The sequence below is a fragment of the Agromyces excoecariae genome (assembly GCF_051715505.1).
In the GTDB taxonomy this organism is placed as follows: Bacteria; Actinomycetota; Actinomycetes; order Actinomycetales; family Microbacteriaceae; genus Agromyces.
In genome coordinates this window covers 57,287-101,038 of the sequence record NZ_JBPSLA010000019.1, presented here as the reverse complement: position 1 = coordinate 101,038, position 43,752 = coordinate 57,287, and the positions used below count along the sequence as shown (strand labels likewise).

The 43,752-nt window shown below is 71.7% G+C and carries 34 protein-coding genes (1 of these 34 running past the window's edge); 24 read left to right on the top strand and 10 right to left on the bottom strand.

What is annotated here, in order from left to right; translation table 11 throughout:
• Positions 1 to 61 precede the first annotated feature (61 nt).
• The 3 genes from ACSJD1_RS17865 to ACSJD1_RS17855 all read left to right on the top strand — a co-directional run bounded on the left by ACSJD1_RS17865 (position 62) and on the right by ACSJD1_RS17855 (position 2,913).
• Positions 62 to 1,006: an L-lactate dehydrogenase gene (locus ACSJD1_RS17865; protein WP_438854152.1), complete on the top strand. Its 945-nt coding sequence runs from the start codon at positions 62 to 64 to the stop codon at positions 1,004 to 1,006.
• A 103-nt stretch (positions 1,007 to 1,109) separates the two neighbouring features.
• Positions 1,110 to 1,565, top strand: coding sequence for a YciI family protein (locus ACSJD1_RS17860; RefSeq protein ID WP_438854153.1), 456 nt, complete (start codon positions 1,110 to 1,112; stop codon positions 1,563 to 1,565).
• Positions 1,566 to 1,581: 16 nt separating this feature from the next.
• The gene (locus ACSJD1_RS17855) at positions 1,582 to 2,913 is read left to right on the top strand and encodes an RNA polymerase sigma factor (protein ID WP_438854154.1); all 1,332 of its coding nucleotides are present in this window, start codon (positions 1,582 to 1,584) and stop codon (positions 2,911 to 2,913) included.
• Positions 2,914 to 2,955: 42 nt separating this feature from the next.
• Here ACSJD1_RS17855 and ACSJD1_RS17850 read toward each other — a convergent pair whose 3' ends face one another.
• The gene (locus ACSJD1_RS17850; RefSeq protein ID WP_438854155.1) at positions 2,956 to 3,843 is read right to left on the bottom strand and encodes a MopE-related protein; all 888 of its coding nucleotides are present in this window, start codon (positions 3,841 to 3,843) and stop codon (positions 2,956 to 2,958) included.
• A 174-nt stretch (positions 3,844 to 4,017) separates the two neighbouring features.
• On the bottom strand, positions 4,018 to 4,827 hold the full coding sequence (locus tag ACSJD1_RS17845; RefSeq protein WP_438854156.1) for a Bax inhibitor-1/YccA family protein: 810 nt from the start codon (positions 4,825 to 4,827) through the stop codon (positions 4,018 to 4,020).
• 160 nt (positions 4,828 to 4,987) lie between these two features.
• On the opposite strand from ACSJD1_RS17845, the gene ACSJD1_RS17840 reads away from it, so the two are divergent.
• From ACSJD1_RS17840 to ACSJD1_RS17815, 6 genes are all read left to right on the top strand, one after another.
• Positions 4,988 to 6,067: a glycerophosphodiester phosphodiesterase family protein gene (locus ACSJD1_RS17840; RefSeq protein ID WP_438854157.1), complete on the top strand. Its 1,080-nt coding sequence runs from the start codon at positions 4,988 to 4,990 to the stop codon at positions 6,065 to 6,067.
• Between the two features lie 282 nt (positions 6,068 to 6,349).
• Positions 6,350 to 8,860, top strand: a complete 2,511-nt coding sequence (locus tag ACSJD1_RS17835; RefSeq protein WP_438854158.1) for an ATP-dependent helicase — start codon at positions 6,350 to 6,352, stop codon at positions 8,858 to 8,860.
• Positions 8,857 to 9,411, top strand: a complete 555-nt coding sequence (locus ACSJD1_RS17830) for an NUDIX domain-containing protein (protein WP_438854159.1) — start codon at positions 8,857 to 8,859, stop codon at positions 9,409 to 9,411. The genes ACSJD1_RS17835 and ACSJD1_RS17830 overlap by 4 nt, the downstream gene beginning before the upstream one ends.
• Before the next feature lie 66 nt (positions 9,412 to 9,477).
• Positions 9,478 to 10,896 carry a ferredoxin reductase family protein gene (locus ACSJD1_RS17825; RefSeq protein WP_438854160.1) on the top strand — a complete coding sequence of 473 codons (1,419 nt, stop codon included), beginning with the start codon at positions 9,478 to 9,480 and terminating at the stop codon, positions 10,894 to 10,896.
• Complete coding sequence (locus tag ACSJD1_RS17820) at positions 10,893 to 11,444, top strand: FMN-binding protein (protein WP_438854161.1); 552 nt, start codon at positions 10,893 to 10,895, stop codon at positions 11,442 to 11,444. Before ACSJD1_RS17825 ends, ACSJD1_RS17820 begins: the two co-directional genes overlap by 4 nt.
• Positions 11,444 to 12,310: an FAD:protein FMN transferase gene (locus ACSJD1_RS17815; RefSeq protein WP_438854162.1), complete on the top strand. Its 867-nt coding sequence runs from the start codon at positions 11,444 to 11,446 to the stop codon at positions 12,308 to 12,310. Before ACSJD1_RS17820 ends, ACSJD1_RS17815 begins: the two co-directional genes overlap by 1 nt.
• A gap of 37 nt (positions 12,311 to 12,347) precedes the next feature.
• On the opposite strand, the gene ACSJD1_RS17810 is transcribed toward ACSJD1_RS17815, so the two are convergent.
• The gene (locus ACSJD1_RS17810; RefSeq protein WP_438854163.1) at positions 12,348 to 13,073 is read right to left on the bottom strand and encodes a VIT1/CCC1 transporter family protein; all 726 of its coding nucleotides are present in this window, start codon (positions 13,071 to 13,073) and stop codon (positions 12,348 to 12,350) included.
• A 236-nt stretch (positions 13,074 to 13,309) separates the two neighbouring features.
• Here ACSJD1_RS17810 and sucC point away from each other — a divergent pair, with 236 nt between their 5' ends.
• Positions 13,310 to 14,476, top strand: a complete 1,167-nt coding sequence (sucC, locus tag ACSJD1_RS17805; protein WP_353816020.1) for an ADP-forming succinate--CoA ligase subunit beta — start codon at positions 13,310 to 13,312, stop codon at positions 14,474 to 14,476.
• Between the two features lie 24 nt (positions 14,477 to 14,500).
• On the top strand, positions 14,501 to 15,409 hold the full coding sequence (sucD, locus tag ACSJD1_RS17800; RefSeq protein ID WP_438854164.1) for a succinate--CoA ligase subunit alpha: 909 nt from the start codon (positions 14,501 to 14,503) through the stop codon (positions 15,407 to 15,409).
• Positions 15,410 to 15,520: 111 nt separating this feature from the next.
• On the opposite strand, the gene ACSJD1_RS17795 is transcribed toward sucD, so the two are convergent.
• Complete coding sequence (locus ACSJD1_RS17795) at positions 15,521 to 16,903, bottom strand: MSCRAMM family protein (RefSeq protein WP_438854165.1); 1,383 nt, start codon at positions 16,901 to 16,903, stop codon at positions 15,521 to 15,523.
• Positions 16,904 to 17,198: 295 nt separating this feature from the next.
• Positions 17,199 to 19,217 (bottom strand): MSCRAMM family protein, encoded by a 2,019-nt coding sequence (locus tag ACSJD1_RS17790; protein ID WP_438856408.1) that lies wholly within the window; start codon positions 19,215 to 19,217, stop codon positions 17,199 to 17,201.
• Positions 19,218 to 19,445: 228 nt separating this feature from the next.
• Here ACSJD1_RS17790 and ACSJD1_RS17785 point away from each other — a divergent pair, with 228 nt between their 5' ends.
• The 10 genes from ACSJD1_RS17785 (at position 19,446) to ACSJD1_RS17740 (ending at position 33,876) form a co-directional block, all read left to right on the top strand.
• Positions 19,446 to 20,006: a hypothetical protein gene (locus tag ACSJD1_RS17785; RefSeq protein ID WP_438856409.1), complete on the top strand. Its 561-nt coding sequence runs from the start codon at positions 19,446 to 19,448 to the stop codon at positions 20,004 to 20,006.
• Between the two features lie 103 nt (positions 20,007 to 20,109).
• Positions 20,110 to 21,561 (top strand): hypothetical protein, encoded by a 1,452-nt coding sequence (locus ACSJD1_RS17780; RefSeq protein ID WP_438856410.1) that lies wholly within the window; start codon positions 20,110 to 20,112, stop codon positions 21,559 to 21,561.
• A 103-nt stretch (positions 21,562 to 21,664) separates the two neighbouring features.
• Positions 21,665 to 23,056, top strand: a complete 1,392-nt coding sequence (locus tag ACSJD1_RS17775; protein WP_438856411.1) for a cell division protein PerM — start codon at positions 21,665 to 21,667, stop codon at positions 23,054 to 23,056.
• Between the two features lie 128 nt (positions 23,057 to 23,184).
• Positions 23,185 to 24,786 carry an APC family permease gene (locus ACSJD1_RS17770; RefSeq protein WP_438856412.1) on the top strand — a complete coding sequence of 534 codons (1,602 nt, stop codon included), beginning with the start codon at positions 23,185 to 23,187 and terminating at the stop codon, positions 24,784 to 24,786.
• Positions 24,787 to 24,933: 147 nt separating this feature from the next.
• Positions 24,934 to 25,527: a phosphoribosylglycinamide formyltransferase gene (gene purN / locus ACSJD1_RS17765; RefSeq protein ID WP_438856413.1), complete on the top strand. Its 594-nt coding sequence runs from the start codon at positions 24,934 to 24,936 to the stop codon at positions 25,525 to 25,527.
• A complete protein-coding gene (gene purH / locus ACSJD1_RS17760; protein WP_438856414.1) occupies positions 25,524 to 27,134 on the top strand; it encodes a bifunctional phosphoribosylaminoimidazolecarboxamide formyltransferase/IMP cyclohydrolase in 1,611 nt (536 codons plus the stop codon). Before purN ends, purH begins: the two co-directional genes overlap by 4 nt.
• 111 nt (positions 27,135 to 27,245) lie before the next feature.
• Positions 27,246 to 28,343, top strand: coding sequence for a Glu/Leu/Phe/Val dehydrogenase dimerization domain-containing protein (locus tag ACSJD1_RS17755; RefSeq protein WP_438856415.1), 1,098 nt, complete (start codon positions 27,246 to 27,248; stop codon positions 28,341 to 28,343).
• Positions 28,344 to 28,473: 130 nt separating this feature from the next.
• Positions 28,474 to 29,730, top strand: coding sequence for a dimethylargininase (ddaH, locus tag ACSJD1_RS17750; RefSeq protein ID WP_438856416.1), 1,257 nt, complete (start codon positions 28,474 to 28,476; stop codon positions 29,728 to 29,730).
• Positions 29,731 to 30,127: 397 nt separating this feature from the next.
• On the top strand, positions 30,128 to 32,071 hold the full coding sequence (locus ACSJD1_RS17745) for an ABC transporter ATP-binding protein (RefSeq protein ID WP_438856417.1): 1,944 nt from the start codon (positions 30,128 to 30,130) through the stop codon (positions 32,069 to 32,071).
• Positions 32,068 to 33,876 carry an ABC transporter ATP-binding protein gene (locus ACSJD1_RS17740; RefSeq protein ID WP_438856418.1) on the top strand — a complete coding sequence of 603 codons (1,809 nt, stop codon included), beginning with the start codon at positions 32,068 to 32,070 and terminating at the stop codon, positions 33,874 to 33,876. Before ACSJD1_RS17745 ends, ACSJD1_RS17740 begins: the two co-directional genes overlap by 4 nt.
• A 52-nt stretch (positions 33,877 to 33,928) precedes the next feature.
• Here the strand turns inward: ACSJD1_RS17740 and ACSJD1_RS17735 are convergent, their stop codons facing one another.
• From ACSJD1_RS17735 to ACSJD1_RS17725, 3 genes are all read right to left on the bottom strand, one after another.
• Positions 33,929 to 35,290 (bottom strand): type III PLP-dependent enzyme, encoded by a 1,362-nt coding sequence (locus tag ACSJD1_RS17735; RefSeq protein WP_438856419.1) that lies wholly within the window; start codon positions 35,288 to 35,290, stop codon positions 33,929 to 33,931.
• Positions 35,287 to 35,877 (bottom strand): hypothetical protein, encoded by a 591-nt coding sequence (locus ACSJD1_RS17730; RefSeq protein WP_438856420.1) that lies wholly within the window; start codon positions 35,875 to 35,877, stop codon positions 35,287 to 35,289. The genes ACSJD1_RS17735 and ACSJD1_RS17730 overlap by 4 nt, the downstream gene beginning before the upstream one ends.
• Positions 35,878 to 35,971: 94 nt before the next feature.
• Positions 35,972 to 39,679, bottom strand: a complete 3,708-nt coding sequence (locus ACSJD1_RS17725; RefSeq protein WP_438856421.1) for a DUF3376 domain-containing protein — start codon at positions 39,677 to 39,679, stop codon at positions 35,972 to 35,974.
• A gap of 218 nt (positions 39,680 to 39,897) precedes the next feature.
• Between ACSJD1_RS17725 and ACSJD1_RS17720 the strand changes: the two genes are divergently transcribed.
• Both ACSJD1_RS17720 and ACSJD1_RS17715 read left to right on the top strand, forming a co-directional pair.
• A complete protein-coding gene (locus tag ACSJD1_RS17720) occupies positions 39,898 to 40,569 on the top strand; it encodes a LuxR C-terminal-related transcriptional regulator (RefSeq protein WP_438856422.1) in 672 nt (223 codons plus the stop codon).
• A gap of 52 nt (positions 40,570 to 40,621) precedes the next feature.
• On the top strand, positions 40,622 to 42,493 hold the full coding sequence (locus ACSJD1_RS17715) for a sensor histidine kinase (protein WP_438856423.1): 1,872 nt from the start codon (positions 40,622 to 40,624) through the stop codon (positions 42,491 to 42,493).
• A gap of 6 nt (positions 42,494 to 42,499) precedes the next feature.
• On the opposite strand, the gene ACSJD1_RS17710 is transcribed toward ACSJD1_RS17715, so the two are convergent.
• Positions 42,500 to 42,814 carry an MGMT family protein gene (locus tag ACSJD1_RS17710; RefSeq protein WP_438856424.1) on the bottom strand — a complete coding sequence of 105 codons (315 nt, stop codon included), beginning with the start codon at positions 42,812 to 42,814 and terminating at the stop codon, positions 42,500 to 42,502.
• A 33-nt stretch (positions 42,815 to 42,847) separates the two neighbouring features.
• A complete protein-coding gene (locus tag ACSJD1_RS17705) occupies positions 42,848 to 43,306 on the bottom strand; it encodes a GNAT family N-acetyltransferase (protein WP_438856425.1) in 459 nt (152 codons plus the stop codon).
• Positions 43,307 to 43,511: 205 nt separating this feature from the next.
• Between ACSJD1_RS17705 and ACSJD1_RS17700 the strand changes: the two genes are divergently transcribed.
• Positions 43,512 to 43,752 carry the 5' portion of an NADP-dependent isocitrate dehydrogenase gene (locus ACSJD1_RS17700; RefSeq protein WP_438856426.1) on the top strand. 977 nt of this gene lie beyond the right edge of the window, so only the first 241 of its 1,218 coding nucleotides appear in the window; it begins with the start codon at positions 43,512 to 43,514; its stop codon lies off the right edge, out of view.

Here is a 43,752-nt window from a genome sequence, read left to right as displayed (position 1 = left end):
GGGGCCCCCCCCCCTCCGCCGTCCCGTGGCATCCGTCGGTCGCATCTGCGAGCATGGCGGCATGGCGGTCATCGAGAACTCCAAGCTCAGCGTCATCGGGGCCGGAAGCGTCGGCGCGAGCCTCGTGTACGCGTCGCTCATCCGGGAGTCGGCGAACCAGGTGGCGCTGTACGACATCGCCGCCGAGAAGGTCGAGGCCGAGGTGCTCGACCTCGCGCACGGAACGCAGTTCACGCGGTCGAACGTGATCGGCGGCGCCGATCTCGACGTCGTGACCGACTCGCACGTCGTGGTGATCACGGCCGGTGCGAAGCAGCAGCCCGGGCAGAGTCGCATGGAGCTCGCGGGCACCAACGTCGGGATCCTCGAGCGGCTCCTGCCGCAACTGCTGGAGCGCGCGCCCGATGCCATCTACGTGCTCGTCACGAATCCCGTCGACGTGCTCACCGTCGCGGCGCAGCGCATCAGCGGCCTGCCGCCCGAGCGGGTCATCGGGTCGGGCACGGTGCTCGACACCTCGCGCCTGCGCTGGCTGCTCGCGAAGCGCGCCGGCGTCATGACCTCGAGCGTGCACGCCGACATCGTGGGCGAGCACGGCGACACCGAGTTCCCGCTCTGGTCGAACGCGCGGATCGGACCGGTCCCGATCCTCGACTGGACCGGCGGCGAACGCTTCTCGATCGACGAGCTCGACGGCATCGCGTCGGAGGTGCGCAACGCGGCCTACACCGTCATCCGCGGAAAGGGCGCGACGAACTACGCGATCGGGCTCTCCGGCGCGCGCATCGTCGAGGCGCTGCTCGACGACGAGCATGCGGTGCTTCCGGTCTCGACGGTGCACTCCGGGGCGTTCGGGCTCGACGGCGTCGCGCTGTCGATGCCGTCGATCGTCGGCGGCACCGGTGCGTTCCCCATCGCCGAGACGCCGATGTCGGAGACCGAGTCGGGGTTGCTCGCGGCATCCGGCGACGCGATCCGCGCGACCATGCAGACGCTCGGGCTCTGACGTCGGAGATTCCCCCAGCGCGGTGTCGATCGGGCGTCTTCCCGTTCGACGTCATCAGTGAGAGGGTCGAACAGCGACCCCGACACGCGAGGAGCGAACCACCATGACGAAGTACATGATGATCATGCGCGGCAGCGACGAGGCCCTCGAGGCCTTCCAGGACATGCCGTTCGACGAGGTCATCGCGGCGATGGGCCGCTACAACGAGGAGATGATGAAGGCCGGCATCATGCTCGCCGGCGAAGGCCTCTCCGACGCGAGCGAGGGATTCGTCGTCGACTTCTCGGCCGAGACGCCGCTCGTCACCGACGGTCCCTACGGTGAGACGAAGGAACTCTTCAACGGGTTCTGGATCATCGACGTCGCCTCCAAGGAGGAGGCCGTGGAGTGGGCTCGTCGTTGCCCGCTCGGCCCGGGGACGAAGCTCGAGGTGCGCCGCGTGAACGACATCGAGGACTTCCCGCAGGACAACGAGTGGATCCGGAAGGAGGCGGGCTGGCGGGCCGAGCAGGCCGAGCGCCTCGCCGAGGACGCCCGACGCGGCGCCGCGCGGGCCTGACCGGGCACGGTTGCGCGTGACCGACGAGACGGATGCCGCGACGGCGCGCCCGACGGACCCCGAGTCCGCCCGGCGCGCCGTCGCCGCCGTGTGGCGCATCGAATCCGCGCGCATCGTCGCGACGCTCACGCGCATGGTCGGCGACTTCGCGCTCGCCGAGGACCTGGCCCAGGACGCGCTCGCCGAGGCGCTCGCGCAGTGGCCGGCCTCGGGGATCCCCTCGAACCCGGGCGCGTGGCTCACCGCGGTCGCCAAGCGCCGGGCGATCGACGGCTGGCGCCGCCGCGAACGCTACGACGAGCGGCTCGCCGCGATCGCGCACGACCTCGAGCGCGAGCAGGCCGAGGCGACGGATGCCGCGGGCGGACTGCCCTACGATCCGGACGCGATCGACGACGACGTGCTCCGGCTCGTGTTCGTGTCGTGCCATCCGTTGCTCTCGCGCGAAGCGCGCGTCGCGCTCACGCTGCGCGTGGTGGGCGGTCTCACGACCGAGGAGATCGCGCGTGCGTTCCTCACGCCCGTGTCGACCGTGCAGCAGCGCATCGTGCGGGCCAAGAAGACGCTCGGCGCGGCCGGGGTGCCGTTCGAGGTGCCGCCCCGGTCGGAGTTCCCGGAGCGCCTCGGCACCGTGCTCGGGGTGCTGTACCTGATCTTCAACGAGGGCCACTCCGCCTCGGCGGGGGAGGACCTGATGCGGCCCGAGCTCAGTCGCGAGGCGTTGCGGCTCGGCCGTGTGCTCGCCGCCCTCGTTCCCCGGGAGCCCGAGGTGCACGGGCTCGTCGCGCTCATGGAGTTCACGGCGGCGCGGTTCCCCGCGCGGCTCGACGCCGCCGGGGATCCGGTGCTGCTCGGCGACCAGGATCGACGACGGTGGGACCGCTCGGCGATCACCCGGGGGCGCGCGGCGCTCGCGCGCGCCGATGCGATCGGCCGGGGCCGAGGACCCTATGCGCTGCAGGCCGCGATCGCGGAGCAGCACGACGTCGCGGCATCCGTCGACGACACCGACTGGCCGGCCATCGTCGACCTCTACGGCGCCCTCGCGCAGGTCGCCCCCTCGCCGGTCGTCGAGCTGAACCGCGCGGTCGCGGTGGCGATGGCCGACGGCCCCGGGGCCGGACTCGCGCTCGTCGACGTACTCGCCGCCGACGGCCGGCTGGCGAAGTACCACCCGCTGCACGCCGTGCGCGGCGAACTGCTGGAGCGGGTCGGGCGGGCGGATGACGCTCGCGAGGCGTTCGCGGAATCCGCGCGTCTGACCGCGAACGAGCGCGAGCGCGCGGTGCTGCTCGCGCGGGCGTCGCGGCCGAGTTCCCGATCGGCGACCGTCTCCCGACGAACGTGACGGCGAAGGCGGGAGCCCGAGAGCTCCCGCCTCCGCACGCGGTCAGTTCGTGAACGTGGTCTCGTAGACCTCCCACGCCCCGGAGAACGCCGGTCCGATGTTGTCCAGGTCAGTGCCGGACTGGTCCACCACGAGGGCTCCGCCGACGAACACCTGGAGGTTCCAGGTTCCGGTCGTCGGGCAGTCGAAGTAGTTGTCGATCTCCACCGTGTACATGCCGCTGGGCGCAGACCCGACCGGCCAATACACGTTCTCGACGCCTCCCGGCTCCGGGTCGATGCCGCAGACCCCGACGTTGTCGTCGCGATCGAGTTCGCCGCCGCTCGGCACCGTCTTGTTCCCGTACCACAGTCGATCGCCGTTGGGGTCGACCACATGGAGGTCGAGGTCGTCATCCGTCGTCCAGGTCAGGGTGACGCGGATCTCACCGTCGCCGACGACCAGGTCGCTCCCGTCGCAGTTCTGGTCGATTCCGTCGTTCGGAATGTCCACGGCTCCGGGGTTGATCGTGGGATCGGTGTCGTCGCAGTCCTCGCCGGCCGGGTACCCGTCACCGTCCTCGTCCAGCGGCCCGCAGTCCGGCGGGGCCAGGTCGAAACGCTCACCGTAGCCGGGTCCGTCGCCGGAGTGGTTGTTTCCGGACTTCACCCAGATGGTGGTGAGCCCCGCGGTCGTGATCACCGTGGTGTACACCTTCGGATCGCTCCCGAAGAGCGTCCGCTCGGTCGTCTGACCGTCGGTGACGACGATGTTCGAGAGCGCCTTGGACGACGTCACGACCCAGCCGTCCTGGTCGCAGTCGTACTCGACGGTCACCGTCGCCGGCGCCGCGTTGGCCGTGGTCACCGGTCCGAGGATGCTGAGCGCGAAGGCCGCGATCGCCAGTACGGCGAGCGCGAGAAGTCGGCGCAGCTCCAATCTCTGTTCCATGAGGCAGCCCCCCTGCTGTCCTGTTGGTGCGGCCTCCCCCGGCCGCTGCGGTCACCGTTGCACAGCGCCCGCGTCGCCACCACCGGTGGTCGGCCCCCAGAACAGGGTGTTTTCGTGCACGCGAACGGGCCGCCCCCGAGGGGACGGCCCGTTCGCGAATGCGGTGCGCTGGAGCTAGTCTCGCGCGATCGCGAGGATGCGCAGGATCTCCAGGTACAGCCAGATGACGGTGACCATGATGCCGAAGGCGCCGGTCCAGCCGTACTTCTTCGGGGCGCGGTTGCGCACGCCCTGCTGGATGAAGTCGAAGTCGAGCACGAGCGAGTACGCAGCCATGATCACGACGAGCACGCCGATGATGAGGCCGAGCGGGATGCCGGCGATCTCGGCGCCGCGGAGGCCCCACGGGTCGTCGGTCACGTTGAAGAGCATGAGGCCCATGTTCACGAGCGAGAACACCAGGTAGCCGACCATCGCGACGAGGAAGATCTTCGTCGCGCGCTTCGACGCGCGGATCTTGCCCGAGGCGAAGAGCGCGAGCGTCACGCCGACGACCACGAGCGTCGCGATGACGGCTTGTGCGACGATGCCGCCGCCGTAGGCCATCTCGTACCACGCCGAGATGCCGCCGACGAAGATGCCCTGCACGCCCGCGTACGCGAGGATCAGCGCGGGCGACGGCTCCTTCTTGAAGATGTTGACGAGCGCGAGGACGAAGCCGACGAGGCCGGCGCCGATCCAGAGGAACGGCACCGACTGGACCGTGAGCCAGCCGATCGCCGCGCCGACGAGCAGCACGCCGAAGGCGGCGGCCGACTTCGCGATCGAGTCCTCGATCGTCATGACGTCGCGGTCGGGGAGCGTCGCGGGCTGGTTGTACATGTCCTGCAGCTGCTGGGCGGACATGTCCTGTGCGACAGCCACCGCCCCCTGGCCGGAGGTGAACGCCTCGTTGCGTGAGAAGGCGGGGTTGTTGAGAGCCATTGCTGTGGTTCCTCTGCTTTCGGCTTTCCGTCGTGTGGAGGGGAATCGCGCGACCCGGCGGTCGCGTCCGTCAAATCTACCTGTTCCGGCGGTGACAACGCCGTGAAATCCCCCGGCATTCCGGGGCGGTTGCCGCCTCGGCGCTCGATACGCTGGCCCCATGCTGCGCGATCTCGCCGAGCGTCCGTTCGTCATCGGGCACCGCGGCGCGTCCGGGTATCGGCCGGAGCACACCGAGGCCGCGTACCGGATGGCGTTCGCGTTCGGCGCCGACGCGATCGAGCCCGATCTCGTCGCGACGCGCGACGGCGTGCTCGTGCTGCGGCATGAGAACGAGATCTCGGGCACGACGGATGTCGCCTCCCGCACCGAATTCGCGTCGCGCCGCACCACGCGCGAGGTCGACGGCCGTCAGCTGACGGGCTGGTTCACGGAGGACTTCACCTGGGCCGAGCTGGCGACGCTCCGCGCGACCGAGCGGCTCGGAGGCATCCGCCCGCACAGTGCGAGCTTCGACGGCCGGTACCCCGTCCTGCGATTCCGCGACCTGCTGGGGCTCCTGGACGCCGCGACGGACGAGTCGCGCCGGATCATCCGCCTCGTCGCCGAGTTCAAGCACGCGACGCACTTCGCCGCGTTGGGCCTGCCGCTCGAGGAGCTGTTCGCCGCCGAGCTGTCGGCTGCCGGATGGGGACGCGGCGACGACCGGATCATCTCGGAGTCGTTCGAACCCGGCCTGCTCGATCGGCTGGTCTCGGAAGGGGTGCGCGGCACGCGCGTGCTGCTGGTCGAGGACCGCGGTGCGCCGTTCGACCTGGTCGCCGCCGAGGGGTCCGCGGCGAGGACGTACGACTCCTTCGTCAGCGAACGGGGGCTGCTCGCGCTCGGCGGCCTCGTGCATGGCGTCAGTGTCGGCAAGGGCCGTTTGGTCGGCGGCAGGCCGGAGCCCGTGGAGGGGGCGCCGCCGCGGCGGCGGGGCCCGGACGCCCCGCTGCGCGGGTCCGATCTCGTCGATGCCGCGCATGCCGCCGGGCTCGCGGTGTACACCTGGACCCTGCGACCCGAGAACCGGTTCCTCGCGCCCGAGTTCCGGCGCGGCTCCTCGCGTGGCGGGTGGGGCGACTGGCTCGGCGAGTTCACCCGGATCATGGACACGGGCGTGGACGGCGTGTTCGTCGACCACCCCGACCTCGGCTTCGAGGCGCGTCGCGCGTACTTCGACTCCGAGGTCCTTTCCTGACGCCCGCCCCGGCGCCGAGCCGCGTCGCTCACCTCGTCGCGCTCGGGCCGACTCCCGTGAATCGGCGCCATGTGTCGCCATTTCACTGGGGAGCGGTTCGGGCGGTTCTCCACAGTCCTCGCGTTCGTGGCGGATTCCCTGCGCCGACTCCCGCGAAATGGCGGCGGGCGCCGCGCATTCACGGGAGTCGTGGATGAGGTCGAGCGACCAGCAGCGCGCGAGGCGCTCGCGTTCCGACGACCGCGCCGGGCTGTCGGATGCCGCGCCTAGACTTGTCGGGACATGACGCTGATCCTCGACCCCGACGACCCCACCGGCTGGCGCGAGGCGCGCGGCGCGGCCGACCGCGAGCACGCCGACGAGGCCCGCGGCGCCGGCCACGCGGCATCCGATCGACTGACCGCCGGGCTCAACCCGCAGCAGCGCGAGGCGGTCGAGTACCGCGGTCAGGCGCTGCTCATCGTCGCGGGCGCAGGGTCGGGCAAGACGCGCGTGCTCACGCACCGCATCGCGAGCCTGATCGACGGGCGCGAGGCGTGGCCGAGCCAGATCCTCGCGATCACGTTCACGAACAAGGCGGCGGCCGAGATGCGCGAGCGCGTCGAGGCGCTGCTCGGCGAGGCTGCGGGCGGCATGTGGATCTCGACGTTCCACTCGGCCTGCGTGCGCATCCTCCGTCGGGAGGCCGAGGCCATCGGGCTGTCGAGCACCTTCACGATCTACGACTCGGCCGACCAGCGCACCATCCTCAAGCGCATCATCAAGGAGCTCGACGCCGACACGCTCGGGTTCACGCCCGCGAGCGCGCAGGCGAAGATCTCGAAGCTCAAGAACGAGCTGAGCGACGTCGAGACGTACGCGCGGAACGTCAACACGAACGATCCGAACGACGTCATGTTCCTCGAGATCTTCCGCCAGTACACGCGCCGCCTGCGCGACGCGAGCGCGCTCGACTTCGACGACCTGATCAGCGAGACGGTCTACCTGTTCCGCGCATTCCCGAAGGTCGCCGCGCTCTACCAGCGGCGGTTCCGGCACATCCTCGTCGACGAGTACCAGGACACGAACCACGCGCAGTACGCGCTGATCCGCGAGCTCACCCGGCCGGTCGAGCCCGACGTCGTCGCCGAGCTCGACCAGCACGGCGTGCTCGTGCGGGGCATGACGGATGCCACGGGCGCGATCCCCGGCGCGAGCCTCACGGTCGTCGGCGACTCCGACCAGTCGATCTACGCGTTCCGCGGCGCCGACATCCGCAACATCGTCGAGTTCGAGCGCGACTTCCCGGGCGCGAAGGTCGTGCTGCTCGAGCAGAACTACCGGTCGACGCAGAACATCCTGAGCGCTGCGAACGCGGTCATCTCGAACAACTTCGACCGGAAGGACAAGAAGCTCTGGACGGCCGACGGCGACGGCGACAAGATCACCGGGTACACCGGGTACTCGGCGCACGACGAGGCCCAGTTCGTCGCCGACGAGATCGAGTCCCTGCACCGCGCCGGCGTCGCGTACCGCGACATCGCCGTGTTCTACCGCACCAACGCGCAGACGCGTGCGCTGGAAGAGATCTTCGTCCGCTCGGCGCTGCCCTACCGCGTGGTCGGCGGCACCAAGTTCTACGAACGTGCAGAGATCAAGGACGCGATGGCGTACCTCATCGCCGTCGCGAACCCGCTCGACGAACTCGCCATCCGGCGCATCCTGAACACCCCCAAGCGCGGCATCGGGCCGGCGACCGAAACCGCCATCGCGAGCTTCGCCGAGCAGAACGACCTGTCGTTCCGTCAGGCGATGCGCGCGGCCGACGGCCTGGCGCTGGGGCCGAAGGTCACGAAGGCGATCCTCGACCTCGCCAAGCTGCTCGACGCCGCCGCCGCGATGCTCGTGCCGTCGCAGAAGGGCATCGACGAGGGCACCAACGAGGGGGCCTCGAAGGTCTCGGAGGTGCTCGCGTTCCTCATCGAGGGCTCGAAGCTCGTCGAGACGCTCCGCACGAGCCGCGATCCGCAGGACGAGACGCGCGCAGAGAACGTCGAGGAGCTCCTCGCGCAGACGAAGGACTTCGACCGCGAGAATCCGGGCGCGGGGCTCGTCGACTTCCTCACGCAGGTCTCCCTCGTCGCCGCTGCAGACGAACTCGACGACGCATCCGGCACGGTCTCGCTCATGACGCTGCACACGGCGAAGGGCCTCGAGTACCACGCGGTGTTCCTCACCGGACTCGAGGAGGGCCTGCTGCCGCACCAGATGTCGGCCTCCGAACCGGGCGGCCCGGCCGAGGAGCGGCGGCTCTTCTACGTCGGCATCACGCGGGCGCGCAAGCGCCTCTACCTCTCGCTCGCGATGAGCCGTGCCCAGTTCGGCGAGGTCTCCGTGGCGATGCCGAGCCGCTACCTTCAGGAGATCCCCGACGAGCTCGTCGACTGGAAGCAGTCGCCCGGCATGGCGAACAGCCGCGGCGGCAGCCAGCCCCGCGCGCTCAACGCCCGTCGGGGCTTCGGCGGCGGGGGAGGAGGCGGCGCCTGGGGCACGCGCGACCGCGACCTCGAGCGGTTCAGCGTCACGAAGTCGGCCGCACCGAAGACGGAGTGGGCGAACCGGGTCACGGGCACCGTGCGCGACAACGGCGACCTGACGCTCGAGGCGGGCGATCGCATCCGCCACACCGACTTCGGCGAGGGCACGGTGCGCCAAGTCACGGGTGAGGGCACGAAGCGCATCGCGCACGTCGCGTTCGACACCGCGGGGCAGAAGAAGCTCCTCATCAAGATCGCGCCGATCGAGAAGCTGTGACCTGGCCGATCCGCGCGCAGCGCACCGTCTACGAGAACCCGTGGATCCGCGTCGTCGAGGACGACGTGGTCCGGCCCGATGGGGCCGAGGGCATCTACGGCGTGGTCGAGATGCGCAACCCCGCGGTGTTCGTCGTCGCGATGACCGATGCTGACGAGGTCCTGCTCGTCACGGTCGACCGGCACACCGTCGGCCGCTCGATCGAGGTGCCGGCAGGAGGCTCCGACGGGGAGGAGGCGCTCATCGCCGCCCGGCGGGAGCTCCTCGAGGAGACCGGGTTCGAGGCCGATGCCTGGCGCGAGATCGGCGCGATGACCGCGCTCAACGGCATCTGCCGGGCGCCCGAGTCGGTCTGGCTGGCGACCGACCTCCGTGCCGGAGCGGGCGGGACGGGCGGGCATGCCCACGGCCAGGCCGAGGAGGGGATCCACGACGTCCGCGCGGAACCCTGGGGCGAGGTCATGCGGATGATCCGGGACGGCGAGATCACCGACGGCGAGAGCGTGGCGGCCCTCATGTACGCGGCGCTCGCACTCGGTCGCGTCGGGTGACCGGTTCCCAGCAACCGCATAGGCGTCGCACGGGGAGGCGATAGACCCGAGGCGCACCATCGGGACATGGCATTCCTCGTTCACGACGCTCGACACCTCGAGCGGCCCACGCGACCGCTGGGCGCCGACGAGCGCTCGCGCGCCGGGCGCCGGTTGTGGCGGGTCGACCTGCTGCAGGCGGCGGCCGTGGCATCCGTCGCGATCGCCGTCGCGTTGTTCCTCGCCGAGGGCGGGGCCGCGCGCTTCGGCGACCCGGGCGCCGCACTCACGTCACTCGGCATCATCGCCGGCCTCGCCGCGACCGACCTCGTGCTCGTCATGCTCCTGCTCGCGGCCCGGGTGCCGCTCATCGAGCGCGCCGTCGGGCACGATGCGGCGATGGCCTTCCACGGCCGGCTCGGGAAGCCGGTGCTCTACCTCCTCCTCGCCCACGGCGTGCTCCTGCTCGCCGGGTACGCGATCGCCGACGGCGTCGACCTCTGGGCCGAGGCTGTCGTGATCTGGAACCTGCCCGACCTGCCCCTCGCGCTCCTCGGGTTCGCGCTGTTCCTCGCGGTCGTCGTGAGCTCGCTCGTCGCGGTGCGCCGGAAGTTCCGGTACGAGGTGTGGCACGTCATCCACCTGCTCGTCTACGTCGCGGTCCTCGCCGCGTTGCCGCACCAGTTCAGCGTCGGCGGCCTGTTCGTGGTCGGCACCTGGCAGTGGGCGTACTGGCTCGTGATCACGTTCGGCACGTTCGCGGCGGTGATCGGATGGCGCGTCGTCGCGCCCCTCGTGGCGTCGCTGCGTCACGGGCTCGTGGTCGAGCGCATCGATCCGGTCGGCGACCCGCGCGACGGCGTGGTCTCGGTCACCATGCGGGGCCGACGGCTCGCCGCGCTCCGCGCGACGGGCGGGCAGTTCTTCATCTGGCGCTTCCTCTCGGCCGGCCAGTGGTGGCAGGCGCACCCGTACTCGCTCTCCGCGGCCCCGCGGGGCGACCGGCTCCGCATCACCGTGCGGGCGCTCGGTGACGGGTCGGCGAGCCTCGGCGGCATCCGCCCGGGTACGCGCGTCGCGCTCGAGGGGCCGTACGGCATCTTCAGCGAGGCATCCCGCAGTCGGCGCCGGCTGACGCTCGTAGCCGCCGGCATCGGGGTCACGCCGATCCGGTCGCTCCTCGAGTCGGCGAGGTTCCGGCCAGGCGAGGCGACCGTTGTGCTCCGGACCCAGGGACCCGCCGAGGGGTGGCTCCTCGACGAGGTGCGCGAGCTCTGCCACCAGCGGGGCGCCACGCTGATCACGGTGCCAGGCGGTCGCGGTCGCGGCTGGCTGACGCCGTCGGCCGAGCGCCAGGGGCTGCACCTGCTCGCCCTGGTCCCCGCCGTCGCCGACAGCGACCTGTACGTCTGCGGTCCGCGCGGCTGGGCCGAGGGCGTCATCTCCGAGGCCCGCGCGGCGGGCCTGGCACCCGAGCAGATCCATCACGAGAGGTTCGACTGGTGAGAACACGCGCACTCCTCCTGGCCTCCGCGGCCTCGGCCGCGGCCATCCTCGGCGGCTGGCAGCTCGGCGACGCCGCGACGACGTCGCTCACGGCCGGCAGCACGACCACGACGGACACGTCGGGCTCCTCCGGAGCGTCGAGCGCGTCCGGAGCGGGCGCCGGGTCGACGGGCGCCTCGGGATCCTCGTCGTCGAGTTCGTCCTCGAGTTCGACGCAGTCGACGGATGCCGCGGCATCCGCCGATTCGTCCGCCTCCGCCTCGGGGGCCGCCGACGGCACGTACGCCGGCACCAGCGTCTCGACCCGGTTCGGGAACGTGCAGGTGCAGGTGACGATCTCGGGCGGATCGATCACCGACGTGACCGCGCTGCACCTGACCGACAGTGACGGGCGATCGGTGCAGATCAGCAATCGCGCGGCGCCGATGCTCCGGTCGGAGGTGCTCCAGGCCCAGTCGGCGTCGGTGTCGATGATCGGCGGGGCGACCTACACCAGCGCGGCGTACCTCCAGTCGCTGCAGGCAGCGCTCGACCAGGCCGGGTTCTGATGCCGGACGCCGGATCGAGCGCCCGCGCGACGCCCGCAACCGTGCTGCCTCCCGTGGCCTTCGAGGCCATGGGGACGGTCGTCAGCATCCGCGTCGGACCGTCGGGCGCGCCCGCGCCCGCGCCCGCGGCCGCGCCCGCTGCTGCGCTGGCCGCCGCAGCTGCGGTGTTCGAGCGGTGGGAGGAGCGGTGCAGCCTGTTCGACCCGCGCTCCGAGCTCAGCCGCATCGGCCGCGGCGAGCTGGCCCTCGTCGCTGCGAGCGCCGAGGTGCGCGACGCGTACGCGCTCGCCCTGCAGTGGCGCGATGCGACGGACGGCGCGTTCACGCCGCACCGCGGCGACGGGCTCATCGACCTGAACGGCGTCGTCAAGGCGCTCGCCGTGGAGGAGGCGGGAGAGGCGCTCGACCGCGCCGGCGTCGTGGGCTGGGCGATCGACGCCGGCGGCGACGTGCTCGTCGCCGCGACCGCGGATGGGGCGGGCGGTGCCGCCGTCGCGGACGACGCGGTCCGACCGGCCGCGACCTGGCCGATCGGCATCGTGGACCCGGCCGACCGCACCGCGCTGCTCGGGCGCATCGACCTCGATCCGCCGCGCCGTCGCGCCGTCGCGACCTCGGGCAGTGCCGAGCGCGGCGACCACATCTGGACCGTGCCGGGTGCCGGCCCGTCGCCGTTCGTGCAGGTGAGCGTCGCCGCGGCCGACCTCGTCACGGCCGACGTGCTCGCCACGGCCATCGTGGCCGGGGGGCGCGCATCGCTCGACGACCTCGCCGACCGCCACGACATCGACGTGCTCGCGGTCGCACGAGACGGTGGGCTGCTCGCGACGCCAGGGTGGCCGAGGCGAGCCGACGACCACGGGTGATCGCGCGTCGGATCCGACGCCCCTCCCGCTGATCGCGCTACGCGACCGCCCCGCCGAGCAGGGCGCCGATCGCCCAGGTCACCGCGAGCGCGAGCGCGCCGCCGACCACCACCCGGGTGATCGCCCGCGTGCGCGGGGCCCCGCCGATCCACGCCGACAGCCAACCGGTGATGGCCAGTGCGATGACGACGGCCACGAAGGTGGTGATGATCCGCCATTCAGGCGGCGGGAGCAGGATCGCGAGCATCGGGAGGACGGCGCCCGTGAGGAATGCCGCGGCCGACGCCCATGCCGCGTGCCACGGGTTCACCACGTCGGTCTCGGAGATGTGGAGCTCGGCCTCGAGGTGCGCCGCGAGTGCATCGTGGTCGGTCAGCTCGCGCGCGACGCGGTCGGCCGTCTCCTCCGACAGCCCCTTCGCGCGGTAGATCGCCGTCAGCTCGGCGAGCTCCTGCTCGGGCATCGTGGCGAGCTCGCCCTTCTCCTTGGCGATGAGCGCATGCTCGGTGTCGCGCTGGCTCGAGACGGAGACGTACTCGCCGAGGCCCATCGAGATCGCGCCGGCGATCACGGAGGCGATGCCCGCGATGAGGATGGCTGCGACATCCGTCGTCGCCGCGGCGACGCCGACCACGAGCGCGGCGACCGACACGATCCCGTCGTTCGCGCCGAGCACGCCCGCACGCAGCCAGTTGAGCTTCTCATGCACCTTCCCGTCGTGCGGGTCGGTGCGGTGCACCGGTTCGGCCGTGGCATCCGTCATGGCGGCAGTCTCGCAAAGCGGAGCGCCGCTCGCCAGCATGGTGAGGCTCACCTGAGCGGCGCGGTCCCACGCGCGTCGCCGGGATCGCCGGTTCGGCGGCCCGTCGGCGACGGAGTACCATGGTCGCGGTTCGACTTATCTCGACATCGAGGTATCTTGACGTCGAGACTCTCACAGCCGGGCCCCTCACCCACCCATCCCTGCGCGCATTCCGCGCGAACGATAGGAAGCAGAGCGTGGATCTTTACGAGTACCAGGCCAGAGACCTCTTCGAGAAGTACGGAGTGCCGGTGCTCCCGGGCATCGTCGCCGACACCCCCGAAGACGTGCGCGCCGCAGCCGAGAAGCTCGGCGGCGTCGTCGTCGTCAAGGCCCAGGTGAAGACCGGCGGCCGCGGCAAGGCGGGCGGCGTCAAGGTCGCCAAGAACCCCGACGAGGCGGAGGAGGCCGCGAAGGCGATCCTCGGCCTCGACATCAAGGGCCACGTCGTCAAGCGCGTCATGGTCGCCGGGGGTGCGCGCATCGCGCAGGAGTTCTACTTCTCGGTGCTCCTCGACCGCGCCAACCGCTCCTACCTCTCGCTCACGAGCGTCGAGGGCGGCATGGAGATCGAGCAGCTCGCCGTCGAGAAGCCCGAGGCCCTCGCGCGCATCGAGGTCGACCCCGGCACCGGCATCAGCCCTGAGAAGGCCCGCGAGATCGCGGTCGCCGCGAACTTCCCGGCCGAGCTCGTCGACAAGGTCGCCGACGTGTTCGTGAAGCTCTACGACGTCTACACGGGTGAGGACGCGACGCTCGTCGAGGTCAACCCGCTCATCCTGTCGGAGGACGGCGACGTCATCGCCCTCGACGGCAAGGTCACGCTCGACGAGAACGCCGAGTTCCGTCACGCCGGCCACGCGCTGCTCGAGGACAAGGACGCGGCCGACCCGCTCGAGGCCAAGGCCAAGCAGCTCGACCTCAACTACGTCAAGCTCGACGGAGAGGTCGGCATCATCGGCAACGGCGCGGGCCTCGTCATGTCGACGCTCGACGTCGTCGCCTACGCCGGCGAGAACCACGGCGGCGTGAAGCCCGCCAACTTCCTCGACATCGGCGGCGGCGCCTCAGCCGAGGTCATGGCCAACGGCCTGTCGATCATCCTCGGCGACCCGCAGGTCAAGTCGGTGTTCGTGAACGTCTTCGGCGGCATCACCGCGTGCGACCAGGTCGCCAAGGGCATCGTCGGCGCGCTCGCCGAGCTCGGCCACGAGGCGAACAAGCCGCTCGTCGTGCGCCTCGACGGCAACAACGTGGCCGAGGGCCGTCGCATCCTCGAGGAGGCGGCGCACCCGCTCGTCACCCTCGCCGACAACATGGACCAGGGCGCCGACAAGGCCGCCGAGCTGGCGAACGCCGCGTAAGCGCAGAAGGACAGGATCACTGCAATGACGATCTTCCTGAACAAGGACAACAAGGTCATCGTCCAGGGCATCACCGGCGGTGAGGGCTCGAAGCACACCGCGCGGATGCTCGCGGCAGGCACCGAGGTCGTGGGCGGCGTGAACGCTCGCAAGGCCGGCACCACGGTGCTGCACAAGGACCAGGACGGCAACGACGTCGAGCTGCCCGTCTTCGCGTCGGTCAGCGAGGCCATCGAGGCGACCGGGGCGGATGTCTCGATCGCGTTCGTGCCGCCGGCCTTCACGAAGGACGCGGTCGTCGAGGCCATCGACGCCGAGATCCCGCTGCTCGTCATCATCACCGAGGGCGTGCCCGTGCAGGACTCGGCCGAGTTCTGGGCCTACGCCAAGGAGAAGGGCGAGAAGACCCGCATCATCGGCCCGAACTGCCCCGGCATCATCAGCCCCGGTGAGGCGCTCGTCGGCATCACGCCCGCGAACATCACCGGCAAGGGCCCGATCGGCCTGGTCTCGAAGTCGGGCACGCTGACGTACCAGATGATGTACGAGCTCCGCGACCTCGGCTTCTCGACCGCGATCGGCATCGGCGGCGACCCGATCATCGGCACGACGCACATCGACGCGCTCGCCGCGTTCGAGGCCGACCCCGAGACCAAGGCCATCGTCATGATCGGCGAGATCGGCGGCGACGCCGAGGAGCGCGCGGCCGACTTCATCAAGGCCAACGTGACCAAGCCGGTCGTCGGCTACGTCGCGGGCTTCACCGCGCCCGAGGGCAAGACGATGGGCCACGCCGGCGCGATCGTGTCCGGCTCGGCCGGCACCGCCCAGGCGAAGAAGGAGGCCCTCGAGGCCGCCGGCGTCAAGGTCGGCAAGACGCCGTCCGAGACCGCCCGCCTGCTGCGCGAGGTCTACGAGGCGCTCGGCGCGTAAGACAGCGGATGCCGCGGCCGGCGCCTCGCGCACCGGCCGCGTCACAGGGAAGGAGCCCCGTCGGCGATGCCGGCGGGGCTCCTCGTGTCAGGTGCGAGCTGCCTTCTCAGCTCACGGGTCGATGATGATCACGCAGGTGTAGGTGCCCGGCAGCAGGTTGCTCTTGGTGAGCGACCCGTCGCCGTCGGCACCGGTCGTCGCCTCGTACGGCGGGTCGGATGCGGCATCGCAGTCGATCGTCGACGCCGTGCCGCCGTCGATCTGGGAGTCGACCGTGATCGTGAAGTCCGTCAACGGCATGTTGGTGAACGTCAGCGGCGTGGCCGTGTCGCAGTCGGTGTCGGCGACGACCGTCGCGTTCTGCGGGTTGGCGGAGGTCACGGCGTAGCCGGTCGGAACCTGCTCGGTGACGGTGTAGCTGCCGGCGTCGATGCCCGCGATGCAGGCCACGCCGTTCGCGTCGGTCGTCGCCGTGGTGCCGGCAGGCAGTGTGCCGCCCGAGACGTTGAACACGACTCCCGCGTGCGGTTGCGTCGTCGGGGTGGCTGCCGCGTGCTTCCTCGTCTTCACGATCTTCAATGCGCCGCAGTTGTTGATCCCGGTCGGCACAGGTGCGATGTAGTCCTTCATCGCGGCGGTGAACGAGTCGGAGGACCGGCTCTTCAGGTACGCGCTGCCGAACGCCACGCAGCCGTCGCCGACGATCGCGGAGAAGTTCACCGTCGCCTCGCCGAAGGTCCGCGGCGAGATGTCCTCGGCTTGCAACCCGTCGTTCTCTGCGGCCGGGATGACACTGGTGTTGATCGATCCGGTGGCGTCGCCCGCGGCGGTCAGGCTCTCACGGACGCCCCAGCACGGGGTGCTGTTCGCTGCCTCGCAGAGCGACTTGTTGCCGGACGCGACCCACATCGAGAGGAAGAGCTCGGGGTTGGTGCCGCCGTTGGCGAGGTCGTACTGGATGAGCAGGTCGCCCGCGGTGCGCTGCGGCGTCACGCCGTTGCCGGAGTCGACGTCGGACTGGTTGAACTCGAAGTCCATGTTCGTGGTGCCGGTCGGGTCCTGCACCCGGTGCCAGAACAGGTGGAGGAAGTCGTCGCCCGGCGTCTCCTCGAGGTAGAGGCCGAAGTTCTTCAGGTCGGACTTGTTCGGCGGGATGCTGCCCGTGACGGGCGAGGGCACTGCGGTGTCCTCCTTGGAGCCCTGGCCGAACGAGTCGTCGCCGGTCCCGGATGGCGCATCCGGCTGCACGACGTAGCTCACCGAGGCCCAGTCGTCCCAACCGCCGTTGTCGACCTCGAGGTTCGCGTCGGAGTCGATCTCGAAGTTGCTGCCGTCGAGGCTGATGATGCCCGGCGGGTTGACGGCCTGTGCCGGACCTCCGATCATCACCGTGCCGACGAGCGCCAGGAAGCCGGCGCCGGCGGCGCCGCGGAGTAGCCGCCGCCGGAGCGCAGCGCGCTCTTCGGGCGTTCGGATTCGGGTAGTGGATGGCATGTTCGCCTCCGGTGTCGCAGGTTCGCCAGGTCCGGTCGGACCGGACGGCCTCTGCGGGCGGTGGGCGGACTCGGGCGGTCCGCAACGGCGCGTCCGACGAGGTGGGTAGGTGCTTCACCGGGCGTGCATCGCGCCGTAGGGGTCTCTCACGCCAGTTCGCACGTTACTCCCGTACGTCATCGCCCGGAACAAGAATGAGAAAACCTCATGTACCCAGATATGGGCACACACCAGGGGAGCCCCGTCGGCGATGCCGGCGGGGCTCCTCGTGTCAGGTGCGAGCTGCCTTCTCAGCTCACGGGTCGATGATGATCACGCAGGTGTAGGTGCCCGGCAGCAGGTTGCTCTTGGTGAGCGACCCGTCGCCGTTCGGGCCGGTCGTCGCCTCGTACGGCGGGTCGGATGCGGCGTCGCAGTCGATCGTCGACGCGGTGCCGCCGTCGACCTGGGAGTCGACCGTGATCGTGAAGTTCGTCAACGGCATGTTGGCGAAGGTCTTGACCGCACCGGCTGGCGTATCGCTGCAGTCGGCGGCGCTCTCCGAGACCGACGCGGTCTGCGGGTTCGTCGACAACGCGACGTAGCCCGACGGAACGCTCTCGGTCACGGTGTAGTTGCCGACCAGGCTGCTGACCACGAGGTTCGGAACGCAGGCGATGCCCTGGGCGTTCGTCTGCACGACGATGCCCTGACTGAGGTTGCCGCCCGTGACGGTGAAGGTCACGCCCGCGTGCGGGTGGTCGCCCGATCCGGACGCCGCATGCTTGCGGGTCTTCACGATCTTGATGGCGCCCTTCTCGCGCGCGTTCGTGAACGTACAGGTCACGGTCTCGCCGGCTTGCAGCGAGATCGACTGCGGATCAGACGTGTCGCTGCACGTCTCGCTGGTGAGGTTCCAACCGGTGGGGACCGTCTCCGACACGTCGTAGGTACCCGGCGTCAGGTTCGCGTACGTGTTCGAGTCCTTGCCCGCTGCGCCGGCGGCCGTCGTCGTCAGCGTGAAGGACGAATCAGGCAGCGTGCCCGACGTGAAGTCGAACGCACCGAATCCGTCGCTCGTGATCTTCTCCACGACGATGGTGCCCTTCGCCTGGTTGGTATACGTGCACTCGAGCACGTCGTCCGCGTCATCCAGGTCGAACGTGACCGTTCCCGTCGCGGTGTCGATGTTGCTCGGAGTGACGCCGACGCTGTCATCGCAGTCGATGTCGATCAGCGTCCATCCGGCCGGCGGCCCGGACTCGGTCACCGTCAGGCCCGTCCCGAAGAACACGTTGTCGTACTCCTGCGTCCCGCCGTCGCTCAGGCTGAAGCTCGGATTCGTCCCGTCGTCCTGCGTCTCGATCGCGGTGGTGTAACCGAAGGAGGTTGCGTCTCCGTCGGGATCGGTCTGCTTGTGGATGATCACCTTCGCGCAGTTGGTGATATCCGTCGGGGCCGGCGCGATGTAGTCCTTCATCGCCGCCGTGAACGAGTCGGAGGAGCGGCTCTTCAGGTAGGCGCTTCCGAACGACACGCACTCGTCGTCACCGACGATCGCCGAGAAGTCCACGCTGGCCTCGCCGAACGTGCGGGCGGACACGTTGCCGAGTCCGTCGGTCGCCCCGGCGAGGATCGCGGTCGTGTTGATGGATCCGGTGGCATCGCCCGCGGCGGTCAGGCTCACGCGCACGCCCCAGCAAGGGGTCGCGTTGGCTGCCTCGCATTGGGCCTTCGGCCCGGTCTCGACCCACTTGGAGAGGAAGAGTTCGGGGTTGGTGCCGCCGTTCGCGAGGTCGTACTGGATGAGCAGGTCACCCTCGGTGCGCTCAGGCGTGACTCCGTTGCCCGAATCGACGCTCGACTGGTTGAACTCGAAGTCCATGTTCGTCGTGCCGCTCGGGTCCTGCACGCGATGCCAGAACATATGCAGGAAGTCTCCGCCGGGCGTCTCCTCGAGGTACGTGCCGAACGTCTTCAGGTCGCTCTTGTTCGGCGGAATCGATCCGAACACCGGTGAGGGCACGAGCGTGTCCTCCTTGGAGCCCTGGCCGAACGAGTCGTCACCGGTGCCGGACAGCAGGTCCGATTGCCGGTTCTCGTCCACGCTGGCCCAATCGAGGTCACCGGCCTCATCGACCACGAGGTTCGCGTTCGTGTCGATCTCGAAGTCACTCCCCGTCAGGCTCGGCGGCGGCGCTTGCGCGGATGCCGGGGCGCCGATGAGCGCCGTGCCGAGTAGTGCGAGGAAGCCGACGCCGGCCGCGCCGCGTAGACATCGCCGCCTGAACGAGGCGCGTTCGTCGGGTGTTCGGGGTCGGGTAGTGGAAGGCATCATCGTCTCCGTGTTCGCAGCGTCGTCCGGTCCGGCTGGGCCGGACGTTCCCCCTCTGCGGGCGAACGGGCGAATCTCGGGTGGTTCGTCTCCGGCGCGTCCGGCGACGTGGGTAGGTCGTCGCGGGCGTGCGTCGCGCCGTAGTGGTCGTAATGCCACTCCGCACCTTACTCCGAGCTGAGGAATGCTCAGTACCCCAGATCGGGGGTGCGTGGCAGAGTTGACGGCATGAGTGCGGCCCATCCCGGTGCGGACGGATCAGAACGAGGAACGGCGGATCGGCCGACTCCGAAGACGACCCCTGCCCAGATCCTCGGCACCAGCTTCGTGACCGAGGAGTCGGTCTACGGCGTCATCCTCGTCTCGGGCATGATCGTCGTCGCCGGCGGGCACGGTGAGAGTTCCTGGCGCGTCTTCTGGACCGTCGTCATCACCGTCCTCGTGTTCTGGGCTGCGCACGTCTACGCCGGCACGGTCGCGCACCACGGCTTCGACGACCACCGGATGGTGAGCCTCGGCGAGGCCTTCCGCGGGGCGCTCCGCCGATCGTTCGGCATGCTCGTCGCCGCGCTCATCCCGTCGTCGATCCTGCTCCTGGGCGCGGCGCGCGTGGTGCCCGACCTCCTGGCCATCTGGACCGCGCTCTGGGTCGGCGTCATCGTGCTCGCCGTGCTGGGCTTCATCGCGTTCCGCCGGCGCGGCGCGAGTCCGGTGATGCAGGTCGTCGGCGCGCTCGGCACCGCCGCGTTCGGGATCGCCATGATCCTGCTCAAGGCGATCGTGCACTGACGACGGATGCCGCGGCGGCGTGTCGCGGGACCATCGGCCCGCTCGCGAGAGGCCACGTCGATATCGTCGGCAGCGAAGCCGATCCCGGGGGAGTGGACCGCAGATGAGCGACGCGACGAACACCGACGACGACCTGCGCGCCAGGGTCGCCCAGCTCGAGGCCGAGAACGCCCGGTTGCGCGCCGATGCCGCGGAGACGCGCGACCTGTCGGCGGACGTCGCGGCCGCGGCATCCGCTGCCCCCGCACGCCCGAAGCGCCGTCGCGGCCGGACCGTCGCGGCGGTCGTGCTCGTGGTGGTCGGCCTGCTCCTCGCACCGATCGCGGTGATCACCGCGTGGGCCCGTGCCGAGCTCGTCGACACCGACCGGTTCGTGGCCACGTTCGGCCCGCTCGCGGAGGATCCCGCCGTGCAGGCCTTCCTCGCCGACGAGGTGACGACCGCGATCGAGGAGCAGGTCGACATCCCCCAGCTCACGTCCGACCTCTTCGACGGCATCAAGGCGCTCGACCTGCCGCCGCGCGCCGAGGACGCGCTGTCGCTGCTCGAGGCGCCCGCCGCGCAGGGCCTGAGCTCGCTGCTGTCGTCGACGGTGGATCGGGTCATCCAGTCCGAGGCGTTCGCGAACGTGTGGGATGCCACGCTCCGCGCGAGTCACACGCAGATGGTCGCAGCGCTGCAGGGCGACCCGAACGCCATGCTCGAGATCGGCGGGGACGGCACGCTCTCGGTGCAGCTCGGCCCGATCATCGAGGCGGTAAAGGACCGCCTCAGCGAGCAGGGCGTCGGCTTCGCCTCGGCGATCCCGGTCGTCGAACGCAGCGTGCAGGTCGCGCAGGCCGATTCGCTCGTGCTCGTGCAGACCGTCTACGCGCTCGCGGTGGCGGTCGGCACGTGGGTGCCGCTCATCGCGCTGCTGCTCCTCATCGCGGGCGTCGTGGTCGCGAAGCGGCGGAGCGTCGCGCTCGCCTGGACCGCGGGCGGATTCGCGCTCGTCATGCTGCTCACCCTCGCCGGCTTCGGCACGGGCAAGCTCTTCTTCGTGGGCACCGTGAGCCCGTCGATCATGCCGAAGGATGCGGCCGAGGCGATCTTCGGCGGCCTGACCGAGCTGATGGTCTCGACGTTCACCGCGCTCACGGTGCTCGCCATCGCGCTTGCGATCATCGCGTGGCTCTCGGGGCCGTGGTCGACGTCGCGGCGCGTGCGCGGCTTCTCGGACGACGCGTTCGGCGCGGTCCGGAAGAGCGCAGCCGAGCACGGCATCACCACGGGCCGCTTCGGAATCGGCCTGCACCGCTGGCGGGTCGCGGCCTACGCCGTGATCGCGGTCGTCGCGTCGCTGTTCCTCTGGTTCTCGAGGCCCCTCCAGACGTCGACCGTCGTCTGGACCGTGGTTCTCGCACTGCTCGCCGTGCTCCTCGTCGAACTGCTGCGGCGACCGGATCCGGTGGTCGAGGTGGAGGTGAAGCCCGAGGCCGACGCCGAGGTCGTCGCCGTGGCGGTGGCCGTGGCCGAGCCCGAGACCGAGCCCGGATCGCCGGCGAGCCCGTGAAGCATCGCGCCCGCGCCGGCTGAGGCGCGACGCGGCATCCGCTCGGTCCTCTCGGGCACGTCGCGCACCCCACTCGGCCGCGCCCGGGTTAGGCTCGCGTGCGATGAGACGCACGACGATCGCCCTGCTGGCCGCGCTCGAGGCCACGGTCGCCGTCCTCGTCGGCCTCGGCCTCGCGCTCGTGCCGCTGATGCTGCTGTGGGCCGTGCACTTCGGCCTCGCCGCGCCCGTCGACGTGTTCTTCCGCGCGGCGGCCGACGTCTGGCTCCTCGGTCACGGCGTCGACCTCGTCGTACAGCTCGATCCGGCCACCGCGGCGACCGTCGGGGTCGCCGGCGCCGACGCGCCGTTCACCATCGGCATCGCGCTGCTCGGGTTCGCGGGCCTCACGTTCCTCTTCGGCCTTCGCATCGGCCGCCGAGCGACCGCGACCGGCACGCCCATCGTGGGCGCGGTCTCGGCCGTCCTCGTGACGGCGCTCCTCGGAACCGCGCTCGCGGTGCTCGTCGCCCATCCGGTCGCGCAACCGGTGCTCTGGCAGGCGGCGGTGCTTCCCGGCATGGTCATGGGCGGCGGGGTGCTCGCGGGCGTGGCGGTGGCCTTCGGCCGCTCGGGTTGGGCGACGGATGCCGCGACGAGTGCCGTGCGCGATCGGCTCGACACGCTTCCGTTCATCGCCTGGGCCGGGATCCGCTCGGCGATCCGGGTCGGGGTGGGTTCGGCGGTCGGGGTGATCGGCGTCGCGGCGGCGATACTCGGCGCGCGCATCGTGATCGACCACCCGACGATCATCGGGCTGTACCAGGCGCTCGGCGCGGGCGTCGACGGCGGCATCGCGATCACGCTCGTCGAGCTCGCGCTGCTGCCGAACCTCGTCGTCTGGGCGGCGTCGTGGATGCTCGGACCCGGCTTCGCGGTCGGTGCGGGCACGGTCGTGTCGCCGAGCGTGACCCTCATCGGCCCGATCCCCGGCCTGCCGATCCTCGGTGCGCTGCCCGCGGACGGGGCTCCACTCGGCGTGCTCTGGCTCGCGCTGCCCGTGCTCCTCGGCTTCGGCGGTGCGGTGCTCGTCGGCCGGGGCAAGCGCGAACGCGACCGCGAGCCGTGGTGGGCGACGCTCGCGGTCGGAGCGGGTGCCGGGGTGGTCGCGGGTCTCGTCCTTGGCGTGCTCGCGTGGGGATCGGGTGGGGCCGCCGGACCGGGGCACCTCGTCGAGGTCGGCCCGGATGCGCTGCTCGTCGCCGGCGTCACCGCCGCGAGCGTCGGCGTCGGAGCGATCGCCGGAGCGTTCGCCGCCCGCGCCCGTTCGCTCGATGCGGTCGGAGGGCCCGCGGAATCGGGGGGTCGTCCGTGGTGGCGCGACGGCGCTGGCGACGGGCCTGGCGAGGCGACGGTCGACCCGTCGCAGGACGCGGGATCGGGCGATCGCGACGCACCGGACGACGTCGAGACGGTCGAGCTCGAGGGCCTGACGCGGGGGAGCCGCCGACGCTGAGCGCGATTTCAGCGGCATCCGACGCCATGTTATCCTCACGGACAACAAGCCCTCGGATCCCCTGACGCGCTGCGGCGCCCCGGAGGCTGCGCACCATCGCACCCGCACCACGCTCGATGAGGAGTCCCATGACCGAGACCGCTGCCCGACCGCGGCCCGCCTCCGCCCCCGCCCCGGATCCGACCACGGCAGCCGGCGCGCCGGCTCGCCACGACGGCAAGGGCCTCGCGACCGGAACCCTCGGCCTCTGGGGCTCCACGGTCATCGGCCTCGCGTCGACGGCGCCCGTCTACTCGCTCGCCGCGACGCTCGGTTGGGTCGTGCTCGCGGTGGGCGCGCAGGCGCCGATCGCGTTCATCATCGCGTTCGCCCCGATGCTCCTCATCGCCTTCGCCTACCGCGAGCTCAACCGCGAGATGCCCGACTGCGGCACCACGTTCACGTGGGGCACCAAGGCGTTCGGGCCGTGGATCGGCTGGATGGGCGGCTGGGGCGTCGCCGTCGCCGGCGTCGTCGTGCTCGCCAACCTCGCCCAGATCGGCGGCATCTACTTCTGGCTGCTCATCGACGAGTCGCTCGCCGAGGACCCGGTCGTGGTCACCGTCACCGGCGTCGTGTTCATCGCCGCCATGACCTGGATCAGCTGGCGCGGCCTCGAGATCGGCGAGCGCCTGCAGAACATCCTGCTCGCGATCCAGTACGTCGCGCTCGGCGCCTTCGTCGTGCTCGTCGCCGTGCAGTTCGCCACCGGCACGGCGCCCGCCACGGCGACGGCGCCCACACTCGAGTGGTTCAACCCGTTCGGCTTCGAGGACTTCTCGGGCTTCGTCGAGGCGATCCTGCTCGCCCTCTTCATCTACTGGGGCTGGGACACCTGCCTCGCGCTCAACGAGGAGACGAAGGACCCCAAGCGCACCCCGGGCCGCGCCGCGGTGCTCACGACCGTCATCCTGCTCGTCACCTACGTCGGCGTGACCGTGGCCGCCATGGCGTACGCGGGCCTCGGCAGCGAGGGCTTCGGGCTCGGCAACGAGGCCAACGCCGACGACGTGTTCTTCGCGCTGAAGGACGCGGTGTTCGGCCCGTGGTCGTGGCTGCTGGTCGTCGCCGTCATGATCTCGGCCGTGTCGTCGACGCAGACGACGATCCTTCCCACCGCGCGCGGCACCCTCGCGATGGCGGTCTACCGCGCCCTTCCCGAGCAGTTCGCGAACGTGCACCCGCGCTTCAGGACGCCGGCGTTCTCGACCCTGCTCATGGGCGCGGTCGCCATCCTCTTCTTCGTCGGGATGTCGCTCATCAGCGACAACCTCATGCAGGACACGATCCTCTCGCTCGGCCTCGCCATCGCCTTCTACTACGCGATCACCGGGTTCGCGTGCGTGTGGTACTTCCGCCGGACGCTCCGCGACAGCGCGCGCAACCTGTGGTTCCGCGGCATCCTGCCGTTCATCGGGGCGCTGCTGCTCTCGGCGGCGTTCGTGTTCTCGGTCGTCGACATGCTCGACCCCGACTACGGGTACACGGTGCTGTTCGGCGTCGGCGGCGTGTTCGTGGTCGGCGTCGGCTCGCTCGCGCTCGGCGTCGTGCTCATGCTCGCGTGGGCCGCGTTCCCGGCGTCGCGGCCGTTCTTCCGCGGCGAGGCGCTGAACGAGGAGACCGAGGTCCTCGTGCCCGACGACGACGACCTCGTCATCGTCCGCGTGGAGGCGGAGCTCGCCGACCGGTAGCCCCGGTCCGACACGGCGAGCGGATGCCACGGCCGGAGCCCGTGGCATCCGCTCGCGTCGTCTCCCGGCACGGGTGCGGGTCCGCTGCGCACGTGCGCGGACCGACCGGTGTCATCCGCTCACCTGCGCGGCGGGTACCCTCGTAGGGTGCTGAAGCTCGTCGTGCTGATCTCGGGCACGGGATCGAACCTCCGCGCGCTCCTCGAGGCGTCGGAGGACGCCGAGTTCCCCGCGAGGGTCGTCGCCATCGGCGCCGACCGCGACTGCGAGGGGTTGGCGCTCGGCGAGGAGTTCGGGATCCCGGCGTTCACCGTCCCCTTCACCGCCTACGACTCCCGTGACGCGTGGGGCGAGGCGCTCATCGAGCAGGTCCGAGCCTGGGGCGCCGACCTGGTGATCCTGTCGGGGCTCATGCGGCTCGTGCCGCCCGCCGTCGTCGACGCCTTCAGCCCGAACCTCGTCAACACGCACCCCGCGTACCTCCCCGAGTTCCCCGGCGCGCACGGCGTGCGCGATGCGCTCGCCGCGGGCGTCACGGAGACCGGCGCGAGCCTCATCGTCGTCGACAACTCGGTCGACGGCGGCCCGATCATCGCTCAGGAGCGCGTGCCCGTGCTGCCCGACGACACCGAGTCGACCCTCCACGATCGCATCAAGCCCGTCGAGCGCCGCCTGCTCATCCAGGCCGTCGTCGACATCGCCAATTCGCACCTCGACCTGAAGGAGCTCGCCGCATCATGAGCGGAGCACGCATCGACCCGAGCCTCTACCGCGAACGGGACGTCGTTCCCGTCAAGCGCGCGCTCATCGCCGTGAGCGACAAGTCCGGGCTCGTCGAGCTCGCGTCTGCGCTCGTGGAGGCCGGCGTCGAGATCGTGTCGACCGGCGGCACCTCGAAGGCGATCGCCGACGCGGGGCTCCCCGTGACCCAGGTGGCCGACGTCACGGGCTATCCCGAGCACCTCGACGGGCGCGTGCGGACGCTGCACCCGGCCGTGCACTCCGGCCTCCTCGCCGACCTGCGCCTCGAGCACCACGAGCGCGAGCTCGCGCAGCTCGCGATCGCGCCGTACGAGCTCGTCGTCGTGAACCTCTACCCGTTCGTCGAGACCGTCGCCTCGGGTGCCGAGGCCGACGAGATCGTCGAGCAGATCGACATCGGCGGCCCCGCGATGGTCCGCGCCTCGGCGAAGAACCACGCGAACGTCGCCGTCGTCGTCTCGCCCGACCGCTACGACGAGGTCGTCTCGGCCGTGCGCGACGGCGGCACCACGCTCGCCCAGCGTCGCGACCTCGCGCGCGAGGCGTTCCGCCACACCGCGACCTACGACATCGCCGTGGCCTCGTGGATCGGCAGCGTCGTCGCGCCCGACCAGGCCGCCGACGAGTCGCCCTTCCCCGCGTGGGTCGGTGCCGCCTGGACCAAGGACGCCGACCTCCGGTACGGCGAGAACTCGCACCAGAAGGCGGCGCGCTACTCCGCCATCGGCGGCCGGCCCGGCATCGCGCAGGCCCGGCAGCTGCACGGCAAGGAGATGTCGTACAACAACTACGTCGACGCGGATGCCGCGGTGCGGGCCGCGTACGACTTCGACGCGCCGGCCGTGGCGATCATCAAGCACGCCAACCCGTGCGGCATCGCGGTCGCGGCACCGGGTGCGGCCGACGCGATCGCCGACGCGCACCGCCGCGCACACGAATGCGACCCCGTGTCCGCCTTCGGCGGCGTGATCGCCGCGAACCGCACCGTGACCCGCGAGATGGCCGAGACCGTCTCGGGCATCTTCACCGAGGTGCTCGTCGCTCCGGGCTTCGAGGCCGAGGCGGTCGAGATCCTCACGCAGAAGAAGAACATCCGCCTGCTCGAGCTGCCCGACGGCTTCACGCCGCCCGCGACGGAGATCCGGCAGGTCTCCGGCGGCCTCCTCCTGCAGCAGGCCGACCGTTCGTTCGCGGACGCCGCCGAATGGACCCTCGCCGCGGGCGAGCCCGCCGACGAGGCGACGCTCGCCGACCTCGAGTTCGCGTGGCGCGCGTGCCGCGCGGTGAAGTCGAACGCGATCCTGCTCGCCTCGGCGGGCGCCTCGGTCGGGGTCGGCATGGGGCAGGTCAACCGCGTCGACTCGTGCAAGCTCGCCGTCGAGCGCGCAGGCGATCGCGCGGCCGGATCGGTCGCGGCATCCGACGCGTTCTTCCCCTTCGCCGACGGGCTGCAGATCCTGCTCGACGCGGGCGTGAGGGCCGTCGTCCAGCCCGGCGGATCGGTGCGCGACGAGGAGGTCGTCGAGGCCGCGCGGGCCGCGGGCGTGACCATGTACTTCACGGGCGAGCGGCACTTCTTCCACTGACGCCGGGGCGGCGCCGCGAGGCGTCTCGGCGGCGGTACCCTTGACGTGAGGGCGCCCACGAAGCGCCCGCACAGCCACGCCCACAAGGCGATGAGTACAAGGAGCCGATCGATGTCGATCACCCACGCCCCCGCGCCGTCCCCCTCCCACGGGGTCCACGCCGCACTGCCCGTCGAAGCCCCCGACCACGAACGCGTGCTCATCACGCGGGGTCCCCGTTCCGGGCTCACGATCATCGTCGCGGTGCATTCCACCGCCCTCGGGCAGGCCCTCGGCGGCGCACGTGTCTGGCACTACGAGCACTGGACGGATGCGCTCGCCGACGCCCTGCGCCTCTCGCAGGCCATGACGCTGAAGAACGCCGCGGCCGGCCTGGCGCGTGGTGGCGGCAAGTCCGTCGTCTGCATCCCCGCGGGCGAGACGCTCGACGAGGCGCGCCGCCACGACGCGATGCTCGACCTCGGCGACGCGGTCGAGTCGCTCGGCGGCGCCTACATGACCGCCGAAGACGTCGGCACGAGCGCGGAGCTCATGTCGGTCGTCCACGAGCGCACCGAGCACGTCTGCGGCCTGCCCGCCCACGAGGGCGGCGTCGGCGAGCCCGCCGATGCCACCGCGGCCGGCGTGCACGCGGGCATCCTCGCGACGCTCGACCACGTCTTCGGGTCGCGCGACGTCGCCGGCCGTCACTTCGTCATCGCCGGACTCGGCCAGGTGGGCGGACGACTCGCCCGGGCGCTCGCCGCAGGCGGCGCGCGCCTCACCGTCGCCGACGTGCACGAGGGCAAGCGCGCGCTCGCGGAGGAGCTCGGGGCCGAGTGGGTCTCCCCGGCCGACGCGCACCGCGTCGAGGCCGACATGTTCGTCCCGTGCGGGCTCGGCGGCGTGCTGACCCCCGAGGTCGTCCAGGAGCTGCGCGTGCGGGCCGTCGTCGGCGCCGCCAACAACCAGCTCGCCGACCGCGACGTCGCGCGCATGCTCCGCGGGCGCGGCATCGCCTGGGCGCCGGACTTCGTCGTGAACGCCGGAGGGGTCGTGTACCTCGACCTCGCGTCGGCGCCCGGCATCGGCCAGGACGAGCTCGACCGTCGCATCGCCGGCATCGGCGACGTCGTCGCCGCCGTGCACCGCGACGCCGACGCCGCCGGGATCACCACGCTCGAGGCCGCCGAGCGGCTCGCGGCGGCCCGTCTCGACGCGGCACGCTGACCTGATCGGAGGTGCGGGGCGTCGGCGTGCCGACGCCCCGCACCGTCGTCCCCGAGCCGGCCATCACCATGCGCAGCGCGGCGGATCGGTGCGCGCGCGACGACTCCCGCCCGCCGATAGGCTCGTCCGCATGACGCCCCCCGCGACCCAGCCCCCGGCCGTGCCCGCCCTCGATCCCGCGCAGGCGACCGTCGCCCGCCGCTCGGTCGCGGCCATGGCCTCAGCGGGGGCGGTCGCGCTCGTCGCGTTCGGTGCGGGCGTCATCGCCAACCTGCTCTCGCGCGAGCAGAACCCCGCCGTGCTCGCCCAGTCCGTCCCCTACTTCGCGCTCGCCGCGGTCGTGCTGTGGGGCCTGCTCTGCATCGGCAACGCGCTCGGGGCGCTGCGAGCCTGGTTCCTCGCACTGCCCGTCGGGCTCACCTCCGCCGTCCTCGCGACGCTCCTCGCCGCGAGCGCCAACGTGGTGACGAGCGGGGTGCAGGTCTCGGCCCAGGTGTTCTCCCTCGTGCTGTCGAGCCTCCTCGGGCTGAACCTGCTCTTCATCGTCGCGGCCGTGCTCGCCGAGGTGTTCGTCGCCCCGCGCGTGGCCGCATGGGTGCTCGCGCATCGACCGCGACGCGCGGCGCGCCGCGTGGCGCTCGTGCGCATCCCCGCCTCGAACCTCGACGAGGGTGAGCTCACCCACCTCGAGCGCCGTCCCGTCGACCAGGCGCTCGCCGACGAGCAGTGGGACGACTACTGCGCGGCGCTCGTCGCCGAGGGGTGGGAGACCGTCGAGGTCGATGCCGCGCCCGACCTGCCCGATTCGGTCTTCATCGAGGACACCGTGGTGTTCTTCGACGGCCTCGCCGTGCTCGGGAGCCCCGGCGCCGAGTCGCGCCGCCCCGAGGTCGAGGCCGTCGAGCGCGCCGTCCGCGCCCTGCCGGGCGTCTCGATCGCGCGCATCACCGCGCCGGGCACGCTCGACGGCGGCGACGTGCTGAAGGTCGGGTCGACGGTGTACGTCGGAGCCTCCGCGCGCACAAACGCCGAGGGCATCCGCCAGCTCCGCGGCATCCTCTCGCAGCTCGGCTACACCGTGGTCGCCGTGCCGATGACGAAGGCGCTGCACCTGAAGAGCGCCGTGACCGCGCTGCCCGACGGCACGATCATCGGAGACCCGGCGCTCGTCGAGCACACCGCGCTCTTCCCGCGCTTCCTCGCCGTGCCCGAGCCCGAGGGCGTCGCGGTCGTCGTGCTGTCCGACGAGACGCTGCTCATGTCGGCGTCTGCGCCGAAGACCGCCGAGCTCCTCTCAGGTCTGGGCTACCGCGTCGTCACGGTCGACATCAGCGAGTTCGAGAAGCTCGAGGGCTGCGTCACCTGCCTGTCGGTGCGGGTGCGCTGACCTGATCCTGTCCGCAGACGGAGGAATCACCCGACCGAATTCCGGTCTTGCGTCACCCTCGGCCTTGGGCATAATCTGAAGGGCTGTCCGCTCGGGGAACCATCCGGCGGGCGAAGGGCTCGTGACCACGACGCAGGAGGACGACATGAAGTACACCGGCATTCCCGCCCGCACCGTCGCGGCGTTCGGTGCATTCGTCCCGGCGCTCGCCACCACCGCCACGGTCGCCCGGGGCTAGCTCCAGGCACCGTCCAGCCGGCGGGACGCCGGCCGTTCTTCCCGCGAGGCCGACGCCTCGCCCCTCTCGCCCGCGCGCGATCGCGTGCGCGGCATCCGCGTCTCCCTACGACGAGTCCGCATCCACGCGACCCGTCGCGCTCTCCCGGAAGGAACCGGCGTGACCGCCACCGACCCCACACTCCACCCTCCCCACGCCGAGCGCACCGGAACGGTGCGCGCACTCTTGCGACTGCGCGAGTTCGTGGGCGCCGCCATGCCCGCGATCTACGCCAGCATGGCCGCCTACCTGGTCGCCCAGCTCATCGCCCTCGCGATCCCGCAGGTGCTCGAGGCGATCGTCGACGGCCCGCTCGCCGACGGCGACCGCGCCGCGATCGTGCCGCTCGCGCTGCTCGTGCTCGCCCTCGGGGCGGGCGAGGCCGCGATGTTCGCGCTGCGACGCTGGCTCGTGATCGGCCCGACCACCAGGGTCGAGGCGCGCATGCGCGACGCGCTGTACGCCAGGCTGCAGGACCTCCCGGTGAGCTTCCACGACCGCTGGCCCAGCGGCCAGCTGCTCTCGCGCGCGGTGAGCGACCTCGGCCTCATCCGACGCTGGCTCGCCTTCGGCCTCGTGCTCCTCGTCATGAACCTCGTCGTCATCGTCGTCGGGGCCGTGGTGCTGATCTCGATGAGCTGGATGCTGGGGCTCGTGTTCCTCGCCTGCTCGATCCCGTTGTGGATCGTCGGCTACCGGTTCGAGGGGCGCTACTCCGAGGTGTCGCGCCGCAGCCAGGACCAGTCGGGCGACCTCGCCACGGCCGTCGAGGAGTCGGTGCACGGCATCCGCGTGCTCAAGGCGTTCGGCCGGGGCAAGCACGCCCTGAGCTCGTTCCGCGCGCAGGCCGAGCAGCTCCGGTCGACCGAGATCGAGAAGGCGCGACTCGACGCGAACATCTGGGTGTGGATCCTCATCGTGCCGGCCGTGGCGCTCGCGATCTGCCTGGTGCTCGGCGTGCAGCTCGCCGCGCAGGGCGAGCTCTCCGTCGGCCAGCTCGTGGCGTTCTTCGCGACCGCCGCGGTGCTCGCGTGGCCCATCGAGTCGATCGGCTTCCTGCTCGCGTTCTCGCTCGATGCGCGGACCGCGACGGACCGGTACTTCGACATCATGGACAGCGAGAACGCGGTCCGCGACCCGGAGCGCCCGTCCGCGCTCGCGTCGCCCCGCGGCGAACTCGCGTTCACCGACGTCCACTTCCGCTACCAGGACTCGCCCGACCGCTTCGGCGACCTGCTCGACGGCGTCGACCTCGTGCTCCGGCCCGGCGAGACCATGGCGCTCGTCGGCCTCACCGGGTGCGGCAAGACGACGATGACGGCGCTCACGACGCGCCTGTACGACGTGACCGGCGGCTCGGTGACGCTCGACGGCGTCGACGTGCGCGCGTTCCGGCGCGAGGAACTGCGTCGCCACATCGCGATGGCGTTCGAGGATGCCACGCTCTTCTCCGCGTCCGTGCGCGAGAACGTGCTGCTCGGACGGCCGGAGCTGACGGGCGACGCGGCGGCGGACCCGGCGGTCTCGGCCGAGGCGGAGCGCGTGCTCGACGAGGCGCTCCGCATCGCACAGGCCGGGTTCGCGTACGACCTGCCGGACGGCGTCGACACCAAGGTCGGCGAGGAGGGCATGAGCCTCTCCGGTGGACAGCGCCAGCGTCTCGCGCTCGCCCGTGCTGTGGCGGCCAAGCCCGCGGTGCTCGTGCTCGACGACCCGCTCTCGGCGCTCGACGTCGCGACCGAGGCACGCGTCGAGGCCGAGCTGCGCAGCGTGCTCGCCTCGACGACCGCGCTGATCGTGGCGCATCGCCCGTCGACGGTCATGCTCGCCGACCGGGTCGCCCTCCTCGAGGACGGGCGCATCACCGCGGTCGGCACCCACTCCGAGCTCCTGCGCGAGTCGGAGCACTACCGCTTCGTCATCTCGAGCCTCGAGGACGAGGAGCGCCGCGCGCAGGCGGAGGCATCCGACCTGATCGACGGCGAGGGGCTGGACACGCGGCCGGCCGCGTCGGGTGCCGCCCGACCACCGCAGGAGTCCGAACCGAAGGAGGCGATCCGATGAGCACCGTGACCGGGGTGCGCGGCGAGGAGCGCGACGAGTACACGAGGGCCGAGTCCCGCTGGATCCGGCGGCGGAGCCTGCGCCTGCTCGGTTCCCTGCTGCATCCGCTTCGCGCGCAGCTCTGGGTGACGATGGCCGTCATCGTCGTCTCGACGGCCGCCCAGGTGGCCGGCCCGGCGATCATCGCGTACGGGATCGACCAGGGCCTGCCCGCGCTCATGCGACAGGACTGGCTGCCGGTGGGGCTCGCGGGCCTCGCCTACCTCGTGACGGGTGCCGCCGGTGCGTTCCTCATCGCGTGGTACATCCGCATGGCCGCGCGCATCAGCCAGGCCGTGCTCATCGACCTGCGGACGCGCGTGTTCCTGCACACGCAGAAGCTGTCGCTCGAGTTCCACGAGTCGTACACGTCGGGCCGGATCATCTCGCGCCAGACGAGCGACCTCGACGCGATCCGCGAGCTCATGGACGAGGGCATCAACCAGCTCGTGCGGGGCCTGCTGTACATGCTCTTCACGGCGATCGCGCTGGTCTGGCTGGACTGGCTCTCGGGGCTCGTGCTGCTCGCGACCCTGCTGCCGCTGGTCGCGCTGACGCGCTGGTTCCAGGTGCGCTCGCAGAAGCTGTTCCGGCGTTCGCGCGTCGCGAGCGCGAAGCTCATCGTCCAGTTCGTCGAGACCATGACGGGCATCCGCGCGGTGCAGGCGTTCCGCTCGGAGCGGCGCAACGAGCGGGTCTTCGGCGACCTCGTCGAGGACTACCGCGACGTCAACGCCAAGGCGCTCGGGCTGTTCGCCGTGTACAACCCCGCGCTGAACTTCATGGGCTACGTCGCGGTGGCCGGCGTGCTGCTCATCGGCGGGTTCCGCGTGGCCGACGGGGTGCTCGAGGTCGGCGTGCTGCTCGCGGCGGTGCTGTACACCAAGCGCTTCTTCGATCCGATGGAGGAGCTCGCGATGTTCTACAACTCCTACCAGTCGGCCGCGTCGGCGCTCGAGAAGATCTCGGGCGTCCTCGAGGAGCAGCCGAGCGTGCCCGACCCGTCCGAGCCGGTGGACCTCTGGTCGGCCGAGGGCCACGTGCGGTTCGAGTCGGTCGAGTTCGCGTACACGCCCGACCGCGTCGTGCTGCCGAGGTTCGACCTCGACGTGCCGGCCGGGCAGACGGTCGCGCTCGTCGGCTCGACCGGCGCCGGGAAGTCGACGCTCGCGAAGCTCATCTCGCGCTTCTACGACCCGACCGACGGCGTCCTCGAGCTCGACGGCGTCGACCTGCGTCGCATGCACCCGAAGGACCTGCGCCGCGCGATCGTCATGGTCACCCAGGAGGCGTACCTGTTCTCCGGGTCGGTCGCCGACAACATCGCGCTCGGCAAGCCCGAGGCGAGCTTCGACGAGATCGTCGAGGCCGCGAGGGCGGTCGGCGCGCACGAGTTCATCGAGGGCCTGCCGAACGGCTACGACACCGACGTGAACAAGCGAGGCGGCCGCGTCTCGGCGGGACAGCGCCAGCTGATCTCGTTCGCGCGCGCGTTCCTCGCCGACCCCGCGGTGCTGATCCTCGACGAGGCGACGAGCTCGCTCGACATCCCGAGCGAGCGACTCGTGCAGGAGGGCCTGCAGACGCTGCTCGCCGACCGCACGGCGGTCATCATCGCGCACCGCCTGTCGACGGTCGCGATCGCCGACCGCGTGCTCGTCATGGAGCACGGCCGCATCGTCGAGGACGGCTCGCCCGCCGACCTCATCGGCGGCACGGGCCGGTTCGCGGCGCTGCACGCCGCATGGCGCGACTCGCTCGTGTAGCGGTGCGGCGGGGGGGGGGGGCGGCGCGGGGCGCACCGCGCCGCACCCCCGCTCAGGCCGCGGAGACCTCGACGACCGGCGTCCGCGCGATGCCGTTGAAGTCCGTGGCCGTCGCCCACGTGTAGGCGCCCATCATCGGCGAGACCAGCAGGTCGCCGTCGGCGAGCGGCGGCAGCGGCAGGTGGCGCGCGACGACGTCGACGCTGTCGCACGTCGGGCCCGCGAGCGTCACCGGCACCCGCGTCCGGGTGAGCACGCGTCGTGCCGCCCGCTCGGCCGCGTCGTCGCCGACGGGCTGCACGCCCAGCTCGGCCGCGGCGAACAGCAGGGCGTGCACGTCCTCGGCGGGGATGTTCGAGTAGGCGCCGTAGAGCCCCTCGTCGAGGTGGTGCCAGCGTCCGTCGGCGCGGTCGTTCGTGCCGATCACGCGCGTGACGAGCGTCATCGCCGGTGCGGCGACGAAGCGGCCCGGTTCGATCACGACGCGCACGTGCTCCGGAACGGCGGCGAGGGCCGGGCGGATGCCCCGGGCGAGTTCGGCGAGCGCCGGCACCGGTTCGTCGTACGCGACGGGGAACCCTCCGCCGAGGTCGAGCAGCTCGAAGCGGACGCCGTGCCGCGCCTCGAGCGCGCGCATGAGCCGCAGCGTCGTCGCGATCGCCCGCACCCACGGCGCGGCGGACGTGGTCTGGCTGCCGACGTGGAAGGTGAAACCGCGCACGGTGAGGCGGGAGCGCAGGCAGAGCTCGACGAGCGCAGCGGCGTCCTCGGGTGCGACGCCGAACTTCGAGGACAGGTCGGACTTCGCGTCGGGATTCGGGAACGACAGCCGCACGAGCACGCCGACGTCGTGCGTCGGGAGCCCCGCGAACTTCGCGACCTCCGACGGGCTGTCGACGACGAACGTGCGGATGCCGCGCAGGTACGCGCCCGTGATGTCGGCGACCGACTTCACGGGGTGCGTGTGCAGGCACCGCCCGATCGGGACGCCCTCGCGCTCGAGCAGGTCGATCTCGCCGCGCGAGGCGACCTCGAAGGACGCGCCGAAGCCGTGCACCGCACGGATCACGGCCGGGTGGGGGAGCGACTTCGTGGCGAAGTGGATCGCGGCGTCGGGCAGCTCCCGCCGGAGCGCGAGCAGCTGCGTCGCGACCCGGTCGACGTCGAGCAGGAACAGCGGCGACCCGTGCTCGCGCACGAGCGCACCGAGCCGGATGCGCTGCGCGTACGAGGCGAGTTCGCGCCGGACGAGTTCCCGGTGCGGCGGCAGCTCGGGCAGCGGCCCGGTCGCCGTGCCGAGGCGACGTCGAGTCGGTCGGGGACGGCGGGGGCGCAGGTCGGCCCTCTCCACGGGAGCGTCGGACGGGGTCGGCGCGAGCCGGTCCCGGGACGGAGACTGCGGCACGAGGGTCATCGGAGGGCTCCGTCCAGACGGGGCGCCGACGGCGCCGGTCGGTTCGCGCCGGCGGTGGGTGCGGCGTGGCGCCCGGCGCCCGGGACCGGTGCGCTCGGCGCATCCGCCCCGCCGTCGGGCAGGATCAGGCGACGGCCGAGCTCGAACGACACGATCGCGACGGCGTAGAACACGACGTCGGCGGCGAGCTTGCCGACGAGCCATCCGGTCGGGTTCGGCCCCAGCGCCGCGGTCGCCGCGATCAGGAGCGCCGGACGCACGAGGAACGTGTCGAGCGCCTCGGCCGGGCCGAACTCGGCGACGAGGCCGCGCAGCGCGAGGAGGACCGCGGCGGATGCCCGACGCGTGGCGCTCCGGTGGCGACGCACGCGTCGCGAGGCCAGGTGGCCCCGGATGCCGCGGACGAGGACCAGCGCGTAGTAGCCGACGCCCTCGGCGACCGTGCCGGCGACCGCGGCGGCGACGAGCGAGCCCGTGACCTCGTACGCGGCGGCGGCACCGGCGACGGCCGCCACGGTGCCGAGCACCTCGAGCGGCAGGTACCGGGCGATCCACCCCACGACGCGTCCGCGTTCCGATCCGAGCATGCCCCCAGCGTCGCGAGGGTGGGCGCGCGCCGGATCGGGGCGGTCACCCCGGACGGATCGGGGTCACCACTGAACGCGCCGACCCGGGACCGGATCAGCCGAGCGGCGCCCGCTCGACGCGGTCGTCCGTGCGCGGAAGCCGTCGGACGCCGTCCGGCATCCACCAGACGACGTTCGCCCACACCACGATGAACGCCGTCGCGGCGACCGAATCGGCGAGCAGCGGCGCGATGCCGTCCGTCACGAGCTTCGCGAGCGCGTAGGCGCCGAGGCCCGCGAGGACCGACGCGATCGTCACCGTGCACCAGTTGACGAGGTTGATCCAGTTGATCGCCCGACGCCCATCGGCCGTGCCGGGGCGGCTGTCGTCGTCGACGACGATCGGACGGTACCTGATCCGCAGCCAGTCCCACGTGAGGGCGACCGTGACGGCGCCCGCCCCGACGGCGAGGGCGACCCAGTTCAGTTCGCGGGGAACCTCGAGCGCCGCCGGCGTGTGGTCGCGCGTGACGTACTCGGTCACCAGCTGCGCGATCGGCAGGACGCCGCCGAGCAGCGCGAAGACCGAGATCATCCCGATCGTGCGCACTTCGCGTCCTGGGATCGGCGCGCGCGTGGCCGCGGTCGACGCGCGCAGGGCGATCGCCGTGAGCACGATCGTGACGCCGAGGCAGAGCATCATCAGCAGGAAGTTGCTGCCGATGATCGCGATCATGAACGGGAACACGCTCGCGATGGCCACGCCCGCCATGAACCAGGCGGGGCGCAGCGCGCGCCGGCGCGCCTGCCGCGCCGCCTCGCCGAGCCGGCCGCCGAGCGCCTCGGCGACCGCCGACCAGTGACGCAGGCGCGAACCGACGGAACCGGCGATCACCGCGATGGCGACGAGGCCCGAGACGACGGCGACCCCGAGCCACCAGATCGACTCGAACTCGACGTCGTCCCAGGTCAGCAGCCACGCGACCGCGGCGGCGAAGCCCGAGACCAGGGCGAGGCGCGGCGGGTCGAACAGCGTCGGGACGGGGACGAGCAACGGCCGCAGCAGGAAGAGGACGGCCCAGGTGAGCCAGCGGGTGCCCCGGCGAACGGGCTGGACGACGACGCGGTCGAACAGCCGGACGCTCCGCGACGCGATCGCGAACCGGTACGACGGGTCCAGGTTGAAGATCGTGTCGGTTCCCGCGCGCATCCGCGCCCGGCGGGCGGTGCCCGCCTCCTCGAGCGACGCGGACCCCGGTGCCCGGGTCGCCGCCGGCCCGTTCGCCGTCACCGGTTCGAGCGGTGACAGGGCCCGCGCGACGACCTCGGGCTCGTCCGCCTCGGCGAGGACCGCATCCTGCAGGATCCGGACCGCTCGGGTCGTCTGCACCGCATCGGGGGCCAGCGACGTGAAGAACCTCGCGATCCCCGCGGCACCGTCCAGTCGGCCCCACCACCAGTCGTTCACACGCCAGTCGCGGGCCAGGAAGCCGAGGAAGTTGCCGACGCCGTACCCGGCGAGCTTCGAGCCGCGGTCGAGGGAGACCTCCGCCGAGGCCGCCTCGACCGCCGCGGCCGCGTCGGCCGGCGTCAGCCCGGGGGTCCGCAGGGTGCGGCCCAGCATCGAGAACCACCGGTCCTGCGCCAGGGCCAGGTACTCCTGCGGGTCGGCCGGCGGCTCGTCGACGCCGATCGCCCAGTAGCGCACGCTCGAGAGGGCCGGGGGGATCCCGGCCGAGTGGTACAGCGGCGGCAGGTCCACGGCCGACAGCATCGGGCCGTCGGCGAGCGGACGCCAGGGCGACGCGGCCCACCGCGGGTCGAGCTCGCGGCTCCCCGCGGCGATCTCGCGTTCGACGTTCACCGTCGCGATCCGCAGTCGCGCGACCGCCGTGTCGAGGCCGGCCCACAGGTCGGGTTCGCGGAAGCGGCGGCTCTCGGTGAGCCAGAGGTCGATCCATCCGCGCAGGTCGTCTCCGGTCGGGTCGACTCCCCGCTCCGCGAACGCGGCCGTGGCCTCCAGCACGCGGACCGTGACCCGGTCGCGCCACGCGATCGCGGCCGTGAGGGCGGCGTACGCGGCCTCACGGACCTCGCCGAAGGCGAACCCGTGCCGGGCGCCCGGCTCCGAGGGCATGGCCTCCAGCGCCCGGGTCCAGCCGAGGACGCAGTTCGCGGCATCCGCCAGCGCCAGGGGCGAGCGTGCGAACGCGTCGCGGTGCGCGGGCGACAGCGCCGCGACCCGGTCCGTCGCGGCATCCGCCATCGCCGTCAGCTTGACGAGCGGGATCGGACGGTACCGGCGTCGGTGCTCGAGCGAGGAGTGCAGCTGCCACAGGCTCGGTGCCGCGATCGTCTCGGCCAGGTGGTCCGCGAGGTCGACCGCCAGCGCCCTGCGGTAGGCCGGTCGTCGGGTGACCACGCCGGCCGGGTCGGCGAGTGCGCTGGCGACGAGCGGGGCGGCACCCTCGAAGCGCGCCCTCGCGACCTGCTGGTCGGTGTTGAAGCGCTCGAGCTCCGCGACCTCGCGGGCGACGGACTCCCGGCGCAGCTGCTTGTCGAACATGGACCTGATCGCGCGGAAGAACCGGGAGGCGTTCGGGTCCCAGTCGACGCGGCCGCCGAGCGGCGGGTCGGGTTCGGGATCGAGGAAGATCATCGCGCGGTCGGCGCGACGGTCGGACACGCGCGAACGGGCCGCGCGCAGGGCGCGCTCGATCGGCACGTTGTCGAACACCGCGCCGTCGACGACGCGGTAGGGCGTCGACGCCTCGACGCGGTGACCCGCGAACGCGAACCGCATACCGGGCCCGCCGTCGATGCCCGCCTCGTCGCCCGATCCGGCGTCGCCCTGGAAGGAGTCGATCGCCGCCGGTTCGAAGCCCCCGGGAAGCGACGACGTCGATCGCGCCGCCAGCGCGAGCCGCGAGAGGTTCGTGAGGTCGTCCTCGCGCGCGGCGGGGTCGACCGGACGGCCGGTCGTCTCGAGCTCCCGATGACGGGCGGGGATGCGGTTGCCGAGCCGATGGGCGTCGTCGCCGACGAAGCGGAAGTGCCCGCGTCCCTCGTTCGCGTCCTCCTCGTACTCGTCGTTCGCGTCGATCACGGTCGCGGAGAGGTCGACGGCCGTGTACTCCGACACGAGGTCGGGATGCCGGTCGTCGGTGTCGTAGATCTCGACCAGGGCCTTGTCGGTCTCGGCGCGGAAGTAGTTCTCGCCCTGCATGAGCGCGAGGATCCGCCGCGCGCCGGGCGGGTGCAGCAGCCCCCAGAAGCCGCCGACCGAGCCCCAGGTGCGCAGGAGCCGGTCGAGTCCGGTGCCGGCGCGCTGCGCCACCGCGTACACGACGGCGTTCAGGCCGCCGGCGCTCGCCCCCGCGAGCAGGTCGAACTCGACGCGGTCGTAGCCTGCGGCATCCATCATCTCCGCGTAGGCCTGCAGCCGCAGGCGCACGGGCTCGGTCAGCGGCCGCCCCGGCGTCTCGGGCACGAACGCGAGCGTCTCGTCGCCGACGTCGTAGAGGCGGATGCGACGCAGCAGGTCGAGCTCGGCGACCGTCCCGCCGATCCACACCGCGAGGCTCACGCCGCCGCGCATCGCGAGCGCGACACGCAGCGTCCGGTTGAACGACGGGGTCGCGCCCGGTCGACGCGCGAGCACGTCGGCGACGCGCTCGCCGCTCCGGACGACGACGAGCCCGACGCGCCGCCCGGTGGTCGTGACGCCGGTCGGCGCGACCACGTCGGACGGGGTCGCCGACGTCGGCGCGCCGGTCGATCGCGGGGCGGGGGCGGATTCCGGCATCGGACCGGGTCGGACCATGACGCTCCTCGGGTGGGCGGCGCGGGGTTGCGCCTCGGGGGTCGGCGCGGTCGGCAGGGTGCGCGACCCGACCCAAGCGTGGCACGGCTGTCGCCTCGGATGCACGGGGCTGTCCCCACAACGGGGTCCCCCGGGTCCACCGCGCGGCGCGTATTCTCGGCAGAAGGCGGCGCATGGACGTCGGGGGCTTACGCACGCCTTCGAATGGAGGTGCCTGGATGGTTGAGCGCACGGAGGAACGGCCGCTGAGGGTCGCCATCGCCGACGACGCGCTGCTGCTCCGCGAGGGGATCGCGAAGGTGCTCGAGGGCGGCGGCATCGAGGTCGTCTCCTCGGTCGGCACCGCCGACGAGCTGCTCGCGACGATCGACGACCTCGACCTCGACGCCGCAGTGCTCGACATCCGCATGCCGCCGACCCACCGCGACGAGGGCATCGTCGCCCTGGAGCGCATCCGCGCCGACGGCAGCGAGATCGGCATCCTCCTGCTCTCGATGTACGCCACGCCCGAATACGCGCTCCGCGTGATGGGCGCGGGCAGCGGCACGGGCTACCTGCTGAAGGAGCGCGTCTCGGAGCCGCAGACGCTGGTGCGCGCGGTCCAGACCGTCGCGTCGGGCGGCTCCGTCGTCGACCCCGAGGTGGTCGAGCAACTCGTCCAGCGGACCCGCGCGGACGACCCGCTCGCGCGGCTGACCGAACGCGAGCGGTCGGTGCTCGAATTGATGGCGCAGGGGTACTCGAACGGCGGCATCGCGCAGACGCTGTTCCTCGGCCTCAAGACCGTCGAGACGCACGTCCGCAGCATCCTGCAGAAACTCGACCTCGAGGAGTCGCCCGAGCACCACCGCCGCGTGCTCGCGGTGCTCACGCTCCTCGGCCAGAGGTGATGCCCTTGTGATGGCCCCCGGCCGCCGCGGGCGAATCGCGCGTCGAACCGCCGTGATCGCGACGGTCGTGGCCATCAGCCTGTTCATGGAGGTCTCCGGCTACCTCGCCACGCCGGAGGCGCTGCGGCCGGAGCTGTCCTGGACGACGGTGCACGCGATCGTGCCGCTGGTCTTCGCGGCCTGCGCGGGCGTCGCCTGGGCGATCGGGCCGAACCCGGTCCCGGCGCGGCTGATGATCGCGTTCGTGCTGTTCTGGATCCCGCAGGCGTTCTATCCGGTCATCGAATCGCTCGGATGGCTCTGGCCGATCCTGCGCGGCATCGACCTCGGCTGGGCGGTGGTCGCCGGCATCCTCGTGCTGGTCTATCCACGCGGCGGGCTCGGAGACCGCTTCGACCGCGTGATCGCGACGACCGCCCTCGTCGCGACGGTCGTGAACTTCTTCACGGTGCTCGCGCTCGCCGGACCCGACTCGGTGCCCTGCGACTGCGTCCCGAACCCCTACCGCGTCGCCGAGGCGCCGACCGTGTTCGTCATCGTCGACATCGGGTACCGCTTCATCGGCGTCGCACTCGCGATCGCGATCGCGATCCGGCTGCTGCTGCGCTGGGTGCGAGGCAGCGTGCCCGCTCGCACCGTCGCGTTCCTCATGCCGGTCGCGCTGCTGTCGTGGGTGAGCACCCTCGCCGCCCAGATGGTCCGCTACGCGACGGGCGTCCCGGCGAACCTCGCGCTCGAGACGGTGTCGCTCATCGCGATGGCGTCGGTGCCGGTGTGCTTCGTCGCAGGCATCGCGCATGCCCGCAACATGCGCGCCCGCGTCGCCGACCTCATGCGCATCACGCGCGAGGGCGCCGATCGCGGGCTGTGGGCGGAGTCGCTCGCGCGCACGCTCCGCGACGACTCCGTGCGGGTGTTCTGGTGGGACGAGGAGCGTGGGCGGTACGTCGACGCCGCCGGGCGTCCGATCGACTCCGCCGAAGCGGGGCGCGGCCACAGCATCCTGCCCGTCGCGTCGCCGAGCGGCCTGCCGATCGCGCTGATCCGCCACGATCGCGTGCTCACCGACAACATGCGCCTGCTCGACGGCGTCTCGAGCGCACTGCGGCTCTCGGTCGACAACGGCCGGCTCAGGTCGGAGATCGAGCGCACGCTCGAGCAGGTCCGCCAGTCGCGACAGCGCATCGTCGAGGCGGGCGACGAGGCTCGCCGACGGATCGAGCGCGACCTCCACGACGGCGCGCAGCAGCATCTCGTCGCGGTGGGCATGCAGCTGCGCATCGCGGCGAACGCCGCGCGCGCCTCGGGCGACGATGCGGTCGCCGGCGAGCTCGAGCAGTCGATCGGCACCCTGAACCAGGGCCTGAAGGAGCTCCGCGAGCTCGCGCACGGCATCCACCCCAGCCTGCTGTCGCAGGGCGGTCTCGCGCTCGCGCTGCCCGAGCTCGCCGGACGATGCCCGGTCCCGGTCGACATCGCGGTCCAGCCCGAGGGGCGACTCGCCGAGCTCGTCGAGTCGACGGCGTACTTCGCGGTCGCCGAGTCGCTCGCGAACGTCGCCAAGCACTCGAAGGCCACGCGGGCGTGGGTGCGCGCCTACGTGGAGGGCGACGAGCTCGTGCTGTCGATCCGCGACAACGGCGTCGGCGGCGCCTCGCTCGACCGCGGCACCGGGATGCTGGGGATCGTCGACCGCATCGACGCGGTCGGCGGGTCGGTCGAGCTCGACAGCCCGCTCGGCGCGGGCACGTCGGTCACGATCCGGATGCCGGCGCACCTCGAGGCCTCGGAGGTCCTCCCGGGATCGGGCGCAGGCCTCCTCGTCGCCGCCCACCCAGGGGCCGAGCCGCCGGATGCCGCCGCGGCGCCGGATCCGGCGACGACCGTCTCACCCGGCGTCATCGGTTCTCCCGCCGACCTCTGACCCCGATCAGCCGCGCCAGCGGCAGGACGCGAGGTCGATCCGGTACCCGTCCTCGTCGTCGACCGAGCGGATCGGCACGCCTTCGGCGAGGTAGTGCTCGCGCGCGGCGTCGGCATGTCCCGCAGGCGGTCGGCCGCCGGCGCGGACGACCCGCCACCAGGGCACGTCGCCGCCGTAGCGCGCCATGACCTGGCCGACCGCCCGCGCGCCGCGCGAGCCGAGGGTCGCGGCGACGTCGCCGTACGTCATGACCGTGCCCGGCGGGATGTCGGACACCACGGCGAGCACGGCGTCGACGAAGCCCTCGCCGTGACGCGGCATCCGTCGCCCCCGACCAGGCCGTGGATGGCCGGGTCAGTCGCCGAGCTCGAGGGCGCCGATGACGTCGCCGTACTGGGTCTCGCCGACGTCGCGGAAGCCGATGCGGTGGAAGAACTCGCCCGGTCCGCCCTCGCCCGGCTCCCACAGCACGGTGATGCGGTCGAACCCGCGGCTCTTCGCCTCTTCGGCGAGGGCGTGCGCGAGGAAGCGGCCGACGCCCTTGCCCTGCGCCTCGGCGTCGACGTTGATGCGCCAGATGCAGGCCCGGAACTCCTCGTGCTCGTTCTCGGGGTCGAAGTTGCCGTGGATGAACCCGACGACCTTGTCGTCGCTGAGCGCGACGCGCTGCCACGCGGTGGCGGGGTTCACGACCGACGACTCGGCGGCGTAGGTGACCGGCGCGATGAACTGCTCCTGGCCCGGCTTCAGCGACAGGGTGTTCGCGGCGACGATGTTCGTCGCGTTCAGTTCTTCGAGTCGCAGATCAGCCATGCATCGCAGCCTAACCGGATGACGTGACGCGCGGGTAACCCCATGCATCCGGATGGGATGCCGGAGGACCGCGGCTCGGAGCCGTTCGATCTCTCGATGTCGAGATATTCCGACGACGCGGTAAGCTGGTCGACGGCGTGTCCGGACACCCCCGAGACTTCCTCGCTTCCCAAGCAATCCCACGAGATCCCAAGGAGACCGCCCCTTGTCGAAGATCAAGGTCGAAGGTACCGTCGTCGAACTCGACGGCGACGAGATGACCCGCATCATCTGGCAGGCCATCAAGGACCAGCTCATCCACCCGTACCTCGACGTCAACCTCGAGTACTACGACCTCTCCATCCAGAAGCGCGACGAGACCGACGACCAGATCACGGTCGACGCCGCCAACGCCATCAAGAAGCACGGCGTCGGCGTGAAGTGCGCGACGATCACGCCCGACGAGG

Coding starts and splice junctions, on each gene's coding strand:
- ACSJD1_RS17795 (WP_438854165.1), bottom strand. CDS start 16,903: ATGCCATCCACTACCCGAATCCGAACGCCCGAAGAGCGCGCTGCGCTC.
- purH (WP_438856414.1), top strand. CDS start 25,524: ATGAGCGGAGCACGCATCGACCCGAGCCTCTACCGCGAACGGGACGTC.
- ACSJD1_RS17835 (WP_438854158.1), top strand. CDS start 6,350: ATGACGCTGATCCTCGACCCCGACGACCCCACCGGCTGGCGCGAGGCG.
- ACSJD1_RS17815 (WP_438854162.1), top strand. CDS start 11,444: ATGCCGGACGCCGGATCGAGCGCCCGCGCGACGCCCGCAACCGTGCTG.
- ACSJD1_RS17790 (WP_438856408.1), bottom strand. CDS start 19,217: ATGCCTTCCACTACCCGACCCCGAACACCCGACGAACGCGCCTCGTTC.
- ACSJD1_RS17810 (WP_438854163.1), bottom strand. CDS start 13,073: ATGACGGATGCCACGGCCGAACCGGTGCACCGCACCGACCCGCACGAC.
- ACSJD1_RS17825 (WP_438854160.1), top strand. CDS start 9,478: ATGGCATTCCTCGTTCACGACGCTCGACACCTCGAGCGGCCCACGCGA.
- ACSJD1_RS17770 (WP_438856412.1), top strand. CDS start 23,185: ATGACCGAGACCGCTGCCCGACCGCGGCCCGCCTCCGCCCCCGCCCCG.
- ACSJD1_RS17705 (WP_438856425.1), bottom strand. CDS start 43,306: ATGGCTGATCTGCGACTCGAAGAACTGAACGCGACGAACATCGTCGCC.
- ACSJD1_RS17850 (WP_438854155.1), bottom strand. CDS start 3,843: ATGGAACAGAGATTGGAGCTGCGCCGACTTCTCGCGCTCGCCGTACTG.
- ACSJD1_RS17725 (WP_438856421.1), bottom strand. CDS start 39,679: ATGGTCCGACCCGGTCCGATGCCGGAATCCGCCCCCGCCCCGCGATCG.
- ACSJD1_RS17735 (WP_438856419.1), bottom strand. CDS start 35,290: ATGACCCTCGTGCCGCAGTCTCCGTCCCGGGACCGGCTCGCGCCGACC.
- ACSJD1_RS17755 (WP_438856415.1), top strand. CDS start 27,246: ATGTCGATCACCCACGCCCCCGCGCCGTCCCCCTCCCACGGGGTCCAC.
- ACSJD1_RS17740 (WP_438856418.1), top strand. CDS start 32,068: ATGAGCACCGTGACCGGGGTGCGCGGCGAGGAGCGCGACGAGTACACG.
- ACSJD1_RS17785 (WP_438856409.1), top strand. CDS start 19,446: ATGAGTGCGGCCCATCCCGGTGCGGACGGATCAGAACGAGGAACGGCG.
- ACSJD1_RS17865 (WP_438854152.1), top strand. CDS start 62: ATGGCGGTCATCGAGAACTCCAAGCTCAGCGTCATCGGGGCCGGAAGC.
- ACSJD1_RS17840 (WP_438854157.1), top strand. CDS start 4,988: ATGCTGCGCGATCTCGCCGAGCGTCCGTTCGTCATCGGGCACCGCGGC.
- ACSJD1_RS17720 (WP_438856422.1), top strand. CDS start 39,898: ATGGTTGAGCGCACGGAGGAACGGCCGCTGAGGGTCGCCATCGCCGAC.
- ACSJD1_RS17730 (WP_438856420.1), bottom strand. CDS start 35,877: ATGCTCGGATCGGAACGCGGACGCGTCGTGGGGTGGATCGCCCGGTAC.
- sucD (WP_438854164.1), top strand. CDS start 14,501: ATGACGATCTTCCTGAACAAGGACAACAAGGTCATCGTCCAGGGCATC.
- ACSJD1_RS17780 (WP_438856410.1), top strand. CDS start 20,110: ATGAGCGACGCGACGAACACCGACGACGACCTGCGCGCCAGGGTCGCC.
- ddaH (WP_438856416.1), top strand. CDS start 28,474: ATGACGCCCCCCGCGACCCAGCCCCCGGCCGTGCCCGCCCTCGATCCC.
- ACSJD1_RS17710 (WP_438856424.1), bottom strand. CDS start 42,814: ATGCCGCGTCACGGCGAGGGCTTCGTCGACGCCGTGCTCGCCGTGGTG.
- ACSJD1_RS17845 (WP_438854156.1), bottom strand. CDS start 4,827: ATGGCTCTCAACAACCCCGCCTTCTCACGCAACGAGGCGTTCACCTCC.
- ACSJD1_RS17860 (WP_438854153.1), top strand. CDS start 1,110: ATGACGAAGTACATGATGATCATGCGCGGCAGCGACGAGGCCCTCGAG.
- ACSJD1_RS17775 (WP_438856411.1), top strand. CDS start 21,665: ATGAGACGCACGACGATCGCCCTGCTGGCCGCGCTCGAGGCCACGGTC.